Below are 42,039 nucleotides of genomic sequence, written 5' to 3' on the forward strand. Positions count from 1 at the left end.
TCCGTGCTCAGCGCGCTGATCGCCGCCATCATCACCTTCCGTCAGGGCCGCACCGCGATCGTGGAGCGCGCCCAGGCCGACGCCCTGCAGGACCTGCGCGCCCACCTCGCCTCCCGGACGCCTGACCTGCCCGCCGACCCCACCGAGACGGATCTGCGTACGCTGGCGCTGCAACTGGACCGCGCGGCAGGCATCCGCGGCTGGCGCACCGCCCTGTCCTATCGCGGCGGCCCGCTCATCGCCACCGGAGCGCAGCCGCCACTGCCCGCGCAGTTGCGCACTCAAGCGGCCAACGCGACCACCGCACTGGCCCAGCGCTTCCATCGCGGCCAGGCGCCCTGGCTGGCCGTAACCCTTCCGGTCACCGCCGCCACCCGTCCACACGGCCCCCCGCCCCTCGTCGTCTACGCCTCCTTCTCCCTGGCTTCCCAGCAGCAGGATGTGGACACCCTGGCGGCCGCCGCCCGCGCCGGAGCCCTGCCCGTCGCCCTGATCTCCATCGTCCCCGCACTGCTGGCCGCGCACAGACTGCTGCGACCGGTACAGCGGCTGCGGACAGCCGCCGAGCGGATGGCGGGCGGCAGTCTCGACACCCGCGTACGCGTCACCGGCAACGACGAACTCGCCGACCTCGGCCGTACCTTCAACACCATGGCGGCCACGCTCCAGTCCGACGCGGCCGCGCTGCGCGACATGGAAGCGCGGGCACGCCGGTTCGCCGCCGACGTCTCCCACGAGTTGCGCACCCCGCTGGCGGCCATGTCCGCCGTGACCGAAGTCCTCGACGCCGACGCCGCCTCCGGCCGCCTCGCGCCACTCACCGCCGAGGCGCTGCAACTCGTCTCCGACGAGACACGCAAGCTCAGCCGCCTGGTAGAGGACCTGATCGAGGTGTCCCGCTTCGACGCCGGCGTCGCCGTACTGAACCTTGACGAAGTCGACGTGGGCGAGCTCATCGGCAAGACGCTAGCGCTGCGGCACTGGCGGGACCGGGTCCGCACCGATGTTCCCCCTGGGCTGCGCGCCCGGCTCGACCCGCGCCGCGTCGATGTCATCCTGGCCAACCTCGTCGGCAACGCGCTGCGGCACGGCGGCACGGCGGTATCGGTGCTCGTCCAGGTTCGGGCCGATACCGACCAGATCGCCGTCACCGTCTCCGACGACGGGCCCGGCATCCCCGCCGACCTGCTGCCCCACGTCTTCGACCGCTTCACCAAAGGTGACGCCGCCCGTACCCGTACCGACGGCAGCGGCCTGGGCCTGGCCATCGCTACCGAGAACGCGCGCCTGCACGGCGGCACTCTCACCGCGACCAACGCCCCCCGAGGCGGAACCATCCTGACCCTCAGCCTGCCGCGGAATCCACCATGAGGAACGCCCGTACGCGCGGCACCAGGTAAACGGGCAGGCCGGACCCTGGGAAGAACGAAGCCAGGGCCAGCCCGAAATCCACCGCCGAGTCCACGATCGGCCCCGGTGCGGAGTGCAACTGTCGCCTGCGATCGCTACCGGCCTGCCCCATGCTGCCCCGGGTTCTGTCCCACGCCAGAAGAAGTTTCGGTGGAACACCGGACACGCATACGATCCAACGTGCCTTACGTACCTGAAAAGATCATCTCGCTCTGACCTGCGAGACGAGGTCAACAACCCAAGATAACGATCGCGGCGCGCAGGGCCGTAGCGACCGCTGTGGACTCGTACACGACCGAGCGAGTGACGTTGTCACCCCAGGTGGTTCCAACGTGAACGTACCGGCCGCGCCGGGTGACGCGACGGCCGCGGTTTCAGTTCTTGGAGTCGATGACGTAGACATCGGCCGGGCCGATGGCGAGGTGGTCGACGAAGTGAGCGGTTTTGCATCCATCACTGACTGTCGGGGCTCGGGGAGGGGGCGGTGCGCTTCTCTCCCGCGGAAACGCGCACCCCGAGCGCCGCCGCGAAGGCGACTGCGAGCAGGACCAGACCGTACGCGACCGTCGACGGCCAGCGTCCGTGCTCGTAGGCCAGGCCGCCCGCCGATCCGCCGACGCTGCTGCCGAGGTAGTAGAAGAACAGGTAGAGCCCGGACGCGTGGGCCCTCGCGGTGGCTGCGCGCCGTCCCACCCAGCCGCTGGCGACCGAGTGCGCGGCGAAGAAGCCGGTGGTCATGATCAGGAGTCCGGCGGCCACGGCCGGCAGCGAATCGGGCAGCGTCAGCAGCAGGCCGCCCGCGGTGACCAGGCAGGCGCCTAGGAGCACCGGCCGGCGGCCGATCCGGTCGGCGAGCGAGCCTGCCGTGGGCGAGCTGAATGTGCCGGCGAGGTACATGATGAACAGCAGCGCCACGACTGCCTGCGGCAGACCGAACGGTGCCGCGATCAGGCGGTACCCGAGGTAGTTGTAGACGGTGACAAAGGTGGCCATCAGGACGAGGCCGACTACGTACAGGCGGCGCATGCCCGGGTCGCGCAGATGGCGCAGCAGCCCGCCGAGGCCCGGCCGCGAGGACGTGAAGAACCGCGAGCGCGGCAGCAGGGCCCAGAACGCCACTGTGAGCAGCGCCGAGGCGAGCGCCGTCACGGCGAGTCCCCAGCGCCAGCCTGCCAGGTCGGTGACGAAGCCGGGCAGCAGCCGTCCGGCCAGCCCGCCGATCGTGTTGCCGGCGATGTATCGGCCCATGGCGCCGCCGAACGCCTCCGGGTGGACTTCCTCGGCAAGATAGGCCATCGCGACCGCGGGAACGCCGGCGAGGGCGATCCCCTGCAGGGCGCGCACCGCCGCCAGTTCCGGGAACGACGGGCAGAGCGGGATCAGCAGGCCGAGTGGCACCGCGATCGCTGAGGAGATCAGCATGACCTGCGTACGGCCGAACCGCTCCGACAGCGCGCTGACCGGGATCACCGCGAGGGCGAGCGTCCCGGTGGCCAGGGAAACGAGCAGGCTGGAGCCGGCCGGCGAGACGTGGAAGGCCCGGGAGAGTACAGGCAGCAACGCCTGGGCGCTGTAGAGCGAGATGAAGGTGGTCAGCCCGGCGACGAACAGGGCCAGGTTGACCCGGCGCAGCCCGGGGGAGTCGCGACGGTGCCGTTCTTCCGGTGAGAGCGTGGATACCAGTGAGGAAACCATGTCCTCTCCACAATGCGACATGGTGCGCTGATACGTCCAATGAGTGTTATTTGTAAGAACTATGCTTGCTACGCATGGATCTGGTTACAGTGCGCTGGTTCCTCCGCGTCGCGGAGACCGGCAACGTCACGCGGGCGGCCGAGGAGCTGCGGATCTCCCAGCCGGGGCTTTCCCGCGCCATCGCCCGGCTCGAACGTGACCTGCGCGCGCCTCTATTCGACCGCGAGGGCCGTACGCTCCGGCTCAACGCGTACGGCGCGATCTTCCGTGAGCACGCCGAGCACCTGGTCGCCACCGAAGACGCGGCCCGGCAAGCGCTCGCCCAGGCCGCCGATCCCGAGCACGGCGAGGTTGGCCTGGCCTTCCTACACACGCAGGGCACCGTGCTGGTGCCGGAACTGCTCCGCGCGTACCGGGCCGAGCACCCCTGGGTGGACTTCCGGCTGATGCAGGGCAGCGCCGAGCGCATCGAGGAGCAAGTCGTCCAGGGGCACGCGGATATGGCGATCACCAGCCCTCGCCCGGAGGGCCTGGCGTGGCATCTGCTGACGACGGAACGGCTGAGACTGGCCGTTCCGGCCGGTCACCGCCTGGCGGTCACGGGAGCGAGGGAGCAGGGGGAAGTGAGCCTGACGGAGGTGGCGGACGAGCCGTTCATCGTCCTGAGGCACGGGTACGGCTTGCGCTCGATCATCGAGAACCTGTTCCGCGAGGCAGGCATCCGCCCGAAGATCGCCTTCGAGGGAGAAGAGACAAGCACGCTGCGTGGCCTGGTCGCGGCCGGGCTGGGCGTGGCGGTGGTCCCACCGGGCGACGCGGTAGCGGGGGTCGCCGAACGCGAGATCGCGGGCGCACGACGAAGGATCGGCCTGGTATGGGTCGCGGATCGCACCCGCCCACCGGCAGTGGAGAACTTCCGTCACTTCGTCCTCGCCCACGCAGCGGAATAGCCAAGGCATACGGTGCCGGCTGTCCAGCAGTCGTAGAAGCCGCGGGTGAGGCCCGCCAGCGGCCGCAGCTCTACGCCGAGGCGCAGGTCGAGCTGGCCCGCGCGGGTGCGCGGGGCCTACCGCAGGCCCTTCGACCGGCCGAGTGCCTCGACCACCTCAGCGCTCGCGGCCAGGGCCTACCGCAGGCGGATCGCCTCGGCAGCGCGGACCTCACCGGCGCGAACCTCACCAACGTGATCCTCCACTGCGCAGACCTCACCGGTGCGAACCTCGAGGGCACACGCTTCGACGGCGCAGACCTCGACGGCGTAATTGGCTTGCCGGAGCATCGGCGGTCGGCGCCAAGCATGTCACTCCCTTCAGTCTCCGATATGGTCCCGCCGGTGAAGGGAGAGACCGCAGCGGCCGAAGGGGCTGCGGCAGGGTGAAATGCCCCTTTCACAAGGACGCGAATCAACTCACGGGAATGCTACTTCCCACAAGTTACTGATCGGTAGGACCGGGTTTTCCGGGGCGCGCATCAGGGTCCCCGGTAGTGATGCCGGGCCCGCCCGGCGCGGCCGCGCCCCGGAGCCGTTCGCCACCGGCGAGCCGCTCGGCCCGGGCGGGCAGAAGGTGATGCAGACACCTTTAAGTCAACCTCAAGCCTGATCTTCTACACCTAGGGGTGTGAATACGATCTCTCCGCGGCAGCGCCGATCACTATCTCGCCGCACCCTGCTCCTGGGTGGGCTCGGCGCCTTGGCCGCCATCGGCGTACCGACCACGGTCGCCTGCACCCCCGACCCCACACCAAACGCCACCAAACCCACACCGAGCGCTACCCTCACCGGCCACACCTATTGGGTCTACTCGGTGGTCTTCAGCCCGGACGGCAAAACCCTCGCCACCGGCAGCGCCGACACCAGCGTGAAGTTGTGGGACGTGGCCGGCCGCAAAACCATTGCCACCCTCACCGGCCACACCGACGCTGTCTCCTCGGTGGTCTTCAGCCCGGACGGCAAGCTCCTCGCCACCGGCAGCCTCGACGACACGGTGCGGTTGTGGCCGACCCGCTGACCCAGTAGATCATCACCGCTTCAGCCCTACCGCCAAAATCCGGTCCGATCCTCCCCGAAGGCCGGCCGATCCGCCCGCCGGAGGGGATCATAGAACCAGACTTCTGTGAGCGAATTCCACAGACCTCGCGCGCCCGCGCGTAGGGGGTCCAGAAAGTCCGGAAACTGGCCTGCTCGCCGACGGTCGTCGTCGGCTCAGCGCAGCGCCCCGGAGGGACCGGACCGCGATCAGGTGCCCTGATCGCCTATCTTGCTGCCGTGACCAGGAACGCCGAACCAATACGTCCGGGACGTAATACAAGCGCCGGTCGGTGCGACGGGCCGCGGTCTCAGCGTCTGCGCTTGCGCCGGGCGGCGTCGCGCTCCAGGTAGTCCAGGCCACCTGGGTAGGCCGCCCCGAGATCGACCAAGGCATCGAGCATCGCGTTGTAGAGCTTGGCGTGGTGCCAGTGCTGGCGGCCCAGCTCGCCCTCGCGCAGCTGGGCGGCGAGCTCGGCCAGCTGCGCCAGCCACTGCTGCGCCGTCGCCGGGACGGCCGACGTCGCGCCCGGCTCACCGGGTTCACTGGGCGCGGGGACGAAGCGGGTCTCCACGACGGTCTCGCGGACCACCTCGCGCACCGGCCCGGTCCGCACGACGCCGGCGGCGATGTCACGCTGCAGCCGGGCCTCAGCGCTGCGCACCTCCCAGGCGCGGTTGCGGCAGGACTTCGAGCAGTAGGAGGGCGGGCGGCCACGCCCGGGGCGGCCCTCGACCACGTGCAGACCGAAGCGGCTCTTCATCTGGGCGCACAAGGCCGACATGGCCATCCGGTCCCGGCCGGGCGCGGCGAGGCTGCAGTCCTCGCGCATCAGGTTGACCGCCAGGTGGATATGGTCGTTGCCACCGGCTGAGGGGCCGTGGTGGACGGCGATCCACCGGCACGGCGCTTTTCCGGTGGAGTCGTCGAAGCCCAGCCGGGCCACGGCGGCGCGGGCGACGATCGCCCACTGCTCATCCGACAGGGTCTCCTCGGCGGGCAGCGAGATGGCGCAGTGCCACACCCAGCCCTGCTCGGGCGCCATCCTGGCGATCACCCGATGGTCGTTCAGGGCGTGCCTCAGCTCCAGGACGCGCTCCCAGTGGTGCGGGGCGTCCAGGCGGGTGCCGTCGGCGACGTCCAGGATCTCGTCGGCGGCGATGACCCGCTGGTCGCGGTGCTCGTTGGCGCGGCCCGGCCCGAACAGGTAGCGCATCAGGCCGCCGATGTCGTGGCCGTGCTTGACGGCGATCTTGTTGATCACCGCCCGTCCCCGCCCTGATCCTCGTCCTCGTCTTCGGGGCGCTCGGGGATCAGCTGGGCCAAGGCGAGGTCGATCCGGTGGGTGGCCCGGCGCACGGCGTGCATGGTCGCCCCGACTTCGGCGGCCGCCGGGGCCTGGCCGGTGTTGGCCTTGGCCGCCAGCTGGTTGACGTTGTTGCCGATCGCGCGCAGCACCCGCTGCGCGGCTGTGATCTCCCGGGCCAGGGCCTGGCACTCGGCCACCGTCATCAACCGGTCTCCCTGGGCCAGGGAGGCCGGCATCGTCTCGGCGAGCAGATTCGGCACGCTCATCCCGGCCGCCGCGGCGGCCCCCTCCACCCGGTGTTGCCCGGCATCGGTGAACCGCACGGTGTGCCGGTTCCCGCGCCCGCCGGCCACCCGGCGACGACGCCCACCCGAGCGCGGCCGGGGCCCGGGTTCGGGGGGCGATGCTTCCTTGACGTCGACCACCGGACTCTCCCTCCAGCGCAGCGACCCCGCCCCCGGGCGGGGACAGATCACCTACGACGGTAGGCAGGTGATCACTGCGGGCGAAAGCCCCAGACGGCGCGCAGACGTCTGATCCCCATCTTGCTGCTGCTGTAGAAAGCGGCCCCGAGCACGCGAGGCCCCCTCGACACAACGGAGCCGATCTTCCCTCCCCGCCGTTCCCGGCCTCGCTCCCCGCGGCCTGTCCGGCCGACGCGCAGCCGACTGTCCAGTCCGCCGACCGAGCGCCAGCGAGGGAGCGGACTTGACCGGCGGCAAGCGTCGGCCACACTCGGGCCGGGGGCGGGGCCGGGCTCGCACGCCGCGCGGCCCCTCCCGGCCACGGTCGGGTTTCGTCGCGTGCCGGCCTCCACCGCGCGGACAGCGGATCACCCCCGCCGAACCCGGCACCGTCCTGCCTTAAAGACGCCGCCCCACCCTCAAACAGACGTGCAGGCAGGCCGATGACGTCAACCAGCACCGCGCCGGTAACGACTGGTAATCAAGGCCTTGGCCGGTTTCCGCTGTCAAAGGCGAGAGGGTCCTCGTCCCGGCTTTCTCGCGCGCCTGCGCGTAACAGCTGGGCAGTGGGCCGGGTGTTCAGTAGGAGGCGGGGTGGTTCTGGGAGCCGAGGTCCTCACTCATCTGCTGGAGGGTGCGGATGGTGAAGTCGGGTACGGGGCCATCGGCTTTCACTACCTGGTCGCCGGAGGGGGCATGGACGCCAGGTGCGGTGCCCCAGCCGGTCAGGCGGACATCGGTGACGCTGGAGACGTAGAGGTCGATCTTCTTGAGGAGGGGTTCGCTCCACGAGCTCCACGCCCTGCGGACGAGCTGGTCCTCACCGATCCACAGCCGCCAGGAGACCTCGATCCTGAGGTCCTTCGCGGTTGGCTTTCCGTCGGTGAGGAGACGGAATCCGGGGTAGGCCTTGCTCAGCTCGCCGAAGGTGATCTTTCCCTCGTACAGGGTGGTGCGGGTGTCGTCGTAGCGGCCCGCGGGCCGTTTGGCCGTGGTGGTGGCGAGCACGGCCCGCAACGTGGCGGGATCGGCGAGCCTGATCCGCCCGCTGTCCATCTCCGGCCTGGTCGTGTCGTCGTCGAGCAGGACCCACTCCTTGCCCGCGGGCAGCGGCTGCACCGGCCATCCCGACATATAGCTGCGGCCTGTGAAGGTGACCAACCGCACGCTCTCATCTGACCCGATAAGGCTGTTTCGGCTCGTCACGTCGCTGGCCGTGACCTTCCCGCCCCCGAACTGGACGGCCCCCTTGCTACGGAAGGTGATCTTGCTCTTGCGTTTGGTCATCCAGGAGGGAACATCGCTTCGATCCTCGGTCGTGTCGACCGCGACCTGGGAGAAGCGCACTCCGCCATGTGCCGCCATCTGCTTCTTGAGCGCCCGCACCGGGTCCGCCGGAGCGCTCTGGGCGCTCGCACCGTCACCGAACCCGGCGACCAGGGCGGATGCCAGGACGGCGGCGAATGCGGCGATAGGCCATCTCATCGGGGGGTTCTCCTGCTGCTCTTGCCCTACGGTGACGGGACCGCCGAGATCGTCGCAGTCCAAGATCTCAGAGCAGTCACAAGGTGCCCGGGCCCGCCGCCTCGCAACGAGGTCGGATGCGGCGCATCCGTACTGGGCGGCCTGAACCCTCATCCTGCGATCGACCCCTTATGAGGTTTTGGTAGTATCGACGGAATTTTCAACGAATATGCAGGTCAGAGCTCCTTTAGGGACCTTCAGGCGCAGCGTGGAAGATGGGCCGCTGACCTGCATATCCGTTGTTTCCTGCGTCGTTACTACTGGCCCCCCAAAGGCCGGTCGACGCCTCGTCGTGACGGTTCGCGACACACCTGTGGACTTGCCGGACATGACCTAGGCATGAACGTCACCGACACCGGGCCGCCGCGCACCCAGCGCTTCGCCCGCCTCTACGAGCAGACGTATGCCACGTTGCTGCGGTTCATCGAGCGTCGTGTCCATCCCTCCCATGCCGAGGACGTGGTCGCCGACGTGTTCCTCGTCGCCTGGCGGCGCCTGGACGACGTGCCGCTGGCGGCGGACGAGGCTCGGGCCTGGCTGTTCGGCGTGGCGCACCGCACTCTGCGCAACGGGCTGCGGGCCGACCAGCGGCGGCAGGCACTTACCGTTCGCATCGCCGACAGCCAGCTGACCGGCGCCGCGGCGGCCGGGCTGGACCCCGAGCTGGTGGCACGCCGGCTCGACCTCGTCCGGGCGTGGCGGCGGCTCAGCCCGCGCCACCAGGAGACGCTCGCCTTGGCCGTGTGGGACGGCCTCACAGCCCCACAGGCCGCGCGGGTGCTCGGCATTTCCCCCGTCGCGTTCCGGCTTCGGCTCACCCGTGCCCGGCGTGCCCTGCGCCACCACGCCGACGCGGTCCCCGCCACTACAACCCAGCCCGTGGCAACCGCCACCGTGAACTCCCGGAGCATGCGATGAACGACCCCCTCGACCACGCCCTGCGCGACCTCGACCCGGCCGTCACCCCCGCCGACCTGGACACCAGCACCGACCCCAAGGCTCGGGTCCTGCTGGCCCGCGTGATGGCCACCGACCCGATGGAGACGCCCGCACCGACGACCAGCAGCCCTCGCCTGCTCACCGCCGGGCGTCTCACCGCTGCCGGCGGAGGGGTGGCCGTCGGCATCGCGGCAGCGCTGCTGCTGCCCGGCGTGTTCGGCGGTGGCTCGGCGATGGCAGCGTGGACCGCGACGCCACACACGGTGAGCGGTGACCGGGCCGCCGACGCCCAGGAGAAGTGCCTCGACAGTGCCCGGGACACCGCCAAGCGCACAACCGGGCGTGAGCTCGGCTTCCGGCCCGTGGTGACCGAGGGCCGGGGGCCATGGACGCTCGTCTACGTCAACGACGACAGCAGCCATCTGGCCGAGATCACCTGCCTGCTCCGCGATGGCGACCTCGTCGGCTCGCAGGGCAGCACGCCGGGGCCCGACGCACAACCGCTTTCGCCGGTTCCCGCGGGGGCGGCGCGGGCCGCCCTCGGCGCGGTCATGAGCACGAGTGAGGAGAGCGTGCGTATCGTGACCGGCAGGGTCGGTGCCGGCGTGGTGGGTCTGGAGCTCTCCACGGAGGCGAAAGGCAGCGTGACCGCGACCGTCACCGGCGGCTACTTCGCAGCCTGGTGGCCGGACGCGCCGACGACGGAGGAGCGCGAGAACGCCTCACCTCGTGGCGGCGTCAAGAGCGTCACGGCAATCCTCCAGGACGGGTCGCGGCACAGCGTCTCCCTCGAGGAGCTCACCGGCCGGACGAGCGCGCAGCTGAACACATCGGCCACGGGCGGCTCCGCGCGCGACTGATCTGGCCACCCGCGGCGGCGCCGGGCCTCACGGTCCGGCGCCGCCGAATACTGGGTGGACGGACACGGCGCGGCGAGGTCGTACCCGGACTGCTAATGGGGGTTCCAGTAGTAACGACGCAGGAAACAACGGATATGCAGGTCAGCGGCCCCCTTCCACGCTGTGCCCGAAGGTTCTTAAGGGAGCTCTGACCTGCATGTCCGTTGAAAATTTCGCCGGTACTACCGGGACCCCTAAGCGCAAGCCGCTGACCTGGCCGGACGCCATCGCGTGTACTTCATGACAGCTTCGTTATCGACACCCCAACCCCGGAGACCAACCTCGCGATCACTGGCCACACCCCGGCCCCACACCGAAAACCTCAGGAAGCGTTGCGGTACAGGTCCCGTCTCTCGGGCAACTGCTCGAGACCGGCCGACTGGTAGGTGGCGACGGCGCCGACGTTGGAGCTCGGGCAGCACACGACCACGCTGGACGAACCCAACTCCTGGAGTGCGCGCGCCGCGGCGACCGTGATCGCTCGGCCGTAACCGTGACCGCGGTGTGCCCGGTGCACCCCCATCGGCTCGATCAGCCCTAGCTTGCCTTCACCCGCCGACCACACCGTCACGGCCGCCACCGCCTCGCCCTGCTCATTGCGAACGACCAGGCACCGCGCGTCGACATACGGCGCACCTGCCGCCATCGCGTGCCAGCGCTCGTCGGTGAACGTCGACCCGTCGAACGACGCCCGCAGGACCGCGGCCCACTCGTGCGCCTGTTCCGGCCCGATCACCTCGACGCGAACGCCGGGATCCGGCACAGGCGCGCCGAGGTCACGCCGAAGTAGCGTCCACGGCTCGCCACTCTCCCAGCCGTCCTTGAACAACAGGTCCTGGACCAGCGCACCCATCGGCGCCTCGACGTACACCTTGCCCTCGAGCAGCACACCACGCTCAGGCGCCGACACGTCCTCGACCACCTGCTGCGCCAACTCCTCATCCCGCAACGCCTCCGGCGCGAACGCCAACCGCAGCAACTCCGCACCATCCAGCAGCCCGACCGCCAGAACCTCCCCAGCCCGACTCCAGGTCCGCGTAGCCTCCGCCGTCCGCTCCGCACCCAACCGCCAGAACCACCCCACATCCCCTGGATGCAACTGCACGAGCCCTCCGTCGTACTGCCACTTCCCCAACACCCGCACCACGTCACCGAGCCCGTCGACCCCCGGCCTACCCACCTCGATCGCCATCCCTCGATCACACACCACCCCACCGACCCTCCGCACCCGAATATCCCGCCAGCAGTCAGTCATCTTCGGAGAACACGCACAACGCAAGGGTGAAAGCCCAGCTCGGCACTTCCGAAAACAGAGCCGCGCCGCCCTCACCCATACCCTCGACCTTCTGCCGACGGGCGGCTGAAGGTCGTCGGCGCTCGCCCTCCCGCGTCATTGATCGCAACAGATCCGGATCGCCCTGCCGGATCTGCTCCGCCGGCCATGCGGCGGGGTCCACACTGTCGGGTACGGCCATCGCTTTCTTCTCCTTCGATCTTGGTTTCGCAACCTGAAGGATCACGCGATGGCCGTCCTCGTTTTACGGCGCCATGCCATCTAGCTGGGGAAACTCATACACCACCTCCGTGGACGCAACCGGAAGAGCTCGTCGACCGCGGCGGCCATGTGCTGATCCGGGCACGGACCGGCGGAGCGCCCATCCCCTGTCCAGGGTGCCGGGTGCCGTCGATCCGGCTGCACGGGCATTACCGGCGGCTGATGAGGACCTGGCGGCCGCCGGCCGCCAGGTCCTCATCAGCCTGACCGTACGCCGCTTGAAGTGCGGCAACCCGACCTGCCAGGTACGGACCTTCGCCGAGCCGATCAGCGGCCTGGCCAGGCGGCATGCCCGCAACACCTCCCTGCTGCGGCGCATGCTCTGGAACCGCCCGCCTTCTTGCCCTGGATCACGTGATGAACACCGAAACGACCAACCCGCACCTGCCGCCAGAGCAGCAACATCCCAGTTCGGGAGCCCACCCGGTCATGTCCGGTCAGCTCTTCCCGATGACGACGACGCTTCGGGACGCCGGGGGGCGGATCTGCAAAAGCCCAGGTCACGCCGGACCTTCCAGCCCCTCCAGAAGAGCCGCACCCAATTCGGCCGCCGACACGGCAGGCCGTTGGCAGATCCCCGGTCGCCCTGCACTCGTTGCGGGCGGTGCCGTGGCGCCGCACCCTTTTGCCGTGATGAGTCACGACTTTCGTCGCCCTGAGGCAAAAGGGTATGGGCAAGTTGCAGATCTTGCTTTATATTACGGCGCAGAGCAGCGTTATTTCCTCCGTGTTACAGCAAATGAGACCCGGCATCCGCCGTTCGATCGGCCATATCGGCGGTGCCGCAACCCCCACGCCGCGCTGAACGCGGCGCCCTCACCGAGATGGGACTGGCCATGCGGAAATTACCCCTGTTATCCGTCTCACTGCTCACCGCACTCTCGTGGCTCGTCGTACCCGCTCAGGCGCGCGCGGCGGTGCCGCCGCAGGAGCCGGGCATCACCCTGCGTACCTACGACGTCCAAGTCGAACTGTCCAAGCTCTGCACGCTCAAGCCCGGTCAGACACCCAACGTGGACAAGCTGATGCCCACGATCGACTGGACCTCCGACGCCGACTTCGGCCTGGCCGACATGTTCGTCACCGAGGTCATCGGCAACATCTCCATCGCCGCCGCAGGCACGTACGAGTTCCGGCTCACCAGCGACGACGGCTCCCGGCTGCGCATCGACGACACCGTCGTGATCACCAACGACGGGCGGCACGGGCCGATCGCCGTGGACGGCACGATCACCCTGACCACCGGCTACCACGCGTTGCGCGTCGACCACTTCGAGCACCTGTACGGCCAGCGGCTCAAGCTGGAGTGGAAACCACCCGGATCCTCGGCGTTCACCCTCGTGCCGAACTCGGTGCTGAGCACGGACGCGGACGTGGTGCGGGTCACCGCCCCCGGGCGCAAGGAGTGCGAGAGCGGCGCCGACTCTCCGGGCGACGGGCTGCCGCTGGAGTCGGTACACCCTGACTTCACGCTCACCGACCTGCGACCGAACGGTTTCCAGCCGCAGGTGACCGCGATGGACTGGCTGCCCGACGGCCGGTTGGCGATCGCCACGTGGGGTGGCTCGGAAACCAAGCTCGGCGAGGTCTACCTGCTCGACAACGTCACAGGCAAGACCTCACCCGCGCAGGTGACCACCAAGAAGATCGCCGGCGGGCTTCAGGAGCCCATGGGCATCAAGTACGTGGACGGCAAGCTCTACGTGTCGGAGAAGTCCCGGCTGGTGGAGCTGAACGACACCAACGGCGACGAGGTCGCCGACAACCTCAGGACCGTGGCGAGCTGGCCGTTCGGCGGCAATTTCCACGAGTTCGCGTTCGGGCTGCTCTACCGTGGCGGCCACTTCTACATCAACCTCTCCGTCGCCATCAACTACGGCGGCGCCACCACCGACCCGCAGCCGGCGCGGAACAGGGGCACGACCATCAAGGTCAACAAGGCCACCGGCGAGGTCGAGTACATCGCCGGCGGTCTGCGCACGCCCAACGGGCTCGGCTGGGGTCCGGAGGGTGACCTGTTCGTCATGGACAACCAGGGCGGCTGGCTGCCCGCCTCGAAACTGGTGCACATCAAGAAGGACCGGTTCTTCAACCACTACACCAACCCTGACGGCCCGTTCGATGACAACCTGGTGAGCGCGCCCGTACTCTGGCTGCCGCACAACGAGATCGCCAATTCCCCCAGCACGCCGCTGGTCATGAAGCGGGGCAGGTTCGCGGGGCAGATGTTGTTCGGCGACGTCACCTACGGCGGAATCCAGCGCGGCTACCTCGAGAAGGTCAACGGCGAGTACCAGGGCGCGGTCTTCCGCTTCACTCAGGGCCTCGAGGCAGGGGTCAACCGGATCAGCCTGGGGCCCGACGGTGCCATCTACGCCGGAGGTCTCGGCGCCGGCGGAAACTGGGGCCAGACGGGCAAGCTCACCTACGGACTGCAGAAGCTGACCCCCGGCGACGACAAGGCTTTCGACATCCTGAAGATGCGCGCGATCGAGGGCGGCTTCGAGCTGGAGTACACCCAGCCGCTGTCGGCCGAGACCGCCACGTCGCTGGCGGCCAAGTATCAGGCCACCCAGTGGCGGTACGCCGCGGCCTCCACCTACGGTGGCCCCAAGGTGGACGAGGAGCCGCTGACCGTCACCTCCGCGAAGCCGACCTCCGGCGGGAAGAAGGTCACGCTCAAGATCGCGGGTCTCAAGCCGGGGCGCGTGGTGCACCTGCGGTCGCCGCGCCCGTTCAGCTCGGCATCAGGGCAGCCGCTGTGGAGCACCGAGGCCTGGTACACGCTTAACTCGATGATCGACGGCCCGACGACGGATACCACGTACGAGGCGGAGAGCGCCTCACACAGCGGCGGTGCGAAGCTGAACACCGACCATCTGAGCTACTCGGGAAGCGGCTTCGTCGACGGCTACTGGGCCGCGGGAGCGGCCACGCAGTTCGCCGTACGCGCAGCCGAGGCCGGCACGTACCACGTGGGCCTGCGCTACTCCAACGGCCCGCACCCCGCACCCGGCACCAAATCTCTGAGCGTGTACGTCAACGGGACCAAGGTCAGGCAGGTGCCGCTGCCCACTACGGAAACGTGGGACCTGTGGGCCACCCGGGTCGAACCGCTCGCGTTGAAGGCAGGCGCCAACACCATCGCCTACAAGTACGACAGCGGCGACACGGGCAACGTCAACCTGGACTCCATCACCGTGGCCGCGCGACCGGTACTCGAGGCGGAGAACGCCTTGCTGCGCGGTGGTGCGAAGGTGAGCACGAACCATCAGGGCTACACCGGCAAGGGCTTCGTCGACGGCTACACGGCCGCGGGCGCGAGCACGTCGTTCACCGTGCGGACGGACTCACCCGGCATGCACAACGTCGGGCTCCGCTACGCGGCCAACACCGGCACGTCGGTGAGCGTGTACGTCAACGGCGACAAGGTCAGGCAGGTGCGGCTGGCCGGCACCGGCGGCTGGGACGCCTGGGCCGTCCAGACGGAGGCGCTCAACCTGAAGCGGGGTTCGAACAGGATCGACTACAGGTACGACTCCGGCGATATGGGACAGGTCAGCCTCGACCACATCACCGTGTCGAAGGCGCAGCGGATCACGCTGTTCGACGGGTCCAGTCTGGCGGCGTGGGAGAAACGGGCCGGCGGGTCGGCGACCTGGCCGATCGCGAACGGCTCCATGGAGTCCTACGGTGGCGACATCCGTACCCGGCAGACGTTCGGCGACTTCAAGCTCCACGTCGAGTGGTACGAGCCGGACTACCCGCCGGACGTGACCGGGCAGCAGCGCGGCAACAGCGGCGTCTTCCTCCAGGAACGCTACGAGGTTCAGGTCCTCGAGTCATACGGTGACACCACACCGGCCGCCAACGAGGCGGGCGCGATCTACTCCAAGCGCGCGCCCGACCGCAACATGGCCACCGCCCCAGGAACGTGGCAGACCTACGAGATCACCTTCCGCGCGGCCCGCTACACCAGCGCGGGAGTGAAGGTCGACAACGCGCGGGTCACGGTCGTCTGGAACGGCGTGGTGGTGCACAACGACGTGGCCATCGACGGCGGCACAGGCGACAACATCCCGGAGAGCGCGGCGTCGGGCGGGATCCGCCTCCAGGACCACGGCGACCCTGGCGAGAATCCCCGCTTCCGCAACGTGTGGATCGAACCCGTCTCCTGACCTCATCCGCCCGGCAGGCCGTCCCGCCCTCTGCGCGTGGCCGGCCTGCCGGGCCACGAGCGCGCCGCGATGCCATCGTCCTGGACGATCGGCAGATCGGGCAGCGGATACGCTTGCCGACGGCGCGCCCCACCGCGTCGCCGACTGTGTGGCCCACCGCCTTGCCCGCCCCCGACGATGCCGCTGTCGACCAAGCCATGAACCAGGCCCTGAACGCCGAGTTCTGCATCTGAAAACAGACCGCCATGCCCGCGCCGCTCCTGGCTGCCGCGACCCCAACGCAGTCACCGGCGGGCCATGTGTCTCTGATTTTGCCGGCGAACCATCCGTGCACGCGTCTGGCACGCAAACGGCTGTCGCGCATGTTGCTCATCAGGACGGGGAGCAGAAAGCGTCGCGGATCGTGTCACGAAGCCAGCGCTGACGCCTCCTCGAGCAGCGACCGGACCCGGGGAGCGGTCCGAAGCGCGAACGGGGTGGGCGCCATCTCACGACCGGCGCGCACCAGGATCGGGTCGCCCATCGCCCGCCGCAACCGGCCGAGCGCCCGGCTGGTCACGGGGATGGACAGGTGGAGGCGCTCGGCCGCCGCCCGTCAACTCGCCCTCGTGACCGCTCAGTACGCTGTGCGGTGATCTTCCGATCGACGAGAGGTGAGATTCGTGATGTTGCCTGCGGACAGTCACGTGCACAGCGAGTGGTCCTGGGACGCGCCGCTGGGCTCGATGGAGCGCACCTGCGAGAAGGCGGTGGAGCTCGGCCTGCCCGCGATCGCCTTCACGGAGCACGTCGATCACACCGTGTGGATGGTCAACCCCGACGTGCTGCACCCGGATGACCATCTGGCGACCGTGTGCTCACCGGATGGCGAGCTGACTCCGCCGCGGTTCGACGCGGCCGGATACCTGGAGGCGATCGAAAGGTGCCGGGAGCGCTTCCCGGAGTTGCAGATCCTTAGCGGTATGGAACTGGGGGAGCCACACTGGCATGCCGAGGAGATCGCGAAGCTGCTCGCGGCCGGGCCGTTCGATCGGCTGATCGGGTCGCTGCATTGCCTCCCGATCGGGGACAGGTTCACCGAGCCTCCGGGGCAGTTCGCGCGGCGACCCGCGGCGGAGGTCATGCGTGACTACCTGGCGGAGATTCCCCGGCTGATCGAGCAGAGCGAGGTGTTCACAGTACTGGCGCACATCGACTATCCGATCCGTTACTGGCCGACGGAGCAGGCCGGGCCGTTCGATCTGCTGGAGTTCGAGGAGGAGTTCCGGCATGCGCTGCGGGTGACGGGGGAGTCGGGCAGAGCTCTGGAGATCAACACGCGCCTGCCGCTGCACTCGACCATCCTTCGCTGGTGGCACGAGGAGGGCGGGCAGGCGGTGACGTTCGGGAGCGACGCGCACATGCCGTCGGCTGTGGCCCAAGGGTTCAAGGAGGCGGCGCACATGGCGGAGGCGCACGGCTTCCGCCCGGGCAAGGACATGCTGGGCATCTGGGGCCGGGCGGACTGACATGGTGTTGAGCGCGGAGATCTTGACAGTGGGGTGGGGATGCGCTGCTCGTGACGGAGAACGAGGAACTGCGGGCAAGGGTTGACGATTTGGCTGCCCGATTGCGGCGCTACGAGGGCTGAGCTGGCTTCCGCTTGGGTGTCCTGCTCAAGGCCGCGCGGGGGTAGGTCAGGTTGAGCGGTGCGGCGGGTGGGTTGTTGAGGTAGTCAGCCCAGAGGCAGCCGGAGACCGGGTGTGAGTAATTGGCGTACAGGAAATCCCGGTGAGAACGATCTTGCTGGGGTTCGCCTACTTCGTGGGGGCTTCGAGCTGGCGGGGCACTACGCCCGCCCGGAGTTCCCGGAGGTCGGGGATGTGGTTGTAGAGCGTGCCCGGGGAGACGCCCAGTAGCCTCGCGATCGAGGTGATGGAGCGGCCGGGGTCGGGCAGCAGGTCGCGGGCGGCGCGGATGACTTCCTCGGTGGCGACGCTAGGGCGTCCGCCGATACGGCCGCGGGCGCGGGCGGCGGCCAGGCCCTCGTTGGTGCCGATGACGATGAGTTCGGGGTTGAGGAACCTGCGGACAGCCGTTATCGATGAGAATGATCTTGCTGGGGTGCCCCGGGCAAAGTGGGATACGGAGATAGTTGCTGGGGTCAGCGTCCCGCGAGTACCGCATAGGCGGTGGAGCGGCCGATCTTGAGGGTGCGGGCGGCCTCGGTGACCGAGACACCGTCGTCGACCAGACGGCGTAGTGTGGCCAGCTCGGCGGGGCCGATGACGCGCGGCCGTCCGGTCTTCTTCTTGCCGGGCAGCATGGCACCGGTGGCTTCGCGACGCCTGGCGGCGGCGATTCCCTCGGCCTGGCGCTCGGCGCGCAGCTCCAGCTCGTATTCCGCGGCTGCGGCCAGGACCGCGAACATGAACCGGCCCTCTTTGGTGGCCAGATCAAAGTTCTCCGTCAGCGACACCACCGTGATGCCGCGGTCGCGCACCTCGTTGACCGTGGTCAGGACGTGTCCCGCGGAGTGGCCCCACCGGTCGGACTTCCAGAACTTCAGCGTGTCGCCCGCTTTGGGGAGCGCCAAGAGCGCCTCCCACGCCGGTCGCGCGACACCGCGCTTGCCCGATTCCTTTTCCATGACCAGTTCGTCATAGCCGCTGGCCGCCAGGGCGTCGAGCTGGAGTTGTGGGTTCTGGTCACGCGTCGAGACCCGTGCGTACGCCCAGACGGTCATCAGCCACCTTCCCAGCGGCGTCCAGAAACGTCTACTTTTCTGGACACTCTAGTGACCGGGCACGATGCCGTCCAGAAACCTCTGTCCAGGAAGTCGTTGTGGCGCAGCGGTGAGCGCCGCCTGGCCGCGGGGAATTGGGGCGTGCTCGCGGGCGCGGCCGTGGCTCTATGCGGGGATGCGGAGCTCTTGGCGTATGCGGTGGCGGAACTGGCGCACGCTGGTTTCTGTGTCCCGGGGGTCAGCGCGTGGAGGAGGTCGTTGACGTAAGTGAGCGACCGGGCGGAGGCGACGTGGGAGAGGATGTCCACGGCGCAGTGTCCGTGTTCCAGTCCTTCGTGGAGACTGGCCGATTCTTTCGAAGGATGCGCGGATGGCTGAGGAGATGCACCCGGCGTGGGACGAGGTCGTCGATGTTTCTACCCCTCGTCGCCGAGGATGATCACAGCGGAACTGCGGGGAAGTAGCCGCTCACTCAGCCAACCTTGCGGGCGAAGCTCGGTTCCGCCGCCTCCAGTCGCGGTACCGCGACGCCCAACCGGCGTGCTTCCGCCAGGGTGTCTCGGCAGATCTCACGCGGCTCCTCGGCCTCGGGGTCGGAGTGCGCCTCGAAATTCACGCGCGCCGGCGCGAAATGAGCGAGCAGCCAGGCGAGCGCGGGGGCCGTCAGCCAGGTGGGCGCACGGAACGGTAGCACACCGCCCCGGTGACGTCGCAGGTCAACGCCGCGCGCCTTGAGGAGCGGCAGCAGCTCGCGGCCAGCCAGCAGCCCCTCGCGCAGGTCGCCCGTTGCCCCGGCCAGCTTGGACAAGGAACCCAGCCGCAGGCCCTGCGAGAACAGGCCGGCATCCGACACGAAATGGACCCACAGCCAGCCGCGGAAGTCAGGCTGCTCCTTAAGCCGGAGCCCGGCCTCGCGAAACGCCTGGCGCACGGCCCGCTCACGTTCGGTCGGCGGCTGGCCGAAGGTGCCGAAGATGACCGACGGCAGCAACGCCCCACGGAGCACGCCGTCCGCGCCGAAACCGCCACCGGCCTGGGGAAAGCCCCAGGCGATCTGGTCGACAGGGAGTGCGCCGATCGCGGCCAGCGGCTCGGTCCAGATGTTGCCGAAGACCAGCACCGTGGCCTGGCCGACACGCGGGGACAGGAAGGCCGTCGCCTCCGCGAGGCGGTGGTGCGGCACGCTCAGCACGATCAGGTCGAAGTCGTGGTCTGGCTCCAGCGCCTCGCGGTAGCGCACCGGCCACTTCTGGACGACGCGCTGCCCCCACACCCGGCGCCGCGTATCGAGCAGGTCGAGGTCCACCGCGTCCCCGTACGTCGCCGCGCGGCCCGGCCGGACGTAGAACTCGATGTCATGTCCCGCCTGTTGCAGGGCCCAGCCGTAGAAGGTGGCGATCACGCCTCGGCCGAACATCAGGATCTTCACGCTGCACCTCGTGGGGTACGATCGATTTGGAGGCCATCTCCACTTTCCAAAATATGGAGGTCATCTCCATTTGTCAACGCGAGGTAGCGCATGACCGCCGACAAGCCGCTGCGGGCCGACGCCCAACGCAACCGCGATGCCCTGATCGCCAAGGCACGAGAGGTCTTCGACGCCGGAAGCTTCTTCGACCTGCGCTTCGATGATTTCGCCCGCCTGGCCGGTGTGGGCACCGGCACGCTGTACCGCCACTTCCCCACCCGGGAGGCACTGGCCGAGGCGGTCTACCACGAGGAGGTCGCCACGCTGTGCGACCGCGCCCGCCAGTTGCAGGCCACACTGCCCGCGGAGGAGGCCTTGGCGACCTTCCTGCGTGGCATGGTCGGCTACATGGATGCCCATCAGGGCCTCGCCCGGACGCTGGCCACGCTCATGGCCACCGGCTCAGATGAGCTCGCCGAGGGTAGTCGGGCGCTGGAGCAGGCTGTCACCGACCTGGTGGCCGCCGCCGTGAAGGACGGCGCCGTCCGCGACGACGTGGGTGCCGGCGCCGTCATGATGGCACTGCATGGCATCGGTGCGGCCCATGACCGCCCCGGTTGGCGGGCCGAGGCCGACGGTGTCATCACCCTCGTGCTGGACGGGCTGCACCGGTCGTACTCAGGCGACAGTCAGCGCGAGCACGAGCAGGAGAGTGTCGGTGAGTTGAAGTGAGAATACCTTTCTGACCAGGGAAAATGAGAATTGTCTAGGGTTCCGTTTTCACTGTCAGGAAGGCATCCCGTAGATGCAATTCGGGTCTGGCGCAAAGTCCATGAAGTGGTGACGGTGTGTGATGGGCGTTAGCTGCTGAGGAGCACGCGTTTGCGGAGGAGCGCGAAGCCAGCTCGGCCGAACATCTGGCGTTTGATCATCTTGATCCGGTTGACGTGACCTTCCACCGGGCCTGAGCTCCAGGGCAGGGTGAGGCCGGCGGTGACAGCGTCGAGATCCCGCTCCAGGCCGTTGGCGAAGGCGTGAAGACAGGGTAGGTCGTCTGTCTTCGCCGCGGCGAGCCAGCCAGGAAGGTCCTGGCCCTGGCGTTGGGTGAGCATGATGGCGAAGGAGCGGACGTACTTGATGAGCGCGGTCAGCTCCGGGCATCGGGACAGGACACCTTTGAGCTGGAGCCGATGGGATTCCTGCAGCCGTTCGGGGTGGGTGGTGATCCAGCCGGTGACCTTGCGGACGGAGGGTGCCGGCGGTGCGACGGGGTGTGGTGCGCGTAGGGGGCGCAGGTAGTCGCTGAGCGCGGCGTAGCTGCCACGGTAGCCGAGCGCGGTGATCTCCTTGAGCAGCCGGGTGGCGTTGCGTTCGCCTTCTTCCCAGCGCTGGTGCAGGTAGGGCTTGAAGTCGTCGACGGTGCTCGGCTTGTTCGTCCACTGCCCCCAGAGCAGTTCCTCGGGTGTGGCGGCGTGCGCGTAGCGGATCACGGTGTTGTGGCCCATGCCGAGCTGGCGGGCGATCCCTCGAAGGCTGTGCCCTGCCGCCTTCAGTTCATGGATTCTGGCGTGCTTGGCGCGAGTGCGGTCGGCGAACCGTGTGGAGCCCTTCGGCCGAGGAGGCTGCGGTGGGGTCCCTGGTTCAGGTTCAGGCGTGTCGTTTTGGTGTTCGCTCAGGCAGGAGCGGTGCCGGGCGACTGAGCGTTCCACCGCCTGGATGAGGTTGTGCCACAGGTGCCGGCGATCGGCGCACTGGATCGCCTGGGGTGCGCCCTTGAGGGCGCCTTCGGCATAGGCGCTGGCTCGGTCGCGGCAGATCACTTCCACCTCGGGGTGGCGGTGGAGCCAGTCGGCAAGGGTATTGGCTTGACGGTCGAGTAGGAGATCGATGGGCCGACGGGTGGCCATGTCGAGCGAGATACCCAGGTCGCTGCAGGTGGTGGCCAGTCCGGAGGCGGCGCCGGCCTTCTGCGGCGGCACCGAGCCGACGACCAGGTTGGTGGTCAGCGCCATCGAGGGGGCGACGGCGGGGTAGAGGACGATGAAGCCCGCGACCAGGAGCGGCAGTCCGCCGGTGGCGCCGACCTGGGTGAGCATCAGGTAGCCGATCACCTGGACGGTGAGCCCGGCCGCGATGAGACGTCCCGGGCGGAAGCGCCGGGCCAGGATGGGTGAGACCGTGGAGACGAGCACGAGCAGCGCCGCTGCGGGCAGCACCCACAGGCCCGCCTGCAGCGGCGACAGCCCTTCCACCAGTTGCAGGTACTGGGTGATGAGCAGGTAGGTGCCGCCGAGCGCGGTCGCGGCGAGCAGGAACACGCCCAGGGCGCCGCCGACCACGCGGTTGGCGAACAGCCGCACGTCCAGCAGCGGCTCGGGCAGGCGCAGCTGGCGCACGACGAACCAGGCGCCGAACGCGGCCCCGATCACGATGGCGGCCACCGCGACGCCCCCGCGGCCGTCCTTGCCGAGTTCTTTGACGCCGTAGACGACCGGCAGCAGGGTGGCCAGCGACAGCAGCACGCTGAGCAGGTCCACCCGGGTGGCGGTGGGGTTGCGGTGGGCGGGCAGCAGCCGTGCCACCACCTTCGAGGCCGGCAACGCCCGTTCGATCGCCCGCAAGGAGTTCGCCACGATGGCCCAAGCCGCCGACGAGTGCATCACGAAGGTGTCCGGCATCGACACGGTCGGCCCGCAGGTGGTCCGGCACCAGAACACCAGCCTGTTGACCCAGATGATCACCGAGCTGGAAGCCCGGCTCACCGAGCCGGCGTCAGGTTGACGAAGTCTCCGACGATCTCTTCATGTTGCGCGGCCAGCCGGGCCAGGGCCTGGCGGCGACTGACCCAAGCAGAGCAGAGCGTTGAAGAACTCGCCGGCTTCCGCAGGCTCCGCGGGGTCGCCGATACTTCGACCCGCGGTGTCCGTCTCCCCACTCCCCGCGCACCGGCCATCGGATCATGCAGCTGACACGGACGACCACTTCTCCCTAGCCTGTCCAGATGATCACTCCGATTGAGCTCGTCATCTTCGACTGCGACGGCGTGCTCGTCGACAGCGAACACATAGCCGTCCGCGCCCATGTCGCCGTGGGTGCCGAGCTGGGCTGGCCGCTGACCGAAGCCGAGGTGATCGAAAAGTTCATCGGCCGGTCACCCGTGTCCAACGGTGAACAAATCACTTCCCGAGTAGGGCCGAGCCGGGCCGCGCTCTGGTGGGAGAGATTCGAGCGACTCCACCGCGCGGCCGTCGATGCCGAACTCACCCCGGTCGACGGCATCCTCGAAGTCCTCGACACCCTCACGCATCCCAGCTGCGTCGCCTCGGGCGGCAGTCACGACACGATGCGCCACACGCTGGGTCACACCGGGATCTACCCATACTTCGAAGGCCGCATCTTCAGCGCAAGCGAGGTCGCCCGCGGCAAACCGGCCCCCGACCTGTTCCTGCACGCTGCCAAGCAGATGGGCGTCCACCCCTCGGCCTGCATCGTCGTCGAGGACAGCCAATATGGGATCCAAGCAGCCCGCGCAGCCGGTATGCGCGCCCTTGGCTACGCCGGCGGACTCACACCGGCGCAATGGCTCGAAGGACCGAACACCACGGTCTTCGACGACATGCGCGAACTCCCGAGACTCCTTGCAGAAGCCTGACCGACCAGGACTCCAACTTGGCCTACGTGAAAGAAGAGATCATCTTCCTCTGACCTGCTGGAAGGGCCCTACAACCCTAGATAACGATCGGTAGGAGTCGGTTCCGGTCTCGATGATATTGCCGCCGAAGGTGAGCCGGTCGACGATCGCGGCGCAGAGACGGGGGTCGGTGAAGGTCTTGGTCCAGGAGGAGACGGCGACGATCGTGTTTCCGCAGGTCGCGACGCCCGAGAACAACGCTTATGCCAAGCCGTTCTGAAACTGCGCGACAACGCGCCCATCTGATCGTCGTCGATGCCGGACAGGATGGACGCCTGGTTGTCGAGGGTGGCGTCGATCGTCAGCCAGTCGCGCACCGGCAGCGTGATGGGGTGGATGACGTCGTCGTCGTTGTCGCCGAGGGGCATGGTGTGTGATTCTGCCTGGGCACACGGCCTGTCCACGCCCCCTGAGCCAGGGCGGGACAGGCCGTGCCGGGCCGCTGCTTGCCGCCCGCCAAGTCCGGCCCGTCCTCGCTGCGCTCGTCCGCTCCGGACTGGACAGTCGGCCGCGCACCGGCCGAAGGGCTGTCGGGGGACGAGCCGGGCGGCCGGGCCGTTCGAACCCGCCGCCCTTTGCGAAGCAAGTTAGGAACACCCGGCCGGGAGCGAAGCGTCCGCCTCAAGGGTGGAACAGATCACCGAACCCCGCACCGCCTTCGGCCGAGATGGGCAGATTGCAGGATGCGCCACAATGTGGGATGTGATTGTGGACAAGGCGATCTACTGCAACGGCGTGCGCGAAACCATCGATGGCGACATCAGCGACGCCTTCAGCGCCGCCCGGCAGCGGGGCGACTGCTTTTTGTGGATCGGCCTGCACGAGCCCACCCAGGAGGAGTTCGACCTGATCACCAGCGAGGTGCGGCTGCACCCCCTGGCGGTGGAGGACGCCATCCACGCCCACCAGCGGCCCAAGCTCGAGCGCTACGACGACACCCTGTTCGTCGTGCTCAAACCGCTGTTGTACCTGGAGCAGACCTCCGACATCGAGGCCGGGGAGCTCAACCTGTTCTTGGGCGCCGACTTCGTCATCAGCGTCCGCCACGGCCAGGCCGGGGCGCTGACCGGGGTGCGCCGACGCATCGAGTCCGATCCCGCCCTGCTGACCGCCGGCCCGGCCGGGGTGCTGTACGCGATTTGCGACCAGGTGGTGGACACCTACTCCCAGATCTCCCACGAGGTCGAGCACGACCTCATCGCGCTGGAGCGCAAAGTCTTCAGCGGTGAGCACGCCGACGTCACCGCCGACATCTACTCCCTCAAACGTGAGGTGCTGGAGTTCCGCACCGCCCAGGACCCCCTGGTGCCGGTGCTGGAGGAGATCGTCAAAGGCCGGGTGGAGCTGTGCGCCCACACCCGCGAGCAGTTCCGCGACGTCCTGGACCACCTGCTGCGCATCGACGCCCAGGTCGATGACCACAACGAACTGCTCACCAGCGCCCTGAGCGCTCATTTGGCGCTGGTGGGCCGCGAGCAGAACAAGGTCGCCATGCAGCAGAACGCCGACATGCGCAAGATCTCCTCTTGGGCGGCCCTCATCGCTGTGCCCACCATGATCGCCGGAATCTACGGCATGAACTTCGACTACATGCCCGAGTTGCACTGGCTGCTGGGCTATCCGCTCACCCTGGGTGTCATGGTCGTCGCCGTGATCATCGTCCACCGGCTGCTGCGCAGGAGCGGATGGCTGTGAAAACCCGCAGACCCTCCCAGAGCAGGCTCCTGCTGGCCGTCGTCGTCGCCTGGATCGTCTTCTTGACCGTCCTCATCCTGCTCGATGCCCGCGCCGCGGGCGCCCTGCCGTGAACCGGCCGCCAGGCGGCGCACCGGGCCGGTGCGCGAGGTGATCTGGCGGGCGCGAAACCGGGCCGAGAAGTCTCCTCGTCGGCTCAGCGGAGTCTCAAGGCCGGCCCCGGCCGAGGCCAGATCCGGTCGGTGAAACAGCTCGCCGGGAAGCCGATGCCCGCCGCGCCGGCAAGCCCGCACATTCCCCATGGGCGGTGGATGTCCGCCCGCGACGGGCGCCGGATCCGGGCGGCACGACGGCTGCCCGCACCGCCCAGGCCGTGTTCTCGAGGCCGCCCGCGGACAGCCGGTGCAGATGCCCGGTGCGGACGCCCGGCGGGGAGAGCCAGGCCCATGACGAGCAGCAGGACCATCGAGTTCAGGCCGAATCCGCCGCGCGATGCCCCTGAGCGGGTCAGGGGAGCAGTTCGATCGCCAGGGTGAGTGCGGTGACGATGACGATCAGGGCGAGGAGCACGAGGCCCTCCGGGCGGAACATCGGGGGTTTCATCATGCTCCTTCCGATGAGGGTGGGCAGGAAGGGAGGGCCGCCGGAGTGCGTCACAACCCCACCTCACGCCGGAGAAGGTCTTCCGGTTCTTCACGGCGGACCACGAGGCGGGCCTGTCCATCCGCCACGGCGACGACGGGTGGCCGGCCGATAAGGTTGTAGGTGGAGGCCATGGAATGGTGGTAGGCGCCGGTGGCGGCCACCACCAGCAGATCACCCGGGCGGACGTCCACGGGAAGCGGCACATCATCGGCGACGACGTCACCGGACTCGTAGTGGTGGCCGACCACGGTGACCTCGCGCATGGCCTCGCGCGAGCGGCGGCCTATCATCCGGACGGTGTAGCGCGCCCCATACAGCGTGGGGCGGAGGTTGTCACTCATCCCGCCGTCGACCGCGACGAAGATCCGGCTGCCGCCACGCTTGACAGCGATCACTCGGTACAAGGTCAGCCCGGAGGACCCGCTGATGGCTCGGCCCGGCTCTACGGTCAGCCGGGGCACCGCGAGGCCGAGCCCGGCGCACCGCTCCGCGACTGCTGTGGTGACAGACCGGGCGTAGTGGTGCAGGTCGAGTTCGTGCTCCCGCTCACGATAGGCAATCGCCTGGCCACCGCCGAGGCCGAGCTCGGGCAGGACCACGCCGTGCGTGTCGCGGATGTGGGCGAGCTGCCGCACCATGATCCGAGCCGCTTGCTCATACGGCTCCACCGTACTGATCTGGGAGCCCAGATGGCAGTGCAGTCCCACCAGGTCCAGGCCGGGCTGCTCCAGGACCCGCGTCACCGCGGCGCCCGCCTCACCGGCGACGATCGACAGGCCGAACTTCTGGTCCTCGCCGTCGGCGCGGATCGCGGGGTGCGCCCCGGCTTCGACGTCGGGGATGACACGGACCAGCACCTTCTGCCGCCGGCCCACGGGGACCAGCGCGGCTATCCGCGGGATCTCGGTGAGGTTGCCCACCACAAGGCGGCCGATCCCGTACTCCACCGCGTCGTGGAGTTCCCGGGGGGTCTTGGCGTTGCCGTGGAAGATGATCCGTTCGGCGGGAAAACCGACGGAGCGGGCGATGGCCAGCTCGCCGGCCGAGCAGACGCCGAGGCTGAGCCCTCCCTCCCGGATCCAGGTGGCCATCGCCCTGCACAGGAACGCCTTGGCCGCGTAGGCGATGGTTGCGCCGGGAAAGGCGGTGACATAGTCGCGGCAGCGCTGCCGCACGTCCGCCTCGTCGACGACGTAGGCCGGGGTGCCGTAGCGGCGGGCGATCTCCGTAAGCGACGTGTCGCCGGTCGTGGCGTCGCCGGTGTCCGGGAAAAGGGTCGTCGCCGACCAGGGGCCGCGCGACCTGTCGGTGCTCTGGTTCGCGAGGTCCTGTTCGAGGGTGCACATCACGCGGCTCCGGCGACGGAGGGGATCATCGTCCCGGCGGGGTCGATGACGATGCCGATGACGTCCAGGTCCCGGATCATGCCGCGCAGGGCGGGCTCGCTGAGCCACATCCACTGCTGCTCGGTACCGAGCACATCGGCCAGACACAATGCAGAGGAGAAGGCCACTGCGGTCTTCCTGCCCGCGGCCGTGCGGAACAGCCGCAACGAGACGCTGAACCGGCCCTGCCAGATCGGGACGAATAGCGGCACTTCTGACATTTGCTTCCTCCTGGGAGAACTCGTGCAAAAGCGACGCTATGGCTGGGGTAAGCCGGACAAGCGCGACCGATACGGGATCTGGACGCCGGTCGGCGAAACCCTGACGCGTGATTGACGCCTACGCCGGGCGAGACCCTGTCCCGGGACGGTTATCGGCCTGCTCCGGTTCGCTGCGGCTCGGTCGAACAGGCACGGCGGGGAAAGGCTGATCATCGTCAGGGGTGGATCCCGCCTAGTCGGTGGTTTGTTGATATGGGGCTGATGTCGCAATAAGCCGGTGGATAGGGGTGGTCGCTGCTGTTCGGGGGTGGTCGTGATGGCGACCGCGCGACGTCCGTGTCCGCCGGCGCCGGGTCCGTTGGAGGAGTACGCGGCCCGGTTCGATGATCTGTGGTGCTCGCTCGCGCAGCGCCGGGGGTTTCGCGAATATCTGACCGGGCTGCTGCTACCGCGGGACCGCAACAAGACGCTGACTGCCCTGGCCGGTGCGGATCCGGTGGCCGGGGCCCAGAACGCGGCGGTGCAGCGGCTGCAGTTCTTCTGAGTCGGATTCGCCGTGGGACCACGAGAAGGTCAACGCCCGGCGTCTTGAGCTGCTGCGGGCCGATCCGGTGACCGCGCCGCATGCGGGCGGGGTGCTGGTGGTCGATGACACCGGGGACCGCAAGGACGGCACCGCCACCGCGCACACCGAGCACCAGTATCTGGGCTCGGTCGGGAAGATCGAGAACGGAATCGTGGCGGTGACCACGCTCTGGGCCGACGAGCGGGTCTACTATCCGCTGCACGTGGTGCCCTACACCCCCGCGGGTCGGCTGCCTGGTAGCCGTAGCGATCCGGCGTTTCACACCAAGCCGCAGCTCGCGGCCGCTCCCGCGGGCCGAGCTCAGGCCGCCGCCGTGCCGTTTCGGGCGCTGGTGGCCGACTGCGCCTACGGCGACAATGCGGCCTTCACCGCTGAGCTATGGGCCGCTGGGCTGCCGTTCGTGCTCGCGCTCAAGCCGCATAAGGGCTCCTGGGCCCGGCCGATGAGGTGCACACGCCGATCGACGCCGCCGCGAGCTTGCCTGGGGGTCCCCAAGCGCCGGGCGCCTGGACCAAGGTCGTACGGCGGTTTCGCGACGGCCACACCACCGTGTGGTGGGCCGCCGACGCGGTGCTGGGCGGCTACGGCCCGCACCAGGCGGTCCGGCTGATCGTCGCGACCACCGACCCGGCGACGCTGCCGGCCAAGGCCACCTGGTACCTGGCCACCAACCTGCCCCGCCCCGGCGGTCCGCGTGCTGCCCTCTCGTCTTTCCTGGCCGCCGGCCTGGCCGAGATCGTGCGTCTTTACGGCCTGCGCACCTGGATCGAACAGGGTTACAAGCAGGTCAAGGACGAACTCGGCTGGGCCGGTTTCCAGGTTCGCTGCGATGCCGCGATCCGCCGCCACTGGGCCCTGGTGATGTGCGCGTTCACCTTCTGCTGGCATGCCTGGCCCGCCGATCCGGTCCCGCCACCACATCTCCCGCTCACCCCGGCCGACGCCGACGGCGGAGAGAGGGGGCCCATCGCTACGGCCGTCCGTGCCACTGTGCCGGCCCAGGGCCGCCCGCTACGTCCGCGGTTGGCTGACCCCCTGCGCGCTGCTGCAACGCTGGTGGCGCAGCTGGTCAACCAGGCCCCCGCCCGCTGAACTCCAAGCCCTGGTCACAGCCGTCACCACAGGACGACCCCTCAACCTCTACGCCCCGCCCTAACAAACCACCGGCTAGTGCGTCTCGCGCCACTTGTCATGCAGCAGGGGGATCTCCCGGTGCATGAACAGGTAGAAATCGCGGAGCTCGGTCATGGTCTGCCCGGCGTGGGTCTGCGGTCCGCCGAGCGCCTCGATGCCCTCGTCGACCATGTCGGCGAGGGTCTTGTAGAGGCCGACCTTGGTCAGCGCGACCTCCCACCAGCTGTCGTGGACCAGCCGGTAGACGTCGCGCCGGGATCCGGGCACCGGGTCTCGGGCGACCATTCCCAGCTGGACGAGGTAGCGGACCGCGCCGGAGATGGCGGCCGGGCTGACGTCGAGGCGTTCGGCCAGGTCGGGGGCGCTCAGCGTGTCCTCTTCCGCGACCGACAACGTCACCAGGACCCGGCCCGCCATCGGCGGGAAGCCCCAGTCGGCCAGCATCCGGCTGAGCCGCTCGACGAACTGACGCACCGCTTCCTCGTCCCTCATCCTGCTCCTCTCACCCCGCGTCAAGGATCCGTAGTTTAGTGTCTTCATATCTTTCACAAACTTGTGAAGGCTATGTACATTCTAAAGCGTGAGCAACGTCATCTCCATGTCCGGCGTGACCAAACGGTTCGGCCGGACGACCGCACTGGACGGCCTCGACCTTGAGGTCAGGGCCGGTGAGGTGCATGGCTACCTGGGCCCGAACGGCGCAGGCAAGTCCACCACCATCCGCGTCCTTCTCGGGCTGCTGCGTGCCGACGCGGGCAGCTCTTCCATGCTCGGTGGCGACCCGTGGAAGGACGCCGTCGAGCTGCACCGCCGCCTGGCCTATGTGCCCGGCGACGTCACCCTCTGGCCGGGGCTGTCCGGCGGCGAGGTCATCGACCTGCTGGGACGGCTGCGCGGCGGCCTGGACCCCCGGCGCAGGGCCGAGCTGATCGAGCGCTTCGAGCTGGATCCGCGCAAGAAAGGCCGCGCCTACTCCAAGGGCAACAGGCAGAAGGTCGCCCTGGTGGCCGCGCTGGCCTCCGACGTCGAGCTGTTCCTGCTGGATGAGCCGACCTCCGGGCTCGACCCGCTCATGGAGGCGGTCTTCACCCAGTGCGTCGGCGAACTACGCGCGCAGGGCCGTACGATCCTGCTGTCCAGCCACATCCTGGCCGAGGTCGAGAAGTTGTGCGACCGGGTGAGTATCATCCGCGACGGCCGCATAGTCGAGACCGGCACCCTCTCCGAGTTGCGCCACCTGACCAGGACCACCATCACCGCGGAGCTGGCCGGGTCGCCCAACGGCCTGCACGGCGTGCACGACCTTCGTGTCGACGGCAACCGGGTGACCTTCCAGGTGACGACCGACGAGCTCGACGCGGCGTTGCGCCAGCTGACCAGCGTGGGCGTGCGCACGCTGACCAGCCAGCCGCCGACGCTGGAAGAGCTGTTCATGCGCCACTACGCCCGGGTGGACAGCTGATGACGGGCACGCGAGCGCTGGTCCGGCTGATTCTGCGCCGCGACCGCGTGATCCTGCCGATCTGGGTGCTCCTGCTGGCGATCATGCCCGTCACCCAGATCTCCGCCATCGGCGGGCTCTATTCCACCGACGCCGAGCTGCAGGCCTTCGCCGCTTCCATGCGTGCCACTCCGGCCTTCTTCGCCCTGTACGGCCCGCTGCTGGACTGGCACGTGGCGGCGCTGGGCGTGTGGCGCGCCGGATTCGTTCCGGTGATCCTCGGCCTGGCCAGCCTGCTCACGGTAATCCGGCACACCCGGGCAGAAGAGGAGAGCGGACGCCGCGAGCTGCTGGGCTCCACCGTGCTCGGCCGCCACGCCCCGCTGTCCGCCGCCCTCATCGTCGTCGCGTCGGCCAACGTGATCGCCGGTCTGATCGTGGCCGGCTCCCTCGCCGGGACGTATCCGGTAGCCGGCGCACTGGCGGCCGGGCTCGACTACGCCCTGGTCGGCATCGCCTTCGCCGCGATCGGCGCGGTGGCCGCCCAGCTCACCGAGAGCGCCTCCGGGGCTCGGGTGATCGGCCTCTCCGCTCTCGGGCTGGCGTTTCTGCTGCGGATGGCCGGTGACACCACCGACGCCTCCTGGCTGTCGTGGCTGTCGCCCATCGCCTGGGGGCAAAAACTGCGCCCCTTCGCCGACGAGGAATGGTGGCCGCTGGCTCTGTTCGCCGCCTTCATCGCCGTGGCCTGCTACGCCGCCTACGCGCTGGCTGCCCGGCGCGACGTCGCGGCTGGCCTGCTACCGCCCAGGCCGGGTCCAGCGCAGGCCGCGCCCAGCCTGGCCGGCCCGCTCGCGCTGGCCTGGCGCCTGCACCGCGGGCTGCTGCTGGCCTGGTGCGCGGGCTTCGCCGTCTTCGGCGCGGTAATCGGCAGCGCCGCCAACGCCGCCTCCTCCGCATTGCGGCAAAACGCCCAGATCACGGAGATGCTCAACAGGCTCGGCGGCGGAACCGACCCGGCCGACCTGTTCATCGCCGTGCTGATCGGCATCTTCGGCATCGCCGTGTCCGGCTACGCCATCCAGGCCGCGCTGCGGCTGCGCACCGAGGAGAGCCTCGCCCGCGCCGAGCCGCTGCTGGCCACCGCGGTCAGCCGCGTCGGCTGGGCGGCCGGCCACACGCTGTTCGCCATGCTCGGCCCGGCGGTGGTCCTCGCTGTGACCGGCCTGGCCGTCGGTCTGTCGTACGGCGCAGCCTCAGGAGACATAGCCGCCCACCTGCCTGCCACGCTGGGCGCGGCTCTCGCTCAGCTCCCCGCGGTATGGACCTTCTCCGGACTGGCCCTCGCCCTGTTCGGCCTGCTGCCCCGCCTGGCCGCCGCGGCATGGGCGGTCCTGGCGCTGTTCCTGCTCTTCGGCCAGGTGGGCGCGCTACTGGAGCTGCCCCAGGTGCTGCTGGACCTGTCACCCTTCAGCCACCTGCCCACACTGCCGGGCGGCGAGGTCTCGGCGACCCCGCTGGTGGCCATGACCGCGATCGCCGCGGCGCTGACCATCGCCGGCCTGTACGGCTTCCGCCGCCGCGACGTCGGCTAAGCGTGTTCTTTAACCTCGGGCCTCGAACGGTTTTCGGGGGGTGCGGGTGGCCTCGGTGACTGAGACACCGTCGTCGACCAGGCAGCGCAGCGTCGCCGGTTCGGCGGACCCCCGCAGGTGAACCGCGCCGAGTCTCCACGAAACCCGGCGCGGTTCACTGTACGGAGTTGAGATCAGAAGGATTCGCCTGCGCCTTGAGCTCTGATGCTGGTAAGCCATCGCCATGGCGCGTGGAGACCTCACTGACGAGGAATGGTCCTTGATCGAGCCTCACTTGCCCCGACCCGACCCTCTGATCGAAAGAGATGACCGAAGACGTCGTCAAACGCGATCGACGCTCCATCGCTAGCTTCCTGTCCCTGGATTAGGAACCGCGGAGACGACCGACGAGCTGGTTGCGGCTGCGCACGCCGACCTTCGCGAAGATCGATTTGAGGTAGTCCTGAATGGTGTAGGCCGACAGATGCAACCGATCGGCGATCTCGGCGGTGGAACGGCCCGTGAGGACCTCCTCGCACACCTCTCGCTCCCGCGCGGTGAGGGCGTAGGAGGTCAGCATAATGCCGATCACCTCGTCGGCGGGCACCGGTTCGACGGTGATGAGCACCCGCTCGGCCGACGAGTCCAGGGGCATCAACTGCGCGGCGCGGAGCGCGACCCAGGTCCCCGAGATGTCACGCATGCGGGCGTAGGCCGCGCCGGTAGGGGAACCGGACAGCGCGGCGGCCACCGCCTGCAGTGCAACGTTGAGCCAGCCGGGGCGTGTCGCCTCCCAGGCCTCCAGCCATTCGAGGGCGGCGGGCGTGGCGCCCTTGAACTCGCCGCCAGCATCGAGCACGATCACGACCGGGCCGCCGGAGCACGCACTGGTGCCGGGCATCCTGCTCCTGTTCGCCGTCCGCAGCGCTATGCCGATCAGCGGAGCGACCGAGGCCAGGAAGTCTGCCTCGGCCGTGGAGAAGTCGGGTCCGCCAGGGCCGCGCATCAGGCCGGCGATCCCCCAGCAGGCACCGTCGCTGACGAAGGACGCGCGTAGGTCGAAGGCCACCCCGATGGACTTGTAGAGCTCGTTGACGCGCCGACTGCGCACGACCTCGCCGAACGGCTGGTCGGAGAGCCGGCCGATGGGGACCTGCCTCCGCGCGAGGTCGGCGAAGCTGTTGCAGTCAGAAGGACCGTACTCGATCTCGGCGAACAGTGCCTCCTGCTGTTTTGAGGGGTTGAGGTCGACCGTCACCGAACCGGTGGGCAGCATGGTCTGCGGGTCCACAGCCGCCCAGCAGGTGGCGTCGTACGGCACGACCTGGCCGACCACGTCGATCGCCTCCTGCTGGACGTCGGCCGGGCCCAGGCCGGCCGCCGCGACGGCGGATAGGGCGCGCCTGGCCTCGTAGGCCCGTGCCTGGTTCACCATGGTCCCAGTATCGAAGAGTCCTCCGCCGGCCACCATCCCAGATTCCTGGGGGTGCCGGCCGGGCGAGATCCCCCTTCGCGTGGGATGGAGCGCAGCCGCACCTGGTTCTTAACGTGAGAGCGCAATGCCGGTAGCACCGGGGACTGCGACCCCAGTGTCACAGAAGGAGATTCGATGTCCCAGCAGATTCACCACAGCCTTGCCGGCGAGGGCAGGGAGCTGTTCACGGTCGACAGCACCGCGACGGTGAAGGTCGGCGCGGAGCACACCAATGGTGAGTACGAGTTGTTCGAGATCGACGGCGAGCGAGGTAGCTTCGTCCCGCCGCACCGGCACCCCTGGCCTGAGTCGTACTACATGCTGCACGGCAGGATGTCAGTTCAGGTGGGCTCCAAGCGGTACGAGATGGGCCCCGGCGAGTCGATCACGGTACCCACTGGTGCCGTGCACACCATCGAGGTGCGCAGCAAGGCCGCGAAGTTCCTGGCTTTCAGCCTGACCGACGGCACCGGAAAGCTCTTCGCCGACCTCGACGCGAACGTTCCCCCCGGGCGCGCGATGGAGGAACTGGCTCCGCTCATCACCGAGATCGCTGAGCGGAACCGGACCAGCTTCATCGGCCGTCCCGCACAGTAACCGCTCTCATTCAGGCCGGCCGAGGGAGGCCCCGGCCAGGGGCCTTCCGTCATTCATGGAGGAGATCATGGACTTCCGGCTACTCGGTGAGACGGCGGTGCTGGCGGCTGACGGCACGTCGCTTGATCTCGGCCCCAGAAAGCAGCGCATGGTGCTCGGCGCGCTGATGCTCAGGGCAGATAAGACCATCGACATCGAGCAGCTCATCGACGTGATCTGGCCGGAGACCGCGAACAGTCGCGTCGCCGTGAACAGCCTGCATGCGTACGTGTCCAAGCTGCGCCGGATCCTCGAGCCGGGTACGGAGCGACGCGGCGACTACGAGATCCTCACCAGGCGCTCCAGGGGCTACCGCCTGACCGTCCGGCAGGAGTCCCTGGACATCGGACGGGTGCGCATCCTGGCACAGGAGGGCCGCAAGCTCTTCGCCGCGGGCCACAGCGCGCAGGCGTCGGCCTATCTGCGCAAGGCACTCGCCGAGTGGCGCGGGGCGCCGCTAAAGGATTTTCCCGACGGGCCATGGATCCGTGACGAGGCGCACTACCTGGCCGAGTTGCACAGGGGCCTCATCGAGGAGGCGGCGGAGGCCGATCTGGCTCAGGGGCTCGGCCCTGTGCTGGTCCCCGAACTGGGACGGCTGCTGGCGGCCTTCCCGTACCGGGAGCGGCTGCGTGCGCTCACCGCGCACGCGCTCTACCAGGCGGGCCGGCAGGCGGACGCGCTGTCCCTCATCGCCGAAGGACGCAGGCAGATGGCCGAGGCCTTCGGTCTCGACCCCGATCCTCGCATCCGCGTGATGGAGGATCGGATCCTGCACCACGATCCCTCGCTCACCCCGCGGGAGGTAGTGCGACTGCACGGCAACAGCTGTGCGAGGGGGCGGCGTCAGGCGACCATCCGGCTCACTCCGAAGGTGTTGGCAACGTCGCCGCAGAGGGGCACTCTGGCGACGACGAAAGGGGCGCTGTCATATGTCACTACCTGTTTCCTCCCATGACGTCGTGGTGGTACGAGAGGCGGAGACCGAGATCCTCACGACCGCCCAGGTGACCGGGCGACTGTATGCCGACAGCAGTCAGGTTGGGGGAGCTCTCAGCGCTCAGCGGATCACCCTCGGGCAGGGAGCCGCGGGAGCGTCGCCGCACCATCACACCAGGGCCAGCGAGCTCTTCTACGTCCTGCAGGGGACGGCCGAGATCCTCACCGGAGAACGCGTCCTCACGGCGGAGCAGGGAGACCTGGTCGTGGTCCCGCCCCGCGCCGTCCACGCCTTCGCCGCCGCCCCCGGAACCGAGGCCGATCTGCTGATCGTCGTCACGCCCGGAATAGAGCGCTTCGAGTACTTCCGCCAACTGCAGCGCGTCGCCAAGGGCGAGGCCGCCTTGGAGAGCATCCTCGAAGCCCAGGACCTCTACGACAACCACTTCGAGGAAAACCAGGTCTGGCAGCAGCACCTTCTCCGGCGCGCACCGGGTTATCGGGCTTGATGGCGTGATGCGGCTCCAGGAACCCCCGGGGATCGTCTATGACGACACGGCGTGCCCGGGCCCGGCCGTTGATCGACCTCGACCTGTCGTACCGGCTTCTGGACGCGTCCCCTATAGGCGCTCAACGGACGGCTCCACCACATCGGCATCGGACGAACCCACGCCCGAACCGACGTCGTCCTGCTCGCCGACCTCCAGGTCCGGGTTGTCAACGCCGCCACCGGAGGACTCCTCTGCGAGTGCGAGCTGAACATCGATCCCAGCCGCGACTACCAACCCCAGAACAAGCGGAAACCCTCGAGCCCGTAGGTTCGAGGGTTTCCGATGTGTTGAGACATCACAGTGGAGCGGGTGACGGGAATCGAACCCGCGCTGTCAGCTTGGAAACCGCATGATCACGGCCAGTCAGAGCCGCTGACCTGCGCGCGGAGCCGGTCATGAGTGACCGTGGTCGCCCCTTGCCACCCTGCCCAATTGCACGACGCTCAGCTAGAGCCTGTACGAAGTTGAGATCAGAAGGATCGCCTGCGGTGCGGTCGGCGATCCTGATAGGCCACCGGGCATGGCGCGTGGAGACCTCACCGACGAGGAATGGTCCTTGATCGAGCCTCACTTGCCGTTGGGTGAGTGAGGCCCGATCCCGAACCTTCGGCAGCAGTTCAACGCGGTGATGTGGCGGTTTCGTACCGGCAGCCCATGGCGGGACCTGCCGGTCGAGTACGGGCCATGGTCCACCACCTACGACCGCTTCCGTTCCTGGGCGCTGAACGGCGTCTTCGAGCGGCTGATGCAGGCGATGATCGCCGAGGCCGCGGCTCGTGGGCAGGCTGACCTCGACCTGGTGAGCGTGGACTCCACCACCGCCCGCGCGCACCACCACGCCGCCGGGATGGTCTTGAGGGGCGAGTTGGCTGCGGCGCTGCAAGAGGCCGCCGAGCGAGAAAAGGGGCTATGCGAAAGGGGCAAAGCGCCCGCGACGGCGACCCCGGCGGAGGTGGGGACGGCCGACGGCGAATACGCCGCCGGCACCGGTTCCGGCTGAAGGCGGCCGGGCTGGGCCGCTCGCGGGGCGGGCTGACCAGCAAGGTGCACCTGTCGGCTGACCATCGATGCCGTCCGCTGTCCTTCGTCCTGACTCCCGGCCAGGCCGGAGACAGCCCGCAGTTTCGCGCCGTACTGGAGCACATCAAGATCCGCCTGCCGATCGGCCGTCCGCGCACCAGGCCGGGCGCGGTTGCCGCTGACAAGGCGTACTCCTCCCGCGGCAACCGCGCCTACCTGCGCCGACGCCAAATCAAGGCGGTCATTCCGGAGAAGGCCGATCAGGCGGCCCACCGCAAGAAGCGCGGCTCTCGCGGCGGACGCCCGGTCAGCCATGATCCCGATCTCTACAAGCAGCGCAACACAGCGGAACGGTGCATCAATCGAATCAAGGAGTGGCGTGGGCTGGCCTTCCGGTTCGACAAGACGCCCGACAGCTATCTGGCAGGCCTGCACCTACGCGGAGCCGTCTTGTGGATCCGAAGCCTCTGACCGGCCTGAAGATCCGAACCTCGTACAGGCTCTAGACCGCATCCGGCGACCAAGGCAAAGGGCAGCACATAGGCCACCGTGACCACACGCATCCTCATGATCAGTTCCTATCTGACCTTCCTGTCAGAAGCGAGATGGCACACCACACCATGTCGAGACGTCATTGACAAAAATGTCATGAGCTTCGAAAAATTTAATCTTGTACTGATGTATCAGTGGTGAGTCGCCGTCGTTGCCAGGACATCAGGGAGCAGTAGGCGGCCAGGTAACCGACCCCCAGCAGCGAGGGGAGAAGACCGCGCTGCTGGCGAGCTGACATCCGCTCTATTCCGGGGACGGGCCGCAGTGGGAAGGGCACGGACAAGGGGCGCCGTCAGCGGTCCTCGGCTTCTTCGTTGTCGGCTTCGCCAGGATCACGCAATGACCCAGGACGCCGGGTTGTTCCGGCACGGCGAGCGGCCTGAGGATTACACGCCGTTGTTCGCCGCCTACGTCCAACTGCAGGCGATGGCCAACTATGTCAACAAGCTGGCCGGGACCGAGATCGACTGGCTTCCGGCCTCCTGAGGTTCCCAGCCCAGCCGCCTGACCGGCTTGATCAACAGCAGCGCCGCCACCACGCCGACCGTCACCAGGGCCGACCCCAGCATGAAGGCGCGCGGTTCGACCAGCGCGGTGACCGGACCGGCCAGCGCCTGTCCGACTGCCATGCCCGCGACCGACCCGGCCACCTGGTAGGCGTTGACCCGGTTCACCACGTCCGGCGCGACCTGCGTCTGCACGCTGGTCGACCACATCACCGACCAGAACGCCAACGCGCACCCCCCGAGCAGATGCCCGGCCATCAGCAGCGGCAGCGGCAGCCCGAGCGCGACCGTCAGCGGCACCGCCACGTACCCGCTCAGCGCCACCGCCCCGGCCGCCAGCGGCCTGCGCGGCCTGAGCCTGATCGCCACCAGCCCGCCCAGCACAGTGCCGAGGCCGAGCGCCGCCATCACCCAGCCGTAGTCGGCCCCGATGACCTGCGACGACAGCGGCACGTACGGTCCGACCACCAGAACGCCCCAGAACACCCAGACCAGGATGACCGACCACATCCAGCTCCTGGCCTTGAACTCCTCCCAGCCCCTGCGCAGGTCGCTCGACACGTTGGAGGGCTCCGGCCTGGGTACGGTGACCCGGACCAGCAGCAGACACACCCCGCTGACCAGGAACGTCGCGGCGTCCACCGTGTAGACGAAGACCGGCCCGGCGACGATGATGAGGACTCCAGCCAGTGCGGGACCCGCCAGATGGGTGACCGCCTCGGCGATCTTCAGCGTCGCGTTGGCCCGCTGCGGATCTTTGGCGACCAGGGGGACCATGCCGTTGACGCCCGGTTCGAACATCCCGGCGGCCATGCCCGACAAGAACGCCATCACCAGCAACAGGGCGTACGGCGGAGCACCATCCAGGAAGGCGACAGCCACGACCCCCTGGGTGACGACCCTGACCACGTCCGCGCCGATCATCAAGCGCCGGGCGCCGATCCGGTCGGCGACAACCCCGCCGAACAACATGACCAGCACAGCCGACGCGGTCCAGAGCGCGAGCACGTAGCCGACGCCCGCGATCCCATAGACTTTCCCGATCGCCAGCGCCGAGGCGACGGGCATCATCGCGTCACCGAGCAGCGAGATCGTGCGGGCCCCGAAGTAGAGGGTGAAGCTCCTCGTCCACATGAGCCCCAATTCTGGATTTTTCCAGACCAGAGCACCGGTGTCCCAAATGACATCATTGAGTACATTTGCGCCATGCCCCTGGATTGCCCGGAAACGCCCCCGACGCCCCCCAGCCCGCATCGCGTGGTCGCCTTGGTCGCCCCGAACCAGGAGGTCTACCCGGTCACCTCCGCCTCAGCCGTCTTCGGCTACCACGGCCCCGACATCCCCCAGCACTACAGCTTCAGCCTGTGCGCCGAACACCCCGGCTCCCTCCCCACCACCCTCGGCGTCCCCATCCAGGTGGACAGCGGCCTCGAGGCCCTCGACGACGCCGACACCGTGGTCATCGCGGGCTGGACCCTCACCCCCTCGCCCGCCGTACTCCACGCGGTGTCCCAAGCCCATGCCCGAGGCGCCCGCATCGTCGCCGTCTGCGCCGGAATCTTCATCCCCGCCGCCCTGGGCCTCCTGGACGGCCGCCGCGCCTCCGTCCACTGGGAACTCTCCGACGAACTCGCCGCCCGCCACCCCCGCGTCATCCCCGACGACACCGTCATCTACGTCGATCACGGCGACGTCGCCACCGCCGGAGCCTCGGCCGCCACCCTCGACCTCTGCCTTCACCAGGTCCTCCAGGAGTACGGCGCGGCCCACGCCATGCGCATCGGCCGCCAGCTCGCCGCCGGTCCTCACCGCGAGGGCTGCCAGCGCCAGTACCCTCCCCTTCCCACCACCGGCCCCATGCCAGACTCCCTGGCCCCCCTGCTCGAATGGCTCCTCTCGCGCCTGCCCGACCAGATCACCGTCGAGGACATGGCCGCCTACTCGGGCGTCTCCCCCCGCACCCTCACCCGCCAGTTCGCCGACCAGCTCGGCGTCCCACCCGCCCGCTGGCTGCTGGAACGCCGCCTGGCCGCCACCCGCGCCCTGCTGGAGGAGACCGACCTGCCCGTCGAGACCATCGCCACCCGCGTCGGCCTCTCCTCGGCGGTCAACCTCCGCCGCCGCTTCCACACCGCCCTGCGCACCACCCCGGCCGCCTACCGCCGCTCCTTCCGCTGAAGGTCCCGGGCGGTTCCGCCACGATCACGACCAGGGGAGATCGGGGACGTCGCCGAGCTGTCGCAGGCCTTGCTCGGGGGGGGCGGAAGAGGAGATGGCGTAGCGTCCCAATCCAACGCCAGCAGCTTGCCGGCCAAGTGCTGCTCCACCGGGTCGGTCAACGACAAGCCCGCGAGCACGTCCTGAGCGTCGCGGTCCGGCGCGGTTCAGCCAGCCGGTCCAGCACCGTCACCCCTGGCAACAGCGCCCGATGCCGCCGCAGCCACGCCACCGACTGATCGAAAGGCATGACCGACGACGGTAGACGCGCCACCTGGCGCCCGGTAACTACCGGTGAGAGGCAGTACACCGCGGCGGACTACGCGCTCAGCGACGAGGCCCGGGCCCGCATCGCCGACGGCGTCCCCCCAACACCCGGCGCGCATATGAACGCCAATGGGCCGCTTTCTCCACCTGGTGCATCGAGCACGGCCGGATCGAGCTGCCCGCCACCGGCAACACACTGGCCGAGTACGTCGAGACGCTGTGCGCGGCCGATCGAGCTCCGGCCAGCATCGAGCAGGCCATCGCCTGCGTGCGCACCATGCACCGCCTGGCCGGCCACCCCAACCAGCCCGCCACCGACACCGCCCGCCTGGCGCTGCGCGCCTACAAACGCGCCCGCGCCGAGACCGGCACCCGCGGCCAGCGCGAAGCCCCACCGGTCGGCATCGACGCGCTGCGCGCCATGGTCAGCGCCTGCGACCTGAACACCCGGATCGGCCTGCGCGACCGGCTCCTGCTGGTGCTGGGCCTGGCCCTGATGGGCCGCCGCTCCGAACTCATCGCCCTGACCTACGACGACGTTCGGCAGGTTCCCGACGGATTGGAGGTCACCATCCGCACCTCCAAAACCGACAAGGACAGCCACGGCGAGACCATCGCCATCCCGCGCGGCAGCCACCCCCTGACCGACCCGGTCGCCGTCTGGAGCGACTGGATCGCCGTACTCGCCGAGGCGGGGGAGACCTCCGGGCGGCTGCTGCGCCGCGTCGACCGGCACGGCAACCTCGGCCCCCGGCTGGGCGCCGACACCGTCAACGTCATCGTCCGCGACCTCGCCGTCCGCGCCGCCGTCCCCGGCACGGAGGCCTTCACCGCGCACAGCCTGCGCGCCGGCGGTGCCACCGTCGCCTACGCCGCGGGCGTCCCCGTCTCCGTCATCGCCAAGCACGGCCGCTGGGCCCCCGCCTCCCCGGTCGTCCTGCGCTACATCCGCGCCGTCGACCGCTGGCGCGACAACGCCATGCGAGGCGTCGGCCTGTAGTCCACGCAAAATCGGACGACATCACCCGGACCTTCGTCGGCCAGACCAGCCAAAAATGCTTCTGACCTGCTGCTCTGAGTGTTACCCGCCGCCGCTGGCTGAGGGAGGACCTCATCACCGAACGCGAGAGGCTGGAGCGAGCCGACCCCTGCGCATCACGAGGACTTCTCTGAGCGTCCCTGAGACGCTCACGCCCTTCCGCCACAGCGGCCGTCGACGCCGGAGAACGCCCCTCCCGACACCGTGCCCCACCCCGGCTCAAGGGGCACGGGTATCGGGGCTTGAGCAACAACGGAACGGCCAGTGGCGTTAGGGAGCTGACGCGGGCGGGGGTGCCGTCCTCCGGCGTTCCGCTCAGCCTGAGTGATCTTC

At 68.9% G+C, this 42,039-nt stretch carries 38 protein-coding genes and 3 pseudogenes (1 of these 41 only partly in view); 25 read left to right on the plus strand and 16 right to left on the minus strand.

All coding sequences use genetic code 11. The annotated features are described in order from the left end of the window. A protein-coding gene (locus tag ABT061_RS40590; RefSeq protein ID WP_350928263.1) for an ATP-binding protein crosses the window boundary here: on the plus strand, window positions 1-1,371 show its 3' portion. Its footprint begins 63 nt before the window's first position; 1,371 of the gene's 1,434 nt are visible here — the last part of the coding sequence; its start codon lies off the left edge, out of view; it ends in the stop codon at window positions 1,369-1,371. A 492-nt stretch (window positions 1,372-1,863) separates the two neighbouring features. On the opposite strand, the gene ABT061_RS40595 is transcribed toward ABT061_RS40590, so the two are convergent. Continuing rightward, a complete protein-coding gene (locus ABT061_RS40595; RefSeq protein ID WP_350928265.1) occupies window positions 1,864-3,105 on the minus strand; it encodes an MFS transporter in 1,242 nt (413 codons plus the stop codon). Between the two features lie 74 nt (window positions 3,106-3,179). Between ABT061_RS40595 and ABT061_RS40600 the strand changes: the two genes are divergently transcribed. From ABT061_RS40600 to ABT061_RS40610, 3 genes are all read left to right on the plus strand, one after another. Then, window positions 3,180-4,055, plus strand: a complete 876-nt coding sequence (locus ABT061_RS40600) for a LysR family transcriptional regulator (protein ID WP_350928267.1) — start codon at window positions 3,180-3,182, stop codon at window positions 4,053-4,055. Then, entirely contained in the window at window positions 3,980-4,483 is a 504-nt protein-coding gene (locus ABT061_RS40605; RefSeq protein WP_350928269.1) for a pentapeptide repeat-containing protein, read from the plus strand. The genes ABT061_RS40600 and ABT061_RS40605 overlap by 76 nt, the downstream gene beginning before the upstream one ends. A 241-nt stretch (window positions 4,484-4,724) precedes the next feature. Next, entirely contained in the window at window positions 4,725-5,114 is a 390-nt protein-coding gene (locus tag ABT061_RS40610; protein WP_350928271.1) for a WD40 repeat domain-containing protein, read from the plus strand. A gap of 328 nt (window positions 5,115-5,442) precedes the next feature. On the opposite strand, the gene ABT061_RS40615 is transcribed toward ABT061_RS40610, so the two are convergent. The 3 genes from ABT061_RS40615 to ABT061_RS40625 form a co-directional block, all read right to left on the minus strand. After that, complete coding sequence (locus ABT061_RS40615) at window positions 5,443-6,396, minus strand: relaxase/mobilization nuclease domain-containing protein (RefSeq protein WP_350928273.1); 954 nt, start codon at window positions 6,394-6,396, stop codon at window positions 5,443-5,445. Further along, complete coding sequence (mobC, locus tag ABT061_RS40620; RefSeq protein WP_350928275.1) at window positions 6,393-6,866, minus strand: plasmid mobilization relaxosome protein MobC; 474 nt, start codon at window positions 6,864-6,866, stop codon at window positions 6,393-6,395. Before mobC ends, ABT061_RS40615 begins: the two co-directional genes overlap by 4 nt. Before the next feature lie 618 nt (window positions 6,867-7,484). Then, window positions 7,485-8,390: a hypothetical protein gene (locus tag ABT061_RS40625; RefSeq protein WP_350928277.1), complete on the minus strand. Its 906-nt coding sequence runs from the start codon at window positions 8,388-8,390 to the stop codon at window positions 7,485-7,487. 378 nt (window positions 8,391-8,768) lie between these two features. Here ABT061_RS40625 and ABT061_RS40630 point away from each other — a divergent pair, with 378 nt between their 5' ends. After that, window positions 8,769-9,347, plus strand: coding sequence for an RNA polymerase sigma factor (locus tag ABT061_RS40630; protein WP_350928279.1), 579 nt, complete (start codon window positions 8,769-8,771; stop codon window positions 9,345-9,347). Then, window positions 9,344-10,228 (plus strand): hypothetical protein, encoded by an 885-nt coding sequence (locus ABT061_RS40635; RefSeq protein ID WP_350928281.1) that lies wholly within the window; start codon window positions 9,344-9,346, stop codon window positions 10,226-10,228. The genes ABT061_RS40630 and ABT061_RS40635 overlap by 4 nt, the downstream gene beginning before the upstream one ends. Before the next feature lie 361 nt (window positions 10,229-10,589). Here the strand turns inward: ABT061_RS40635 and ABT061_RS40640 are convergent, their stop codons facing one another. Next, window positions 10,590-11,459: a GNAT family N-acetyltransferase gene (locus tag ABT061_RS40640; RefSeq protein ID WP_350928283.1), complete on the minus strand. Its 870-nt coding sequence runs from the start codon at window positions 11,457-11,459 to the stop codon at window positions 10,590-10,592. A 55-nt stretch (window positions 11,460-11,514) separates the two neighbouring features. Next, on the minus strand, window positions 11,515-11,787 hold the full coding sequence (locus ABT061_RS40645; protein ID WP_350928285.1) for a hypothetical protein: 273 nt from the start codon (window positions 11,785-11,787) through the stop codon (window positions 11,515-11,517). Window positions 11,788-12,492: 705 nt separating this feature from the next. On the opposite strand from ABT061_RS40645, the gene ABT061_RS40650 reads away from it, so the two are divergent. Together ABT061_RS40650 and ABT061_RS40655 are read left to right on the plus strand one after the other, a co-directional pair. Continuing rightward, window positions 12,493-12,627: a hypothetical protein gene (locus tag ABT061_RS40650; RefSeq protein WP_350928287.1), complete on the plus strand. Its 135-nt coding sequence runs from the start codon at window positions 12,493-12,495 to the stop codon at window positions 12,625-12,627. Window positions 12,628-12,658: 31 nt separating this feature from the next. After that, on the plus strand, window positions 12,659-16,000 hold the full coding sequence (locus ABT061_RS40655) for a 3-keto-alpha-glucoside-1,2-lyase-like domain-containing protein (RefSeq protein ID WP_350928289.1): 3,342 nt from the start codon (window positions 12,659-12,661) through the stop codon (window positions 15,998-16,000). 406 nt (window positions 16,001-16,406) lie between these two features. On the opposite strand, the pseudogene ABT061_RS40660 reads toward ABT061_RS40655, so the two are convergent. Continuing rightward, window positions 16,407-16,580, minus strand: a pseudogene (locus ABT061_RS40660) (LysR family transcriptional regulator); the annotation flags it as partial. Window positions 16,581-16,665: 85 nt separating this feature from the next. Between ABT061_RS40660 and ABT061_RS40665 the strand changes: the two are divergent. After that, complete coding sequence (locus ABT061_RS40665; protein WP_350928342.1) at window positions 16,666-17,508, plus strand: histidinol-phosphatase HisJ family protein; 843 nt, start codon at window positions 16,666-16,668, stop codon at window positions 17,506-17,508. Window positions 17,509-18,143: 635 nt separating this feature from the next. On the opposite strand, the gene ABT061_RS40670 is transcribed toward ABT061_RS40665, so the two are convergent. Further along, window positions 18,144-18,725: a recombinase family protein gene (locus ABT061_RS40670; RefSeq protein WP_350928291.1), complete on the minus strand. Its 582-nt coding sequence runs from the start codon at window positions 18,723-18,725 to the stop codon at window positions 18,144-18,146. A gap of 472 nt (window positions 18,726-19,197) precedes the next feature. Next, window positions 19,198-20,154: a ketopantoate reductase family protein gene (locus tag ABT061_RS40675; RefSeq protein ID WP_350928293.1), complete on the minus strand. Its 957-nt coding sequence runs from the start codon at window positions 20,152-20,154 to the stop codon at window positions 19,198-19,200. Window positions 20,155-20,244: 90 nt separating this feature from the next. Here ABT061_RS40675 and ABT061_RS40680 point away from each other — a divergent pair, with 90 nt between their 5' ends. Then, entirely contained in the window at window positions 20,245-20,865 is a 621-nt protein-coding gene (locus tag ABT061_RS40680) for a TetR/AcrR family transcriptional regulator (RefSeq protein WP_350928295.1), read from the plus strand. Window positions 20,866-20,993: 128 nt separating this feature from the next. On the opposite strand, the pseudogene ABT061_RS40685 reads toward ABT061_RS40680, so the two are convergent. Continuing rightward, window positions 20,994-22,706, minus strand: a pseudogene (locus ABT061_RS40685) (ISL3 family transposase); the annotation flags it as partial. Between the two features lie 61 nt (window positions 22,707-22,767). Here ABT061_RS40685 and ABT061_RS40690 point away from each other — a divergent pair. Continuing rightward, entirely contained in the window at window positions 22,768-22,914 is a 147-nt protein-coding gene (locus ABT061_RS40690) for a hypothetical protein (protein WP_350928299.1), read from the plus strand. A 220-nt stretch (window positions 22,915-23,134) separates the two neighbouring features. After that, on the plus strand, window positions 23,135-23,785 hold the full coding sequence (locus tag ABT061_RS40695) for an HAD family hydrolase (protein WP_350928301.1): 651 nt from the start codon (window positions 23,135-23,137) through the stop codon (window positions 23,783-23,785). A 39-nt stretch (window positions 23,786-23,824) separates the two neighbouring features. On the opposite strand, the gene ABT061_RS40700 is transcribed toward ABT061_RS40695, so the two are convergent. After that, window positions 23,825-23,989, minus strand: coding sequence for an ATP-binding protein (locus ABT061_RS40700; protein WP_350928344.1), 165 nt, complete (start codon window positions 23,987-23,989; stop codon window positions 23,825-23,827). A gap of 537 nt (window positions 23,990-24,526) precedes the next feature. On the opposite strand from ABT061_RS40700, the gene ABT061_RS40705 reads away from it, so the two are divergent. Then, the gene (locus ABT061_RS40705) at window positions 24,527-25,519 is read left to right on the plus strand and encodes a magnesium and cobalt transport protein CorA (protein WP_502991584.1); all 993 of its coding nucleotides are present in this window, start codon (window positions 24,527-24,529) and stop codon (window positions 25,517-25,519) included. A gap of 653 nt (window positions 25,520-26,172) precedes the next feature. Here the strand turns inward: ABT061_RS40705 and lysA are convergent. Further along, complete coding sequence (gene lysA / locus ABT061_RS40710) at window positions 26,173-27,510, minus strand: diaminopimelate decarboxylase (RefSeq protein ID WP_350928305.1); 1,338 nt, start codon at window positions 27,508-27,510, stop codon at window positions 26,173-26,175. Beyond that, window positions 27,510-27,770 (minus strand): SAV_915 family protein, encoded by a 261-nt coding sequence (locus ABT061_RS40715; RefSeq protein WP_350928307.1) that lies wholly within the window; start codon window positions 27,768-27,770, stop codon window positions 27,510-27,512. The genes lysA and ABT061_RS40715 overlap by 1 nt, the downstream gene beginning before the upstream one ends. A 316-nt stretch (window positions 27,771-28,086) precedes the next feature. On the opposite strand from ABT061_RS40715, the gene ABT061_RS40720 reads away from it, so the two are divergent. From ABT061_RS40720 to ABT061_RS40730, 3 genes are read left to right on the plus strand one after another with little or no spacing between them, the layout of a single operon-like run. Next, a complete protein-coding gene (locus tag ABT061_RS40720) occupies window positions 28,087-28,314 on the plus strand; it encodes a hypothetical protein (RefSeq protein WP_350928309.1) in 228 nt (75 codons plus the stop codon). Further along, the gene (locus ABT061_RS40725) at window positions 28,256-28,966 is read left to right on the plus strand and encodes an IS701 family transposase (RefSeq protein ID WP_350928311.1); all 711 of its coding nucleotides are present in this window, start codon (window positions 28,256-28,258) and stop codon (window positions 28,964-28,966) included. Before ABT061_RS40720 ends, ABT061_RS40725 begins: the two co-directional genes overlap by 59 nt. After that, the gene (locus ABT061_RS40730) at window positions 28,906-29,448 is read left to right on the plus strand and encodes a hypothetical protein (RefSeq protein WP_350928313.1); all 543 of its coding nucleotides are present in this window, start codon (window positions 28,906-28,908) and stop codon (window positions 29,446-29,448) included. The genes ABT061_RS40725 and ABT061_RS40730 overlap by 61 nt, the downstream gene beginning before the upstream one ends. A 75-nt stretch (window positions 29,449-29,523) precedes the next feature. Here the strand turns inward: ABT061_RS40730 and ABT061_RS40735 are convergent, their stop codons facing one another. Further along, a complete protein-coding gene (locus ABT061_RS40735) occupies window positions 29,524-29,982 on the minus strand; it encodes a GbsR/MarR family transcriptional regulator (protein WP_350928315.1) in 459 nt (152 codons plus the stop codon). Window positions 29,983-30,088: 106 nt separating this feature from the next. On the opposite strand from ABT061_RS40735, the gene ABT061_RS40740 reads away from it, so the two are divergent. Together ABT061_RS40740 and ABT061_RS40745 are read left to right on the plus strand one after the other, a co-directional pair. After that, window positions 30,089-30,952, plus strand: coding sequence for an ABC transporter ATP-binding protein (locus ABT061_RS40740; protein ID WP_502991585.1), 864 nt, complete (start codon window positions 30,089-30,091; stop codon window positions 30,950-30,952). Beyond that, window positions 30,952-32,526, plus strand: a complete 1,575-nt coding sequence (locus ABT061_RS40745) for an ABC transporter permease (protein WP_350928319.1) — start codon at window positions 30,952-30,954, stop codon at window positions 32,524-32,526. The genes ABT061_RS40740 and ABT061_RS40745 overlap by 1 nt, the downstream gene beginning before the upstream one ends. A gap of 364 nt (window positions 32,527-32,890) precedes the next feature. Here ABT061_RS40745 and ABT061_RS40750 read toward each other — a convergent pair whose 3' ends face one another. Then, window positions 32,891-33,940 carry a helix-turn-helix transcriptional regulator gene (locus ABT061_RS40750; RefSeq protein ID WP_350928321.1) on the minus strand — a complete coding sequence of 350 codons (1,050 nt, stop codon included), beginning with the start codon at window positions 33,938-33,940 and terminating at the stop codon, window positions 32,891-32,893. A 174-nt stretch (window positions 33,941-34,114) separates the two neighbouring features. Between ABT061_RS40750 and ABT061_RS40755 the strand changes: the two genes are divergently transcribed. The 5 genes and pseudogenes from ABT061_RS40755 to ABT061_RS40775 all read left to right on the plus strand — a co-directional run bounded on the left by ABT061_RS40755 (window position 34,115) and on the right by ABT061_RS40775 (window position 38,163). Next, window positions 34,115-34,576, plus strand: coding sequence for a cupin domain-containing protein (locus ABT061_RS40755; RefSeq protein WP_061253105.1), 462 nt, complete (start codon window positions 34,115-34,117; stop codon window positions 34,574-34,576). Window positions 34,577-34,643: 67 nt separating this feature from the next. Then, window positions 34,644-35,573 carry an AfsR/SARP family transcriptional regulator gene (locus ABT061_RS40760; protein WP_350928323.1) on the plus strand — a complete coding sequence of 310 codons (930 nt, stop codon included), beginning with the start codon at window positions 34,644-34,646 and terminating at the stop codon, window positions 35,571-35,573. A gap of 4 nt (window positions 35,574-35,577) precedes the next feature. Further along, the gene (locus ABT061_RS40765; protein WP_350928325.1) at window positions 35,578-36,063 is read left to right on the plus strand and encodes a cupin domain-containing protein; all 486 of its coding nucleotides are present in this window, start codon (window positions 35,578-35,580) and stop codon (window positions 36,061-36,063) included. 562 nt (window positions 36,064-36,625) lie between these two features. Continuing rightward, window positions 36,626-37,596 (plus strand): annotated as a pseudogene (locus ABT061_RS40770) (IS5 family transposase). Window positions 37,597-38,016: 420 nt separating this feature from the next. Continuing rightward, complete coding sequence (locus tag ABT061_RS40775; protein ID WP_350928327.1) at window positions 38,017-38,163, plus strand: hypothetical protein; 147 nt, start codon at window positions 38,017-38,019, stop codon at window positions 38,161-38,163. Here the strand turns inward: ABT061_RS40775 and ABT061_RS40780 are convergent. After that, window positions 38,112-39,317 (minus strand): MFS transporter, encoded by a 1,206-nt coding sequence (locus ABT061_RS40780; RefSeq protein ID WP_350928329.1) that lies wholly within the window; start codon window positions 39,315-39,317, stop codon window positions 38,112-38,114. The genes ABT061_RS40775 and ABT061_RS40780 overlap by 52 nt on opposite strands. Before the next feature lie 123 nt (window positions 39,318-39,440). Between ABT061_RS40780 and ABT061_RS40785 the strand changes: the two genes are divergently transcribed. Together ABT061_RS40785 and ABT061_RS40790 are read left to right on the plus strand one after the other, a co-directional pair. Further along, window positions 39,441-40,361 (plus strand): GlxA family transcriptional regulator, encoded by a 921-nt coding sequence (locus tag ABT061_RS40785; RefSeq protein ID WP_350928331.1) that lies wholly within the window; start codon window positions 39,441-39,443, stop codon window positions 40,359-40,361. Window positions 40,362-40,944: 583 nt separating this feature from the next. Next, on the plus strand, window positions 40,945-41,667 hold the full coding sequence (locus ABT061_RS40790) for a tyrosine-type recombinase/integrase (RefSeq protein WP_350928346.1): 723 nt from the start codon (window positions 40,945-40,947) through the stop codon (window positions 41,665-41,667). The last annotated feature ends 372 nt before the right edge of the window (window positions 41,668-42,039 follow it).

The sequence above is a fragment of the Streptosporangium sp. NPDC002544 genome (assembly GCF_040295965.1).
In the GTDB taxonomy this organism is placed as follows: domain Bacteria; phylum Actinomycetota; class Actinomycetes; order Streptosporangiales; family Streptosporangiaceae; genus Streptosporangium.

Coding starts and splice junctions, on each gene's coding strand:
- ABT061_RS40595 (WP_350928265.1), bottom strand. CDS start 3,105: ATGGTTTCCTCACTGGTATCCACGCTCTCACCGGAAGAACGGCACCGT.
- ABT061_RS40600 (WP_350928267.1), top strand. CDS start 3,180: ATGGATCTGGTTACAGTGCGCTGGTTCCTCCGCGTCGCGGAGACCGGC.
- ABT061_RS40605 (WP_350928269.1), top strand. CDS start 3,980: ATGGGTCGCGGATCGCACCCGCCCACCGGCAGTGGAGAACTTCCGTCA.
- ABT061_RS40625 (WP_350928277.1), bottom strand. CDS start 8,390: ATGAGATGGCCTATCGCCGCATTCGCCGCCGTCCTGGCATCCGCCCTG.
- ABT061_RS40630 (WP_350928279.1), top strand. CDS start 8,769: ATGAACGTCACCGACACCGGGCCGCCGCGCACCCAGCGCTTCGCCCGC.
- ABT061_RS40635 (WP_350928281.1), top strand. CDS start 9,344: ATGAACGACCCCCTCGACCACGCCCTGCGCGACCTCGACCCGGCCGTC.
- ABT061_RS40640 (WP_350928283.1), bottom strand. CDS start 11,459: ATGGCGATCGAGGTGGGTAGGCCGGGGGTCGACGGGCTCGGTGACGTG.
- ABT061_RS40650 (WP_350928287.1), top strand. CDS start 12,493: ATGGGCAAGTTGCAGATCTTGCTTTATATTACGGCGCAGAGCAGCGTT.
- ABT061_RS40655 (WP_350928289.1), top strand. CDS start 12,659: ATGCGGAAATTACCCCTGTTATCCGTCTCACTGCTCACCGCACTCTCG.
- ABT061_RS40665 (WP_350928342.1), top strand. CDS start 16,666: ATGTTGCCTGCGGACAGTCACGTGCACAGCGAGTGGTCCTGGGACGCG.
- ABT061_RS40670 (WP_350928291.1), bottom strand. CDS start 18,725: ATGACCGTCTGGGCGTACGCACGGGTCTCGACGCGTGACCAGAACCCA.
- ABT061_RS40680 (WP_350928295.1), top strand. CDS start 20,245: ATGACCGCCGACAAGCCGCTGCGGGCCGACGCCCAACGCAACCGCGAT.
- ABT061_RS40690 (WP_350928299.1), top strand. CDS start 22,768: ATGGCCCAAGCCGCCGACGAGTGCATCACGAAGGTGTCCGGCATCGAC.
- ABT061_RS40695 (WP_350928301.1), top strand. CDS start 23,135: ATGATCACTCCGATTGAGCTCGTCATCTTCGACTGCGACGGCGTGCTC.
- lysA (WP_350928305.1), bottom strand. CDS start 27,510: ATGTGCACCCTCGAACAGGACCTCGCGAACCAGAGCACCGACAGGTCG.
- ABT061_RS40715 (WP_350928307.1), bottom strand. CDS start 27,770: ATGTCAGAAGTGCCGCTATTCGTCCCGATCTGGCAGGGCCGGTTCAGC.
- ABT061_RS40720 (WP_350928309.1), top strand. CDS start 28,087: ATGGCGACCGCGCGACGTCCGTGTCCGCCGGCGCCGGGTCCGTTGGAG.
- ABT061_RS40735 (WP_350928315.1), bottom strand. CDS start 29,982: ATGAGGGACGAGGAAGCGGTGCGTCAGTTCGTCGAGCGGCTCAGCCGG.
- ABT061_RS40740 (WP_502991585.1), top strand. CDS start 30,089: ATGTCCGGCGTGACCAAACGGTTCGGCCGGACGACCGCACTGGACGGC.
- ABT061_RS40745 (WP_350928319.1), top strand. CDS start 30,952: ATGACGGGCACGCGAGCGCTGGTCCGGCTGATTCTGCGCCGCGACCGC.
- ABT061_RS40750 (WP_350928321.1), bottom strand. CDS start 33,940: ATGGTGAACCAGGCACGGGCCTACGAGGCCAGGCGCGCCCTATCCGCC.
- ABT061_RS40755 (WP_061253105.1), top strand. CDS start 34,115: ATGTCCCAGCAGATTCACCACAGCCTTGCCGGCGAGGGCAGGGAGCTG.
- ABT061_RS40760 (WP_350928323.1), top strand. CDS start 34,644: ATGGACTTCCGGCTACTCGGTGAGACGGCGGTGCTGGCGGCTGACGGC.
- ABT061_RS40775 (WP_350928327.1), top strand. CDS start 38,017: ATGACCCAGGACGCCGGGTTGTTCCGGCACGGCGAGCGGCCTGAGGAT.
- ABT061_RS40780 (WP_350928329.1), bottom strand. CDS start 39,317: ATGTGGACGAGGAGCTTCACCCTCTACTTCGGGGCCCGCACGATCTCG.
- ABT061_RS40790 (WP_350928346.1), top strand. CDS start 40,945: ATGCACCGCCTGGCCGGCCACCCCAACCAGCCCGCCACCGACACCGCC.